We start from the raw sequence: 57,671 nt of genomic DNA, 5'->3' as shown, positions 1-57,671 counted from the left end.
CCAGAAACGAAAAAATTACGGCGTCATCATTTAGATGAGTCTGGATTACAAAAAGCGATAAGAACTGCCAGTAAGCATGCAGAAATCAATAAGAACGTCACACCTCATACGCTGCGTCATACCTTCGCAACCCATCTTTTACAATCTGGGGCCGACATTCGCACGGTTCAAGATCAATTAGGCCATGCGGATCTGCGCACCACACAAATCTATACGCATATATTACAAAGGGGAGGGAATTCAGTGATTAGTCCGTTAACTAATCTATTTTGAAAGGTACTTTTCTATTTGTTTTGTTTCAACGAACTTGAATACATCCCGCCAACTTAAAATTCCCACTGGTTGAAATTCAGAATTAATAACCGGAATACAGGAAACGCCGTTGGCATTAAAGGTTTGAATGGCTTTGAAAAGTCCACTGCTGGGCGACAGGGTGACTAAGTCGCGACTCATAATTTGGTGCACCCGTTTGTTTAGACTAGCGCTATCTCGCAGGGATTCAACAGCTGTATCGATATTGGGGCTAATCGCTTTTAAGTAATCTCTATCCGATAAAATGCCCACTAGCTTGGTATTTTCCACCACTAACAAATGATGGAATTTATGGTTTTCAAATAGTCTTTTTACTTCAGATAAAGTGCTGTCCATTTGCACACAAACGATATCTGTCGTCATGATTGTATTGATTTTCATATGGAAGAACTAGGTCCTTGCGCAGATTGCATTAAGGTTAACTATAAACCAGAGTTGTCTTTTTAAACCACTACTAATCGTTTTTAGGCTCAATTAATCATGGTTACAAAACCTTAGTTATAAAAAAACCCAGCACTTGGCTGGGTTTTTTACGAATAACTAAATTCTGGTTATTTACGCAATTTCTGAATTAATCGGATTTGCGCGATGGCTTCTGCAAGTTGAGCAGCGGCTTCAGCATAATCAAAGTCAGCTCCACCGTTTGCGATATGTTCTTCAGCTGAACGTTTTGCTTCTAAAGCAGATTGTTCATCTAAGTCTTCTGCGCGAACAGCAGTATCAGCCAAAACAGTCACAGTACCAGGTTGAACTTCTAACAGTCCACCAGCAATGTAGATGATTTCTTCTTCACCAAACTGTTTAACCAAACGAACCATGCCAGGATTTAACGCTGTAATTAAAGGTGCGTGTCCAGGATGAATACCTAGCTCACCTTCACTACCGGTAATCTGAATAGTTTCTACCAGACCAGAAAAAATCTTGTCTTCGGCACTTACCACATCCAGATGTACTGTCATTGCCATGGGACCTCCTATTTAGGTTTACGAAAAAACTAAGGAAAAAGACGCAGTATATTGCGTCTTACTTGCCTTTGGCTTTTTCAGCGGCTTCGTCAATTGAGCCAACCATATAGAAAGCTTGCTCTGGTAAGTGATCATACTCACCTGCAAGGATCCCTTTAAAGCCACTGATAGTATCTTTCAAAGATACATATTTGCCCGGTGAACCGGTAAATACTTCAGCAACGAAGAATGGCTGTGACAAGAAACGCTGGATCTTACGAGCACGAGATACAGATAATTTGTCTTCTTCTGACAATTCGTCCATACCTAGAATCGCAATGATATCTTTCAATTCTTTATAACGCTGAAGAACCGACTGAACGCCACGTGCTGTGTCATAATGCTCTTGACCAATAACCTGAGGGTCAAGCTGACGAGACGTAGAATCTAGTGGATCAACCGCTGGGTAAATACCCAAAGAAGCGATATCACGAGACAATACAACTGTTGCATCCAAGTGAGCAAAGGTTGTTGCTGGGCTAGGGTCAGTCAAATCATCCGCAGGTACGTATACCGCTTGGATTGATGTGATTGAACCAGTCTTAGTAGATGCAATACGTTCTTGCAATACACCCATCTCTTCAGCCAATGTAGGCTGGTAACCTACCGCTGATGGCATACGACCTAGTAGTGCAGATACTTCTGTACCAGCTAGTGTATAACGATAGATGTTATCTACGAAGAACAGTACGTCACGACCTTCGTCACGGAATTTCTCGGCCATAGTCAAACCAGTTAACGCTACGCGTAAACGGTTTCCAGGAGGCTCGTTCATCTGTCCATATACTAGTGATACTTTGTCTAGTACGTTAGATTCGTTCATTTCGTGATAGAAATCGTTACCTTCACGAGTACGCTCACCAACACCGGCGAATACTGAGTATCCACTATGCTCGATAGCGATGTTACGAATCAATTCCATCATGTTTACTGTTTTACCTACACCAGCACCACCGAATAGACCAACTTTACCACCTTTTGCGAAGGGACAAACTAAGTCGATTACTTTGATACCAGTTTCAAGTAGTTCTACAGAACTTGATTGGTCTTCGTAGCTAGGCGCTGCACGGTGAATAGACATACGCTCTTCTTCACCAATTGGGCCAGCTTCGTCGATTGGATTACCTAATACGTCCATAATACGGCCCAATGTTTTGGTACCAACTGGAACTGTAATAGGTGCACCTGTATTTTCTACAGCTAACCCACGGCTTAAGCCGTCAGTGGTTCCCAATGCGATACTACGTACCACACCGCCACCAAGTTGCTGTTGCACTTCTAAGGTTAATCCCTTCAAGTTACCTTCGGTAACTATCAGTGCGTCATATATAGTTGGAACGGCATCTTGTGGAAATTCAATATCCACAACCGCACCAATGATTTGGACGACCTTACCTTGACTCATGTTTAGTCCTCATTAATTTTTAAACCTTTGCCTACACCGCTGCCGCGCCGCTCACTATCTCACTAATTTCTTGTGTGATAGCTGCTTGACGTGCTTTGTTGTATACCAATTGCAAATCATCGATTAGATCGCCTGCGTTATCAGTAGCGGCTTTCATCGCTACCATTCGCGCGGCTTGCTCTGACGCAGAATTTTCTACTACGCCTTGGTACACCTGAGATTCGATATAACGGACCATTAATTTTTCCAAAATTGGTTTTGGATCTGGTTCGTAAATGTAATCCCAACGATGCTTTAATTCTTCTTCATCAGACTTAGGCAAAGGTAACAATTGATCGATTCTGGGTTCTTGCGTCATAGTATTGACAAAGTCGTTGTAGACCAAAAACAAACGGTCTATTTCACCTTCGTTGTACGCGTTTAACATTACACGTACTAAACCAATAACATCTTGAACACTTGGCGAATCACCTATCCCAGATTCAGCTGCAAGTACCTTGCCTCCGAATCGGCCGAAAAAACCACATGCTTTTGCGCCCAATGCAGCGAAGCTCACTTCAACGTCTTGGTCTTGCCATTTTTTGACGTCTTGGCTTACTTTTTTGAACTCATTTGAGTTCAATCCACCACACAGACCACGGTCAGTTGAAATCACGATATAACCAACACGTTTCACCTCACGCTCATCCAAATAAGGATGGCGATATTCAAGGTTACCGTGGGCCACGTGACCAATCACTTGACGCATGCTTTCGGCATATGGACGGCTGGATTCCATACGGTCTTGCGCCTTTTTCATTTTAGACGCGGCAACCATTTCCATAGCACTGGTGATCTTTTGAGTGTTTTTAATACTCCCGATCTTACCTTTTATCTCTTTACCGCTGGCCATGACTTATCTCCGATTTCTCAACGTTAGGGTAGCGGTTAAGCTACCCAATTGATTACCAAGTTTGCGTTGCTTTGAATTTGTCCAAAGCTTCAGTTAACTGGGCTTCAATGTCACCGTTGTAATTACCAGTGTCGTTAAGTGTTTTCATAAGATCAGCATATTCAGCGTTCATGAATGAATGTAGTGAAGATTCGAAATCCAATACTTTATTCAATTCGATGCCTTTCAAATAGCCTTTTTCAACTGCAAACAAAGATACACCCATATCGCCCACTGAAAGTGGTGCATATTGGTTTTGCTTCATTAATTCAGTTACGCGCTCACCGTGCTCAAGTTGCTCACGAGTCGCTTCATCAAGGTCAGATGCGAACTGCGAGAACGCAGCCAATTCACGATACTGAGCCAAGGCTAGACGAATACCGCCACCTAGTTTCTTGATGATTTTAGTTTGCGCTGCACCACCAACACGAGATACCGAAATACCGGCGTTAACAGCTGGGCGAATACCCGCGTTAAACAAATCAGATTCTAAGAAGATCTGACCATCGGTAATTGATATTACGTTAGTAGGTACGAATGCTGATACGTCACCGGCTTGAGTTTCAATGATTGGCAATGCAGTCAATGAACCTGTTTGGCCTTTTACTTCACCATTAGTGAATTTTTCTACGTAAACGTCGTTTACACGAGCTGCACGCTCAAGAAGACGAGAGTGAAGATAGAAAACATCACCAGGATAAGCTTCACGACCTGGAGGACGACGAAGTAGCAATGATATTTGACGATAGGCTACAGCTTGCTTAGACAAATCATCGTATACGATTAGTGCGTCTTCACCGCGGTCACGGAAAAACTCACCCATAGTACAACCAGAATAAGGTGCTAAGTACTGAAGTGCTGCTGATTCTGACGCAGAAGCAGCAACTACAATGGTGTGATCCATTGCGCCGTGCTCTTCTAGCTTACGTACTACGTTAGCAATGGTAGAAGCCTTTTGGCCAACCGCTACGTATACACAGCTAACGCCAGTGCCTTTTTGGTTGATGATGGCATCGATTGCCAAAGCAGTTTTACCTGTTTGACGGTCACCGATAACCAATTCACGTTGTCCACGACCTACTGGGATCATGGCATCAACCGATTTATAACCTGTTTGGATAGGTCGGTCTACTGATTGACGTTCAATTACGCCTGGAGCAATTTTTTCTACTGGTTCAAAACCTTCAGCATCAATTGCGCCTTTACCATCAATAGGCTCACCCAAGGTGTTAACTACGCGACCTAAAAGGGCACGGCCAACAGGAACTTCCAAAATACGACCTGTAGATTGGACTTTCATACCTTCACGTAGATCCGCATAAGGACCCATTACTACCGCACCTACAGAATCTCGTTCAAGGTTCAATGCGATAGCATAACGATTACCAGGAAGCTCAATCATTTCACCTTGCATTACATCGGCAAGGCCATGGACACGAATGATACCGTCAGTTACACCAACAATGGTACCTTCGTTACGAGCTTCACTTTTTACATCAAACTGTTCAATTCGTTTTTTGATCAGTTCTGCAATTTCAGTGGAATTCAGTTGCATGCTCTATTTCCCCGCTATGATTGTAAAACGTCTGATAGACGGTGTAGTTTTGATCTAACCGAACCATCAATTACTGTGTCACCGGCTTTAATAATGACTCCGGCTACAATGGCAGTATCGACGTTACAATTCAGCTTAACTTTTCGTGCAAGACGTGTCTCAAGAGACGTGCTGATTTCAGACAGTTGTTTATCACTCAATTCAACAGCAGAGGTAACCTCTACATCTATTTCTTTGTCGAATTCAGCTTTGTATTGATTAAACAACAATGCAATATCAGGCAGCGCTTTCAAGCGTCCATTCTCAGCCAAAACACCAATAAGGTTTTGACCCGCTTCGTTGAGTTGTTCACCGCACACGCTGTTAAACAAATCAGCTAGTTTTTCGGCAGCCATAGCGCTCGATAAGATGTTAGTCATCTGCTCGTTGTCCGCTACTTCACCTGCAAACTCCAGCATTTCTTGCCAGTGTGGTACAGCTTGCTTCTCAACCGCATAGTCGAAAGCTGCTTTAGCATAAGGGCGAGCAACAGTTGTCAATTCAGACATAGCTCATGTGCCCCTTATAGCTCAGCGACAAGTTTTTCAACTATGTCACTTTGTGCAGCGGCGTCGATTTCTCTCGCCAAGATTTTCTCTGCGCCGGCAACAGCTAAGACTGCGACTTGCTTACGAAGATCTTCTTTTACACGGTTGCGTTCTGCTTCAATTTCGGTTTGACCTTGCGCGATAATTTTTTCACGCTCGGTATGGCCTTTCTGCGTTTCTTCGTCAACTATTTGAGTTGCACGCTTTTTGGCCTGTTCGATAATTTCAGCTGCTTGAGTTTTTGCTTCTTTTAATTGCTCAGTGGCTTTTTGTTGCGCCAGCTCAAGGTCTTTTTCACCTCGTTCTGAAGCTGCAAGACCATCAGCAATTTTTTGTTGGCGATCTTCGATAGCGCCCATAATAGGGGGCCATACATACTTCATGCAGAACCACACGAAGAATATAAATGCTACTAGTTCGCCAATTAGAGTTTCATTGATGTTCAAGTCCGCTCCTCCTCAATTCGTTGATTACAATTGTTGTGCTTATACAGCAAACTTCGCGCTTTCAACGAACAGCAAGAATAGTGCGATAGCTACACCGATCATCGCGATAGCATCAATAAGACCTGCTACGATGAACATTTTTACTTGTAAAGTAGGCGCTAGTTCTGGTTGACGAGCAGCAGACTCTAGAAATTTACCACCCAAGATACCAAAGCCAATAGCAGGCCCTAGTGCGCATAGACCAATCAAAATACCAACAGCGATATATAGATTACCCAAGATTTCCATAGATTTTCACCTTTGTGTTTTAAGTTAAAGTTTAATAAAAATAGTAATGTTAGAAATTAGTGTTCTTCACTTGCCAGACTCAAATATACGATGGTTAACATCATGAATATGAATGCTTGCAACGGAATGACCAACAAGTGGAATGCAGCCCAAATGAAGTGCAACGGCAATTGCCATAACCCCATAGTTCCTGCAATCAGAATAAATATCAGCTCACCTGCGTAGAGGTTACCGAACAAACGCAATGATAAAGACAAGGGTTTGGCCAGTAACGATACTAATTCAAGTATAAAGTTGAACCAGTACAACCACGGCGTGTTAAACGGATGAGCATACAGCTCCTTCATAAAGCCGCCGAATCCTTTGATTTTGATGGAATAAAATATCATCAAAATGAACACGCCAATCGACAATGCGAAAGTCATGTTTACATCAGTAGTAGGTACCACTTTCATGTAGGTATGTGATTCACCAGCGGCAATGACATCCATTGACTCACCAGCTATTAAAGAAGCCAAAGTAGGTAAGAAATCAACGGGTATTAAATCCATTAAGTTCATTAGCAATACCCACACAAATATAGTGAGTGCTAATGGCGCTATTAAAGGACTTTTACCGTGATAGGTACTTTTGACTGTATCTGCTACAAATTCAACAATGATTTCAACCGCTGCTTGCCACTTTCCAGGGACACCAACAGTTGCTTTCTTTGCTGCAGCACGAAAACTTAAAATAAACACCAATCCAAGAACCACTGACCAAGCAAGCGTATCAACGTGAAAAGTCATAGACCCCACATCAACGGCTGCATTAGTCAAATGGTGCTGAATATAACCACTAATGGTTAGTTCGCCACCCGATCCTGCCATTTTTCCATCCAAATTGTAAAAGTTAAAGATACTGGTATTCCATCTCGTTAGATTCCTTTAAGCGGTACTCTTAACGCGATGTAAAAAACTGATTATTGGCCACTGGGCCATCATCGTTATCAGATAAGTGACTAATAACGGTAAAAATTCTACTTCTGACCATTTGAATGCTAAAGAGAATAAAATGATGGTCAAAAAGAATTTAATTTTACTGCCTTTGCTAAAACTCCGTACTACCATCTTATTTTGCGTGGCACCGGCATATCTAAACGCATAAAAAGCAAAAACAAAAGCCGGAATTAAACAGGTAATACCACCGTAAAAAGCTGAAATCCCGCTATTTTGGCCCTTGAAAATCGCAAAAAATATGGAACTTAAAATGGCGATAATACTTTGAATAAAAAGTACTTTTCTAGCCAACTGTCGACCTTCGGTAGTTAAGCTAGTAGCCAATTTAGTCCTCTGCGCGTTCAAACCTCAACAAAAAGCGCCAAAATTATACTGTTTTATCGCAAATATTCAACCATTAAGCGCGTTTTGTTGTGTTATTTGTATTAATTCATAGTTAGCTACAAAATTGAACACTAAAACCCCGATATTACCCAGCTTTTTAAGGTTTTAAATAACACTTTGGTAGGAGAATTTAGGGACTTTGTACAGTTTTAAATATGTTGCCTAGTACTTGGGTGGTTTTATCACCATTTAAGAATTAAATTTTAAATAGCTAACCCATTCGCGGGGCTAAAGCACCCACCTACAGAAAAACATCATTATAACTAAACCTGTAGCTTGGCCTTTAGGCCATGGAAATATTCAACCTAACTCGCGGGGCTAAAGCACCCACCTACGAATTTATTGTTTTATTTGATGTGACTTAAAATCCCATCTAATTCATCTAAACTTGAAAAATTGATGGTGACCTTGCCTTTTCCTTTGGCATTGTGGGCTATGCTCACAGGCGCACCTAAATTATCTGACAATTGATTTTCTAAGCGCTGAACATCGGGATCGACTTTTTGCTCAACCTTTTCTTTTGGCGGTTCTAGGAATTTACGCACTAAACTTTCGGTATCACGGACGGTTAAACCTTTGCCCGACACTGTTTGTGCCGCTTCGGTTTGCATATCACCTTGTAAAGCTAATAATGCACGGGCATGACCCATTTCAATATCACCGTACTCTAATAATAATTTTACATCTTCATTTAAATTATTCAGACGTAAGAGGTTAGTTACTGTGGTTCTGGATTTGCCAACCGCTTCAGCAACTTCTTGGTGAGTAAGTTCGAATTCGGTCATTAACCGATCAAGGGCCTGAGCTTCTTCCATGGCATTTAAATCTTCACGCTGAATATTTTCAATCAATGCAATGGCGACTGCCGCTTCATCCGGCACATTCTTAATAATACAAGGAACCACATCAAGCTTAGCTAATTGGGATGCTCGCCAGCGACGTTCTCCGGCAATAATTTCGTATTTATCTTCGCTAATTTTGCGAACCACTATGGGTTGAATAATACCTTGAGAATGAATTGATGAGGCTAAATCATCTAATGCTTCAGGAGACATATCTTTACGAGGTTGGTATTTTCCAGCTTGTAAAAACTCAATAGGTAGTTTTTGCAATTCACTGCTGCGCTCAGAAACTTCCGATTCTTGCTTGGCACTGCTGGTAGCCAACAATGCGTCCAATCCTCTGCCTAATCCTCTTTTTTTCGTCGACATGTCAACTATTAACCTTTTTCTTAACTAGCTTCTTTTAAGATCTTATTACGACGGCGCAATATTTCTCCGGCCAATGCCAAATAGGCTTTCGCTCCCGTAGAAGATTTATCGTAATACATGGCTGGTGCACCAAAACTTGGTGCTTCTGCCAATCTCACATTGCGGGGAATAACGGTGCGGTAAACTTGTTCACCAAAATGTCGTTTGAGTTGTTCTGATACATCATTGGCCAAGCGATTTCGAGGATCATACATAGTTCGTAGCACACCCTCAATTTTTAAATCAGGATTTACCACCGATGCTAACTTTTTAATCGTATCCATTAACGCGGTTAACCCTTCCAATGCATAATATTCACATTGCATGGGAACCAGCACCGAATCGGCAGCTGCCATGGCATTTACAGTTAACTGACTTAACGATGGTGGGCAATCAATAAAAATATAATCGTAGTAATCACGCACAGGTGCTAATGCATTGCGCAGACGCAGCTCTCTGGCGAACACTTCCATCAATTTGATTTCTGCAGCCGTTACATCACTATTTCCGGCAATTAAATCGTATTTACCAGACGTTTCAGTGATGATCACTTCAGATGCAGGCTTATCTTCAATCAGCAGTTCGTAACAAGTGGAATCAACTTCATATTTGTCGATGCCACTTCCCATAGTTGCATTACCCTGGGGATCTAAGTCGATCAATAGCACTTTTCGCTTAGTAGCCGCCATTGACGCTGCAACATTAACTGCTGTAGTCGTTTTTCCAACGCCACCTTTTTGATTTGCTATTGCAATGACCTTAGCCAACTTTCCCGTCCGTTTTTCTTTAAATTTAGGTATTGATTAAAGTAGTAGGCACTAACTAACTTTTCTGATTTTTATCAGATGACGTTCGCCTTCAAGTACTGGAATATCTAACTTAATAGATTCTAACACTTCAAATCCCTCAGGTAGAAGCGCTATTTCTTGTTCTGGATATTGACCTTTCAATGCAAGAAATTCACCTTGTGAATCTACCAGATGTTGGCACCAGTGCAACATATCTTTTATCGATGCAAATGCTCGACTCAATACCCCATCCAGTGGAGTATCACTGGAATACTGCTCTACACGGGATTGAACAGGCTCTATATTTTTTAAATCTAACTCGAACGCTGCTTGTTTCATAAAGCGAACTCGTTTACCTAAACTATCCAATAAAACAAAATGTTTATCAGGATGCATTATCGATAAAGGGACACCGGGTAAGCCTGGTCCTGTTCCCACATCAATATAGTGATTTCGGTCTAAGTGAGGCGCTACCACGATGGAATCAACAATATGTTTGATTAACATTTGTTGTGGATCCCGTACTGATGTCAAATTATAAGCTTTATTCCACTTGTTCATCAGTAGCACAAAATCCACCAAGCTTTGCCGTTGTTGTTCATTAACCTCTATTAATAAAGGTTGTACGGCACGGTCAAAGGCTAACAATAAACTACTTTTAAGTTCGTTCATTAGGCGCTTTGCAGGTTGCTGTTATTGTCTTTGCGCAACAAGCCTTGTTTTTTCAAATGGACTAATAATAGTGAAATTGCCGCTGGGGTAATTCCGGATATACGGGTCGCTTTACCAATAGTTTCAGGTCGCGTTTCCGTTAACTTAGCAACAACCTCGTTGGATAAGCCGGAAATAGTACTGTAATCGAAATCCATGGGTAACAAAGTGTTTTCATGGCGTAAACTTTTGGCGATTTCATCTTTTTGGCGTTCGATGTAACCCGCATATTTAATTTGAATTTCAACCTGTTCTGCCGCTTGTGGATTTTCCAAAGCCGGGCCTAAACCTTCAATCTTCATCAATTTTTGATAGGTCATTTCAGGTCGACGGATCAAATCTTCCAAGGAATGCTCTCGACTCACTGGATTTTTCAATAATGGGTTCAAGGTTTCAGTAGCAGCATGATTGGGGTGTATCCAAGTACTCTTGAGACGCTGTTTCTCTTGTTCAATAGCTTCCATTTTTTGATTAAAGGCAGCCCAACGAACATCATCAACTAGGCCAACTTCACGCCCTTTGGCAGTCAAACGAACATCGGCATTGTCTTCTCTTAACAATAAACGATATTCAGCACGGCTGGTGAACATTCTGTAAGGTTCTTTGGTTCCCATGGTGGCAAGATCGTCAATTAGCACACCCGCATAAGCTTCATCGCGGCGCAAAATAAGCGAGTCTTTTTCTTGTACTTGCAATGCAGCATTGGCGCCAGCAAGCAAACCTTGTGCCCCAGCTTCTTCATAACCGGTAGTACCATTTATTTGCCCGGCGAAAAATAGACCTTGGATAAATTTGGTTTCCAAAGATTGTTTTAAATCGCGGGGATCAAAAAAGTCGTACTCGATAGCATAACCAGGACGAATAATATGCGCGTTTTCAAACCCTTTAATTGATCGCACCAGATCAAATTGCACATCAAATGGCAAGCTGGTGGAAATTCCATTAGGGTAGATCTCAATGCTATTTAGACCTTCTGGCTCAACAAATATTTGATGGGAATTTTTATCTGCAAAGCGATTAATTTTATCTTCAATAGAAGGGCAGTATCTTGGCCCAATACCTTCGATCACACCGGTATACATGGGAGAACGATCTAAACCGCCACGAATAATATCGTGGGTTTTTTCATTTGTATGGGTGATGTAACAAGAAATTTGGCGTGGATGGTCTTCTACTTTTCCCATGAAAGAAACTACGGGTAGTGGCGTATCACCAGGCTGTTCTTGCATTGCATCATAGTTTAGGGTGCGAGAATCTAAACGAGCAGGAGTACCGGTTTTAAGGCGATCGACTCTAAAAGGTAAAGCTCGTAACCGATCCGCTAAAGCGATCGAAGGGGGGTCGCCAGCTCTTCCACCTTTGTAATTTTCCATTCCAATATGAATGGTTCCACCCAAAAAAGTGCCCACGGTTAACACTACAGTTTTGGCTTTAAATTTTAAGCCCATTTGGGTGACTACGCCGGTTACACGATCATTTTCAACGATTAGATCATCACAAGATTGTTGAAAAATAGTAAGATTTTCTTGGTGTTCAAGGGTAGATCGTATTGCTAAACGATATAGAGATCGATCGGCTTGAGCACGAGTTGCTCTAACTGCAGGTCCTTTGCTCGAGTTTAGAGTACGAAATTGAATTCCAGCCTTGTCTGTAGCTAAGGCCATTGCCCCACCAAGTGCATCGATCTCTTTAACCAAATGACCTTTTCCGATCCCGCCTATGGCTGGATTACAGGACATTTGACCCAAGGTTTCGATATTGTGGGTAAGCAATAACGTTCTGACTCCCATACGCGCAGCAGCAAGAGCAGCTTCAGTACCTGCGTGGCCTCCGCCGACTACAATCACATCAAATTCTTGTTGGTAAAACATAAATGCCTCGAATTTCGCTTACTCGCGTATGAACTTTAAACATTGATGATCAACGGATCGATCGCCATTTAAAAAAAGGGCGCGTATTTTATACTTATTTGATCCAAATAGAAATGCTTAAAATTCCTGCAAGGATAGAAATATTGCGGTTTGTGAATTAAATATTTTGTTAGATCTAAGCCGATCTCTTAGTCACTAATTTTTATGATCTCTTTATCTATATAGATTATTTTTATTATTATTAAGCAAGGCTTGATCTGTTAGTAAGGATTTTTTTATCAATTAAATCAATTATTTATTTACGATCGTATGCTGTGATCAATAGTTGATCAATTGCGTATAATATGTGGATAAATAGCGATCTTATCCACAAGTGCGATCTTCTATTTTTCTGTCCAGTTGATAACCTCAGGATATACAAGGTTTATACATAAAGTTATACACAGCCTAAAAGAGGTGATTTACCCTCAAAAAAAGATCGTTTTTAATTTAGATCAGATCGAAAAATGGGAAATATTAGTACTTTGATCGCGATTTTAAATTAAAACCTGAGATTTTATCTCATAGAATTTTGGTGGATCTACCATCATCATTAATGAATTTTTGTAACATGGGCTTCAGCCTATGGAAATATAAATACTATTTGCGGGGCTAAAGCACCCGCCTACAGGGCCTTAATATAACAGAACCTTGTAGCCTGGCCTTCAGGCCATGAACCTATCAAACCTAACTCGCGGGGCTAAACACCCGCCTACAGGGCATCAATATAACAGAACCCTGTAGCCTGGCCTTTAGGCCATGGAAATATAAAGGTTATAACCATATTTATTCTATTATTTAAACCTTTTAATCATAGATTGCGACTCACTACCTAAGCAAACCAATATTAGAGAGCCCTATGTTTACCAATAATCCTAAAATACTGACACTTTTATCGACGTTATTATTGCTAATGAGTTTCAATCTGTCCGCTAGAACCATCAATGAAAGTATTGATGTGGAAAGTGGTGGCAAACTATTCCTTCGTACTGATGTGGGGCGTTTAGTTATTGTAAGCCATAATAAAGACACTGTACTTTTGGAGGTGGAGATTAAAGGTGATGATGGTGATGAATTAGAAGTGACCTTTAAAGAACAAGATAATAATGTTCACGTTTTGGGGAAAATGGCTAATATTAAAAAGTGGGGCTGGAACAGGGATATTCGTGCTGAATATCGGATTACACTGCCTAAAAACTTTGACTTGGAGTTACATACCTCTGGTGGCTCTATAGAAATAGATGATCTCATTGGAGATATTGATGCACACTCATCAGGTGGCCATATTAATGTAGGTAATATTAGCGGTGATGTGTTGTTAAAAACCTCGGGTGGATCTATCAAAACCAAAGAAATTAATGGTGAAATAGATGCTCATACCTCCGGCGGAAGCATTCGTGTGACTATGACTAAGCAACCCAATAAAAATGCGGAGTTATCAACCTCTGGTGGTTCTATTACTGCATACTTACTCGATACTGTAGCTATTGATATTGATGCTTCTACGAGTGGCGGACGAGTACGTTCGGATTTCGATGTGGATGGTAGGGTTAAAAAGCAATCTATCCGTGGCGAAATAAATGGCGGTGGCCCCACCTTAGAATTACATACCAGTGGTGGCAGCGTATCCATCAAAAAATTGTAATCTTGTCTTTAAAATATCAAATCCAATTCGCGGGGCTAAAGCACCCGCCTACAGGGCATCAATATAACATAACCCTGTAGCCTGGCCTTCAGGCCATGAAAATATCAAATCCAATTTGCGGGGCTAAAGCACCCGCCTACAGGGGATCAATATAACAAAACCCTGTAGCTTGACCTTTAGGCCGTGGAAATATCAAATCCAATTCGCGAGGCTAAAGCACTCACCTACAGGGAACATTAATATAACCAAACCTGTAGCTTGGCCTTTAGGCCATGAAAATTCCAAATCAACTCGCGGAGCTAAATCATCCACTTGTAAAAGGTTAATTTATTAACCTTTGTGTCAATATTTTCCCATCAACATTTTTTAAATGTTTGAAAAAATCTATCGTTTTTTACTTTATCAACTGAACTCTTTTAACAAATAGATAATTATTAAACTAACATCTATATAACGATGCATTTTAAATATTCTATTTTATAACAATTACTTAAATAAATATTAAATTGATTTTAGCTGTCAGTCTTATTAACTAATGAAAATTAATTGTTAATTAAAGATTGACTAAATTCTTCTTATTTAAGAATATGCTCAGCATGTGATTATATGACCATATATTTTCATTGGCTCATTTATAATTTTTATTGCCCATCGGTTTTGGTGAAGAACGAATGTGATTTGGTAACAAAAACATTCAATTTAAAAAGGCCTCGTTTAGTTAATTTAAACGAGGCTATTAAAAGCAAATAAAGGGGTACACCCGATGTTAAAAAAATTATCTATATTAGCTTCTGTCTGTATGACACTCAGCACAGTGGTATGTGCTGAAACAATCACCATAGCAACAGTCAACAATGGTGACATGATCACCATGAAAGAATTGAGTAGTGATTTCGAAAGTAAAAATCCTGGTATTAATTTGAAATGGGTCACATTGGAAGAAAATATTCTACGCCAGCGCGTGAACTAATTGAATCGCGTTTCTCAAATCCTGAAGTGCGAGATACAGTTCCAATATTATGTCAAGATGCGTCCAATCGCTTACCTAAATTTATATTACCCATAGTTCAAGCTAACTTAGACCAAGGGAAATATTGTAAAGGGTTAGCTTTAGTTATCGCTTTGTGGTGCCGTCTATGTGCAAAAGTAGCGGATCCTGAAAGTGCGATAACAATTCAGGACGCACAAGCTAATAGATTGATAAATCAGGCAATATTAGCAAAATATAATCCATTTATATTTTTGCAAATGCACAATATATTTGGGACACTTGGCGACCAAGATAACTTTGTTCAACACTTTTCTAATTGGTTGAACAGTTTACGGGATGTCGGTACTTGTAGTACGTTAAAACATTATTTGTCGTAATCTTCTTGAATGGTAATACTGTCATGTCTCAAATTAACACCTCGCTTTCACAGTCTTCAATTGAATTGGTTATTTTCGATTGCGATGGGGTTTTAATTGATAGTGAAATTCTTAGTAAGCGAGTGTTGCTAGCAATGTTCGAAGATCTCGGCGTAAGTATCTCTGATAGTTACTTCGATACGTATTTTCTCGGTCAAAGCTTTAAATCTGTTACCGAACGGGTATTGATTGATTATTCTGTGCATCTAACCGAGCAGTTTCGTGCTAGTTATTTAAAGGCTTTGTTACAGGTTTTTGCTGAAGAATTAATGCCTACTGATGGACTTAAAGAGATGTTATCTAAGTTGCATATTAACAGTTGTGTTGCCACTAGTAGCAGTCCTCAACGGGTTAAGTTTGCATTAGAAACCATAGGTTTGACGGACTTCTTTGGTGATAGAGTAATTACATCTTCAGAAGTGAAAAATGGTAAACCTGCTCCGGATATATTTTTACATGCAGCTTCGAAATTAGGTGTTGAACCAAAAAACTGTTTAGTTATTGAAGACTCCCAAGCAGGAATTCAAGGTGCGATTGCGGCGAACATGAAGGTTATTAAGTACGCCGGTGCAAGTCATTTAAAACATAAAGGTTTATTAGAAGCGGATATCGCTAATAATGTGAAAACCATATTTGAATGGCAGCAATTATTTGAATTGCTTCCTTCACTTAGTTCAAGCAAACCAATGGCGAGTTAAAAAGAGGTAAAAGTGGTTAAGTTAACAAATGCTGAAATGCGCAAGCTAGATGAAGCTGCACGAGCGGGTTGGTTGTATTATGTTGCCGGCCAAACGCAAGATGAAATAGCTAAAAAACTTAATGTTTCCCGTCAATCTGCTCAACGCATGGTGGCTTTATCAGTAAGCAAGGGATTAATTAAAGTACGTTTAGATCATCCTATAGCAAAATGCATGGACTTAGCCGTTAAACTTAAAGATCGCTTCGGATTGATTAGTTGTGAAGTCGTGCCTAGTGACGAATCTGATTCTACCTTAGGATTAGCTCAAGCCGGTGCAGATGAAATTGAAAAGTTCTTAAAATCGAGTCAACCTAAAGTGCTTGCAATGGGAACGGGTCGGGTATTGCGGGCTTGTGTTGATGAGCTATCATCTTTGGACTGTGAGCAACATAAGATTGTCGCGTTGCTGGGAAATATGGCATTAGATGGTTCTGCTTCACCTTACGATGTTGTGGTGCGTATGGCAGAGCATATTAAGGCCAAACATTATCCTATGCCTTTACCAGTGCTGCCTCGTAGTAAAGAAGAAAAAGAGCAATTACATTCACAACGCAATATTGCTAGTAATCTGGCATTAGCGGCTAATGCAGATGTGACTTTTGTGGGTATTGGTAATCTTGGTATTAATTCGCCGTTGATGTTGGATGGTTTTATCACCAAAGATGAGCTTAAAGAATTACAGAAAAAAGGAGCGGTCGGCGAGATCATTAGCTGGGTATTTGATCGCAATGGTAAGTTATTGGATTGTGCAGTAAATGATAGAGTGGCCAGCACTCCCTTAGCGGTAAGCTCTGATAAACCAGTGATTGGTATTGCTGCCGGTCAGGATAAAGTCGATGCTATTCTTGGTGCCCTGAGATCTAAGATGATTAACGGACTTATCACCAATGAATACACCGCCGAAAAAGTACTAAGTCTGGATTAAACTTAACGTTCAATACACAGAAGCAAATGTAGCTATTCCTTTTGCTAGCGCTCCATTGCTGGGATAAATCCCGAAGAGCACAGCTTGTTATTTTACCTGGTTTGGTTGATAACCACTGCTAACATTCATCGGCTCTGGAGCTTGAGGGATAATTTCTCTGCGGCGGCTAGGACCAGAAAATTTCACTTTGTATGTGTCGTATTCTTTGATTGATTCAAAACAGTACTTACCCAAGGCATTTTCTAATTCAGCTAAATTGTGGTTGGTGATCAATATACAATTTTTATGATTAACCAGGCGTTGACGTAACAGGTTTCCCAACCAACTTTGTGTGTTCTTTTTCAGCATTGTTTCGTTAACACAGACTTCATCGAGAATTAATAGATCTACGTCTAAAAGTTCTTTCTGTATTTCTCTAAATTGTTCTGCGACGTTATCTGTTGCATTGTAATCATAAGAAAAGAAGCGCATTTCCAATAAGCTTGAAAGCTGTCTGTACAATACTGATATTTCATATTGATCTATGAGCTGGTGGGCTATTGCGCCTGCAATATGCGATTTTCCGCGGCCATAATCACCATAGAAAATCATCATATGGGAGCCACTTGAGCGCCAAATAGGATCATCATGTGCGGCAATAAATGATTGCGCAATACTGACCGCTTCAATTACGTCATCACTGTCTTCTATCAGGGTTTGGAAATTCCATTTGGGATTGAGATCAGAGCGTCCATGGATTTCTTGAATACGTCTTAGTTTGGCTTCTTGTTGCATTTTTTTGACGTCTTCGTTGGCTAAACGCTCGTATTGGGCGCGCACCTCTTTGTAGTCAGTATAGGTATCAGGAACATTGGTTTTACCTAAAGCTCTCGCCAATTGATCTAGTTTTTGTTTGATACTGTCCACGTATTTCCGCTCTTCTATGGTTGCTTTTTACTATATTTGGCCACTAATTGCTTGGCGTTATCGTCCGCTTCAACACCGGCTTTAGGTGTGACCCACTGGTTGCCTACCTTTTGCACATTTTTAACGCCACTGGCCACTCGCCTTTGTTTTATCTGAAAAACGAATTTCTGAGTCCATTGATATTGACTAAATTGTAGTTCAGGTCGTCCCATCCAATAGGCAATAAATTCGCCTAATTCATGCTGGCTGTAGTCTTTATCAATAATCCCAATTAGAGACGCTAAATCTTCAAATGCAGCCTGATGGGGTTTCCAATTTGCTGTCATGCCACTCCATTGTAAATGAAGGCTAGGGTAGTCGTCTTGTTTAATATTTAGCAGCGGTAACCGAATACATTGTTGATTGAAGCTTTTATCTAATGAAGCGTCTGGTTCAATTTCAACTAGCTGGTGTTTTACTAGTTCTTTAATCAGCCCATTTATTTGCCTTCCCAAGGTAAACTCGTTGTTTTTACCATTTAAAAGTGCAATTAATTGTTTGTAATTAAGTGGTGCTGTGAGTCCTGTTTTTTCATCTGCAATTGGACGCAAGCCGAGCAAATACAAGACTCTAGCGTCGTTGCTAAGTGCTTGGGTGAGTGCCGCTTGTTCCGATGAATTCATAATACCTAAACTAAATTTGTTGCAAGTAAGAGGTTAGCCATTCTACGGCAGGTTCTTCAGGGATAGGGTGGTTGAGTACATCAATATGAATTGCTGGAGCCAGTAACTTTGCTCCACTGTTTAGTAATAGTTCTTGCATTGTTTTGGCACCATAACAGTAAGTGTCATAACTACTATCACCTAAACCAACCACTAAAAATTCCACATCATGCAATGCTTTTTGTTTAATTTGTTTGGCAAATTGTTGGATATTATCGGGTAATTCTCCGGCCCCATGGGTGCTGGTGCATATTAACCAATTGCCGCTACTGGGGATATCAGCAATATCAGGATCTAAATGGATTGTTGCACTATGTCCGTTAGCTTCCAAGGTTTCTAGTAAGGCATCGGCAACATATTCGCTTGCGCCTAACATAGTACCTACAATGATTTCAAAATTTGCCATGTTATTGCCTTTTACTTACCGATACAAAAAGAAGAAAAAATACGTCCGAGCAAATCATCTGAACTAAACTCACCGGTAATCTCATTTAACGCTTGCTGGGTTAACCTTAGCTCTTCGGCCAGAATTTCGCCGGCAATATGGTCATGGAGTTGCTGTTGCCCAATCTCTAAATGCTCTGCTGCTCGTTCTATGGCATCTAAATGTCTTCTTCTGGCAATGAATTGTCCTTCAGAACTTTGATCAAACCCCATACATTGTTTGAGATGCTCAGCCAAGGCGTCAATGCCCTGATTTAAACTGGCTGATACTCGGTAGACTGGGGTATCGCCATGTTGTTCAAAGCCGACAGACTCCCCCGACAAATCCACTTTGTTTCTGACCAAAGTAAGCCCCATATTTTTCGGCAGTTTTTGCATAAACTCGGGCCAGATTTTATGGGGATCATTTTCGTCACTTTCGCAGCTATCTAACATAAATAACACGCGGTCGGCTTTCTGTATTTCTTGCCAGGCTCGCTGGATGCCGATTAGTTCTACTTTGTCTTCGCTTTCTCTGAGTCCTGCGGTATCAATAATATGCAATGGCATACCATCTAAGTGGATATGTTCTTTAAGTACGTCGCGAGTGGTGCCTGCAATATCCGTTACTATGGCTGCATCACGTCCAGCCAAGGCATTGAGTAGACTCGATTTACCCGCATTGGGTTTACCTGCAATCACCACCTGCATGCCTTCTCGTAACAAACTACCTTGTTTAGCTTGTTGTTTAACATTCTGCATTTGGGCAATGATGTCGTTGAGATCATTTGCCACTTTGCCATCACTCAAAAAATCGATTTCTTCTTCAGGAAAATCAATGGCGGCTTCCACATACATTCTTAAGTGAATGACTTTTTCCACCAGCTGGTGGATATGGGCCGAAAATTCGCCTTGTAACGACCGCATGGCGCTTTTAGCAGCTTGCACTGAACTAGCATCAATTAAGTCTGCTATGGCCTCTGCTTGGGCTAGGTCGAGCTTATCGTTTAAAAAAGCTCGCTCACTGAACTCACCCGGCCTTGCCATACGTAATTTGGGTATTGTTAGTATTCGCTTTATCAGCAAATCTAGAATAATTTGACCACCATGACCTTGCAGTTCGAGTACGTCTTCACCGGTAAACGAATGGGGATTTGCAAAGAATAATGCAATCCCCTGGTCCAAGGTCTGTTTGTGTTCATCTAGGAATGGCAAATACTCTGCTTTTCTGGGCGTTAACTCTTTGCCTAGCAATTCTGCGGCAACGGTTGTTGCTAGGGGACCTGAAACCCTAACAATACCCACACCACCACGGCCTGGGGCAGTGGCTTGAGCAACAATAGTATCAGTTGGTAATTCCAAAATTGTATTGCCTGACTAGTCGCGGAAGTTGTTAAATTGCAATGGTTGACCTAAATCTTCACTTCTAAGTAAAGCCATTACTGCCTGTAAATCGTCACGCTTTTTACCATTCACGCGAAGTTGATCGCCTTGAATGCTAGCTTGCACTTTCATTTTTTTGTCTTTAATCAACTTCACAATTTTTTTCGCGATAGGTTGCTCAATACCTTGTTTGAACTTGACGGTGCGACGGTGTGTCTTGCCGCTTCGTACTGTATCTTGCGGATCCATGGCATTAGTGTCTAACTTACGCTTAGAACAGGCATTACGTAGCATGTCTGTTAGTTGTTGAAGTTGAAAGTCACCTTCAGCTGTTAGCACTACTGATTCATCTTTGTATTCTATTGAGGCTTCCACCCCTCTAAAATCAAAACGGGTGCTGAGTTCACGATTGGCGTTGTCGACTGAATTACGAACTTCGTTCATGTCGATTTCTGAAACAATGTCAAAAGAGGGCATTTATTTCTCCTGTACGAATTTTGGGTATATTGTAAACCTGTAAACATAGACAAAAAAGCCCGCAATGGCGGGCTTTCAATTTTATTTATTGCCATACACGCTTTATTTAGCTTTTAATCCACGCTTTTCCATGGACGAGTAAATAATTTTAGCTTGTACCAACGTAATCACGTTACTGATCAACCAGTATAAAACCAAACCAGCAGGGAAAATGAAGAAGAATAAACTCATTGCTACTGGCATCCACTGCATAATTTTCTGTTGCATCGGATCTTGGATGGTCATTGGTTGCAGTTTTTGCAACAAATACATGCTCAAGCCGGTTAGTACGGGTAATACAAAGTAGGGGTCTTTAACGGATAAATCTGTGATCCAGAATATAAAGTCAGCATGTCTGAGTTCCACACTTTCCAATAGTACCCAATAAAGAGCTAAGAAGATTGGCATTTGTAGAAGTAGAGGGAAGCAGCCACCCATAGGGTTTACTTTCTCTTTCTTATACATTTCCATCATGGCTTGAGACATTTTCTGTCTATCATCACCAAAACGTTCTTTTAGCTGTGCCATTTTAGGCGCTAAATTACGCATCTTAGCCATAGACTCGTATTGCTTTTTAGTTAGCGGGTACATCGCCCCTTTAACAATAATAGTGATGATGATAATGGCTAGCCCCCAGTTAATTACGATACTTTGTATAAACTGAAGTAACGCGAACAGAGGTTGAGAAATCCACCAAAGAACACCGTAGTCAACTGTGAGGTCTAAACCGCGGGCTATTTTAGCCAAAGCGTCTTGGTCTTTAGGACCCATGTAAAGAGTACTTGAAATGGTAGTTGAGTCACCAGGTGCTACTTCTACAGGTGCGCCTTTGAAACCAATAGCAGCGTATCGAGCTTGAACCACTGTACTGTACAACTGGTTTGTGTCTTCTTGAGGTGGTACCCATGCAGAAACAAAGTAATGTTCCAACATGCCAGCCCAACCACCAACGGTTGTTTCTTTTAGCTTTTCATCTTCCATATCATCGAAAGAGAATTTTGAATAACGATCATCTTGAGTAGAAAATGCACCACCACGATAGGTCGGCATAAACATGCTGCTTTCAGTACCTTCAATAGCTTGTTTTAACTGACCGTATTGTTGATATTGTTTAACTTGTGAACTGCCGTTAACCACTTCGTATTCGACTTTAACGTCGTGATGACCTGGAGTGAAGATGAATCGTTTCGTTACGACCACACCATCAGCAGAAGTCCATTTTAAAGGAACTATCAACTCTGCATTTTCCATGACGAATTCTTGTTGACTCACTACGTAAGCTGGACGCCCTTTTTTCGAATCAATTGCGTCTCTGCCAACTAAACCACTTTGTGCAATATACAAACTAACTGCGTCTGGGCGTAATAAGCTATATGAATCGTCAGATCCTTGTGTAACAGGGAACTTACGAAGATTGGCTGAAACTACGTCACCGCCGCGGGTATCAATTAATAGGTCTAAGGTGTCTGATAAAACATGAACCACAGAGTTAGTTTGTGTGGCTGTTGGGTTGACACTTTCAACTATTGTCGATTCTGGTACATCACCGCTGTCGTCTGTAATAGTCGAAGGAGGTAAATCAGAACTAGGAGTGGACAAAGGGGCGGGTTCAACTATCTGAGCAGGTTGAACTGGTTGAGGACCATAGTCCTTTTGCCATTCTTGCCATAATAGAAAACTGACCAATGCTAGGCCAATTATCAAAAAACTGCGTTGGGATTCCATATAATACTCTTTAACTACGTGTTCAATTTTGCGATTTTTTACTATCGCATTTAGCTTTTCACAAATAGATTAGTCTATTTATGAACGTATTTATTACATCTCATTTTTTACAGGGCGAAATAGTATAGGCAAATGAGGCAAATGATAAGTTCATTCGTGTTTTTTCGCCTTATTTTCTGGTACATGGTCAATACCACCTGGATGTAAGGGGTGACATTTACTCATTCTTTTAATTGTTAGCCAGCTTCCTACCCAAAACCCATGTTTGGAAATTGCTTCTATACCGTACTGAGAACAACTTGGATGGAATCGGCAATTTTTCCCTAGCATAGGAGAAATCCATCGCTGATATTGACGAATCAACCAGACTGGGATTGCGCGCAACGCTTTGAGAGCTTTTTCCATAATTTTCCTAACAACAATGTGATTTGTTGATTCGTCATTGTGTCTAAGCCACTTTTACCGACAACAACTATATCAGTGTTTGGCAATTGGTGTTGATGCATGCGAAAACTTTCTCTGATAAGACGTTTAATGCGATTTCTATCGTGGGCTTTCTTGACGCGTTTTTTGGATATAGTAATACCCAGCCTAGGATGATCTAGCTGATTAAAACGGCCTAACACAGTGAGTTGAGGTGAAACTGAGGGTATGGCTTTTTGAAAGACTTTTTCAAAGTGAGTGGGAGTTAAAAGTCTTAGCTCCCGAGAAAACGAATTTTCACTCACTTTGAGAAATTAGGCTGATAAACGAGCACGGCCTTTAGCACGACGATTAGCAAGGACTTTACGTCCATTCTTTGTCGCCATACGGGCACGAAAACCGTGTGAACGCTTACGCTTTAAGTTACTTGGTTGAAATGTTCTTTTCATGACCTAGTCCCGATACATAAAGGTTAATATAAAATGAACTTCAATAGACGTTTAACCATTGCGCTCAAAAAGGATGCGGAATACTAGAGATATTTATAGTACTTGTCAATCATTGATCGCGAAGATCGTTAAATTAATTGAGTTTATTTTTATAAAAAATTTATCAACTGTTGATAACTGTTTTAATTTAGTTGATGTTATCCACAACATTCCAATCTATTTTCTTAAATAGTGATTTTAAATAGCGTATTTTTATCTACCTTTAAATCGAAATAAAATAAAGTTAAATGTATTTTAATTTTCATAATATTTTAAAATATATAATTAAAACAACGGGATGGGTGTTATTTGTTACCTGTTTGGCAAATTAAGTTCAATTCAGTATTGCACTTGGTGGGGGGAATGCGAGATAATTCACAACCCTTTACGCAAAAGGGCTAAAAAAGAACAATAATTGGACAATTCACACTTAGTCGGGTGCTTTCAATTATCGAGTTATTTTAACTTTTATCGGGCTGTTAATGGCCTCGTGACGGACTTGTTTTAATGTCTTTATGGAATAGATGCCTTGATCGTCTTCAACACGATCTTTCTACGCAAGAATTTAGTATGTGGATAAGACCGCTAAAAGTTTCAGAAGATAATCTCTACGTAACTTTGTCTGCTCCTAATCGATTTGTACTAGATTGGGTACGCGATAAATATCACAGCCGAATCACCCAACTGCTTGAAGAGTTTTGTGGTTCTGATGCACCCAGTTTGTTATTGGAAGTTACGGCTAGACAAGGTGCAAACTTTTCGCCAAATAATAACAACACCTCAAATAACCAATCTACTGTTAATAATGGTGTAGCTAATACATCCAAAGATAATGTCGGTCAACTTTTAGCTAATGAAAGAAGTGCCGAACCGCAAAAACCTGATAACAAGGACTTTAATCAGAAAGCTACTGTATCTAGTCAGGCTCACAAGAGTAATATTAATGTTACCTACAAGTTTGATAACTTTGTTGAGGGTAAATCAAACCAACTAGCACGAGCCGCTGCAACTCAGGTGGCTGATAATCCAGGTGGTGCATATAACCCATTATTTATTTATGGCGGAACGGGTTTAGGTAAAACTCACTTATTGCACGCAGTGGGTAATGGCATTATTGCCAAAAAGAAAAACGCTACTGTGGTGTACATGCATTCGGAACGTTTTGTTCAAGATATGGTTAAAGCATTACAAAATAATGCCATTGAATCTTTTAAACGTTATTACCGTTCGGTGGATGCGTTATTAATAGATGATATTCAATTTTTCGCTAATAAAGAGCGTTCGCAGGAAGAGTTTTTTCATACCTTTAATGCGTTGTTAGAAGGTAATCAACAAATCATTCTCACCTCTGATCGATATCCAAAAGAAATCGATGGGGTAGAAGATCGTCTAAAATCTCGCTTCGGTTGGGGATTAACCATTGCCATCGAACCACCTGAGCTAGAAACTCGGGTAGCGATTTTAAATCGCAAGGCGTTAGAGAATAAAATCAACTTGCCTGATGAAGTTGCATTTTTCATTGCTAAACGTTTACGTTCAAATGTAAGGGAATTAGAAGGTGCACTAAATCGTGTTATTGCAAATGCGAATTTTACCGGTCGAGCGATAACAATAGATTTTGTGCGTGAAGCACTTAGAGATTTGTTAGCACTTCAGGAAAAGTTAGTTACTATTGATAATATTCAAAAAACGGTAGCTGAATACTATAAAATTAAAATCGCAGATATTCTGTCAAAAAGGCGCAGTCGCAGTGTGGCTAGACCAAGGCAAATGGCAATGGCGTTAGCGAAAGAACTAACCAACCATAGCCTTCCAGAAATTGGAGATGCGTTTGGGGGAAGGGACCATACTACTGTTTTGCATGCATGCAGAAAAATAGTACAGCTAAGAGATGAAAGTCATGATATAAAAGAAGACTATCAGAACCTTATTCGCACATTATCTTCTTAAAATAAAAAACGAGCTTATAAATGAAATTCACCATCAGTCGGGAAAATTTTCTTCAACCTCTTCAATTAGTCTCTGGTGCTGTAGAGAGACGTCATACTTTACCGATATTATCTAACGTACTCATTAAAGTCAGTGATAGTTCACTTTGGCTAACAGGTACGGATCTAGAGGTAGAGCTAATCTCTAACGTGACCTTAACAGGGGAATTTGAGGAAGGCGAAATTACAGTTCCTGCCAAAAAACTTTTTGATATTTGCCGTGGTTTAGGTGATGAAAGCGAAATTAAATTTGAAGTTGATGGTAATAAAGCTCTAATTCGTTCCGGTCGCAGTCGTTATTCATTATCTACATTGTCAGCTAGCGACTATCCAAATTTAGAAGATTGGGAAGGGGAAACTGAGTTTGAAATTTCCCAAGCTAACCTTAAACATTTAATTGAAAGCACACAGTTTTCAATGGCACAGCAAGACGTCCGTTATTATTTGAATGGAATGAGTCTTGAAACTGAAGAAGATATTATTCGTACTGTTGCCACTGATGGTCATAGATTGGCTTTGTGTCGTTTGAAATACACTGCATCTCCTTTGCCTAGTCGACAGGTTATTATTCCTCGTAAGGGAGTTTTGGAAATAAGTCGCCTTATTGAAGCTGATGACAACTTGGTTAAGGTGCAATTAGGTTCAAATCATATTCGAATTTTTTCTACTGATTTCATTTTTACTAGTAAATTAGTTGATGGTCGTTTCCCTGATTATCGCAGAGTACTTCCTAAAGATGGCGATAAAATCATTGAGGCCAGCAAAGACGTTTTAAAGAATGCTTTCTCACGGGCATCTATTTTATCTAATGAAAAATTTAGAGGTGTACGTTTAAATCTTTCTAAAAATGAATTAAAGATTACCGCTAATAACCCAGAGCAAGAAGAAGCAGAAGAAATTGTTGATGTTTCTTATGAAGGGGATGGGGAGTTGGAAATCGGTTTTAACGTTGCATACCTAATTGATGTGTTTAACTCTTTAGGTTCTGAAAACGTTAAGATTTCCTTGGCGGATTCTAATAGTAGTGCTTTGATAGAAGATGCTGCTGATGACTCGGCTCTTTACGTTATCATGCCCATGAGACTGTAGTCGTCATTTAGGAAACATTTTTATATGAAGCTGGACAAAGTCCAGATACAACATTTTCGAAATCTGCAAAATGTTGACATTTCACCTTCGCCTTCGTTGAATTTTATATTTGGTCAAAACGGTAGTGGTAAGTCTTCTTTCTTAGAGGCTCTCCACTACTTAGGTTTTGGCCGCTCATTTCGAACTCTTAAACATAAAAATGTCATTCAATACAATACCCCTGAATTTAGCATTTTTAGTGTTGTATCAGATTCTAAGAATTCATTAAAACTTGGAATGTCTCGCAAAAATGACGACTCTTTGTTGGTTAGTGTAAATGGCAATAAATCCAATAAAATGTCGGAACTGGTAAGCCACGTTCCCATTCAAATATTTACTCCCCAAAGTTCAGATTTAATTATTGGCAGTCCATCTTTACGCCGACGATTTTTAGATTGGGGATTGTTCCACGTGGAACCATCCTTTATACAAACGTCACAAGAGTACCAAAAATTAGTAAAACAGAAGAATGCGCTTCTTCGTAAAAACACCTTGACGAATAGTTACGAATATAGCACTCAGATGCAATTCTGGGACAAACAAATCATAAAGGTAGGAAACCACCTTACAGAATTAAGAAAAGCTTACCTAGATAGCATTTTGGCGCATATAAATGCCAATTTATTGCAATTTCTACCTGAGTTTTTGGTGGAAATCTCGTATCATAGGGGTTGGGAAAAAGACGCTTCGCTTGAAGAGTCGATTAGCAGAAAATATGAAAGAGATTGCCGAAATGGTTATCTAAGCGTTGGTCCGCACAAGGCTGATCTCAAACTGAAATGCAATGGCGTTGAAGTTTCAGAAACCTTATCTCGCGGTCAACTGCGAATGTTAGTTGCGGCATTACAACTTGCTCAAATACAGCACCTAAGTAGTCAGACAAAAAAGTCTTGTGTGTTTCTATTAGATGATATTGGTGCTGAGTTGGATGAGACTAAGCGAGAATCTTTTATAGATAAGTTACTAGAAAATGAAACACAGCTTTTTATAACAGCAATTGAAAGATCTCAATTACTGTTTATAGAGAAATACAAAAACAAGAAAATGTTTCACGTGGAACATGGCCATATGAGAGAGGAGAACTAATCAAATGGCAGAAGAGAATAACTACGATTCTTCGAGTATTAAAGTACTTAAAGGATTAGATGCAGTAAGAAAAAGACCTGGTATGTATATTGGTGATACAGACGATGGTACAGGTTTGCACCACATGGTTTTTGAGGTGGTTGATAATTCAATCGATGAAGCCCTTGCTGGTCACTGTTCGGAAATTAATGTCAAAATTCATACTGATGGTTCTATTTCTGTTTCAGATGATGGTCGTGGTATTCCTACAGAAATACATGAAGAAGAGGGTGTCTCCGCAGCTGAAGTTATTATGACAGTACTTCACGCCGGCGGTAAATTCGATGACAATTCCTATAAAGTCTCCGGTGGATTGCACGGTGTTGGTATTTCTGTTGTAAATGCATTATCAAAAAGACTGACTATGAAAATCCGTCGTTTAGGTAAAGTCTTTGAACAAGAGTATGTCCATGGTGTGCCTCAAGAACCTTTAAAAGCTGTAGGTGAATCTGAAACGACAGGGACTACAATTCGTTTTTGGCCGAGTGAAGATACCTTTACTAATGTGGAATATCACTACGATATTCTAGCCAAACGATTAAGAGAATTAAGCTTCCTAAACTCAGGTGTATCCATCGTACTGTCTGATGACAGAGATGGTAAAAAGGACCACTTCAAATATGACGGTGGTATTCTAGCCTTTGTTGAATACTTAAATAGAGCTAAAACTTCGGTTCATTCTAAGATTTTCAATTTTACTTCTGAAAGGGATGATGGCATTTCTGTTGAAGTGGCTATGCAATGGAATGATAGTTTTAATGAAAATGTATTCTGTTTTACCAACAATATTCCTCAACGAGATGGTGGAAGTCACCTCGCTGGATTCCGTGCAGCATTAACTCGTACGTTAAATAATTACATGGAAAAAGAAGGCTTAAACAAGAAAGCCAAAACCAACGCAAGCGGTGACGATGCAAGAGAAGGTTTAACGGCTGTTATTTCCGTTAAAGTCCCGGATCCTAAATTCTCTTCACAAACCAAAGACAAGCTGGTTTCATCAGAAGTGAAACCTGCTGTTGAAACTGCAATGGGTGAAGCCCTTACAGATTTCCTATTGGAAAATCCATCTGAAAGTAAGATCATCATTGGTAAGATTATTGATGCTGCTCGTGCTCGAGAAGCTGCAAGAAAAGCTAGAGAAATGACTCGCCGTAAAGGTGCTTTAGACTTAGCTGGATTGCCTGGTAAATTGGCAGATTGTCAGGAAAAAGATCCTGCTAACTCTGAACTTTACATAGTGGAAGGGGACTCAGCGGGCGGCTCTGCAAAGCAGGGACGTAACCGTAAGAACCAAGCAATATTGCCACTGAAAGGTAAGATACTTAACGTTGAGAAAGCGCGTTTTGATAAGATGCTTTCATCACAGGAAGTTGCTACCTTAATTACTGCATTAGGTTGTGGTATTGGTCGTGACGAATATGATCCTGAAAAACTGCGTTACCATAAAATCATTATCATGACCGATGCTGATGTTGACGGTAGCCATATTCGTACATTGCTATTGACGTTCTTCTACCGTCAAATGCCAGAAATCCTAGAGCGTGGTTATATTTACATTGCACAGCCACCGCTTTATAAAGCGAAAAAAGGTAAACAAGAACAATACCTTAAAGACGATGATGCGTTGACCAATTATCTAACGTCAATTGCATTATCTGACGCTTCAATTCATGTTAATTCTGACGCACCTGGTATCTCTGGAGTTGCATTGGAAAACTTGGTTAATCAATACCATTTAGCTGTTAAAATGATCAATAGAATCAGTAGGTTATATCCTAAGGTTTTAGTTAATCAACTGATCTATAGTGATATTTTAGAAGTGTCTGACCTAAATGACCCTGCAAAACTTGAAGCTTTCGGTAAAACTTACATTGCTTCATTATCTGATGATGAATCTGATGGAGCTACATACAGCTTCGAAATAAAAGATGACGTAGAGCGCAGTAGTCATTACATATCCATTATTTTGCGTCAGCATGGTATTGATACTGAATATAAGTTTGATCACGACTTTGTAGATTCAACTGAGTACACAAAAATCAAAGAGCTTAATGCAGCAATCAACGGCATTATGGAAGAGGGTGCTTACGTTAAGCGCGGTGAGAAAACCAAACCTGTTTCTGATTTTGTTAGTGCATTGGAATGGTTAATGTCTGAGTCAAAACGTGGGCAATATATTCAGCGATACAAAGGATTGGGTGAGATGAACCCTGGCCAATTGTGGGAAACGACAATGGACCCAGATAATCGTAGAATGCTTCAGGTAACCATTGAAGATGCCATAGGTGCAGATTTATTGTTTACCACGCTAATGGGTGATCAAGTGGAACCTAGACGTAACTTCATCGAAGAAAACGCGTTACGAGTAGCAAACTTAGACGTATAGTATTTGGGTCTGATAGCAGACTTAAATCTCTGATACTAATGATATCAAAAGCGCTGAAGATTTTATCCTCGGCGCTTTTTTTTGCCTAAATTTAATGAACGTTTCTTTAAGTTTTGCGCTTACATTCGAATGCCTAAGAAAAATAGCCTGGTATTTGTTAGTTACGGTGACTTGCATAGGAACTAGGAAGAATAAACCTAATGGCAGTCAAACTCAGGTTGAGTTTTAGAGGAGCACTTTAGAGGCCTGAACGATGGTCTTAATCTGCACTTCTTAGGGGGGAATTATTCAGGAGCTTTTCTGGAAGAGCACCTCTTAGGTTTGCCTAAGAGGTGAGTATTTAGATACTAATTAGAATTTAAGCTTTTTCGATGTAAACAACAGGGGATTGGTCGTGGGTAAAGTCGATGAAAAAATCATATGCGCCTGTTTCATTAGGTGTGAATTGAAAATTCCCCCCCGGATTTTCACAGGAAGACTTTGCTGTTTTACCCACGGTTAATACTTTTCCTGCTGTGCCTGTGGGGCTTCCACAATCATATCCAGGCGTGTAGTTTTCATCAGCAAATTTAAAGTCATAAGGCTGGCCGTCAGCAATTAGCTTCACGGTAGCCTTATAAAGGTTGCCATTTACCTTTTCAATCCGATAGTTCTCGTCCGCTTCCCACCAAGTAAAAACACCTCGGAGATAAAAGCTTTGGTAGTCTTTTTCCATAATTTGCTCAACAAAAGTAGTGGAGCAACCTGAAACAAAGGTACTGGCTAAAACTATTAAGGCGAGTTTATTTTTCATAATCTTCAATTTAGATCCCAACTTTATTCTATTCGTGTCTTAATAACGATATGTCAGCACACTTAAGGAAAAGCTGACGTAATTGTAATAGAAGCGCTAGGCGATTGTTCTTAACCGAATCGTCGTCAGCCATTACCATTACATTATCGAAGAATGCATCAATACTGGTCGCCAGTTGCGATAGAACCTGCAACACAGCTTCGTAATCGCCTTTTGCAAGCAATGGCGCAGCTTCTTCTTGAATGCGGGCTATCTCATCTGCTAAGTGCTTCTCTTGTGCTTCCACCAACAAACTGTTATCTAACTTATATTCATCGGACACATTATTCTTATCTAAAATGTTCGCAACGCGTTTGTTTGCAGCTGCTAATGCTTGGGCACTAGGCAGTAACTTAAACTGCTTCACACCGTGGATACGAGCATCAAAATCAGCAGGTGCCGTAGGACGTCGAGAAAGTACTGCTTGTATGACATCAACTTCAATGCCTTGTTCCTGATACCAAGTTCTAAATCTTCCCAAAATGAAATCTACAACTTGTTCTTGGGTTTCATGGTTACTTATTTTCTCTTTTAATAGCTGATAAGCATCCGCTACGAGGTCAGCTAAATCGATAGGCAGTTTAAGCTCAACAGCAATACGCAGAATACCTATGGCTGCACGTCTGAGTGCAAATGGGTCTTTATCACCTTTAGGCAATTGACCTATTCCAAAAATGCCTACTAGGGTATCTAGTTTATCAGCTAGAGCGACTGCACAACTTACTTTAGACTGGGGAAGGGCATCACCAGAAAAACGCGGCATATATTGTTCGTTTAAGGCGTTAGCAACCACTTCATCTTCGCCATCGTGATTGGCATAGTGCATTCCCATAACACCTTGTACATCGGGGAATTCCATTACCATTTCAGTCATCAAATCGGTTTTTGATAACAAACCAGCTCTAGCAGCTTGAGTTTCGTTGGCATCAATATGCTTAGCAATTTTTGCTGCTAACTCAGAAATTCTGCGGGACTTGTCTGCTAAGGTACCTAATTGTTTTTGAAACAAGACGCTTTCTAAACTATCCAAGCGACTTTCTAATGTGTGTTTCTTATCAGTTTCAAAGAAAAAGCGCGCATCAGATAAACGTGGACGAATAACTTTTTCGTTACCCTGAATAACTTGAATAGGATCTTTACTTTCAATGTTAGTTACAAACAAAAAGCGTGATTTTAGCTCACCGTTTTCATTTAACATTGGGAAATACTTTTGGTCACCTTTCATAGTATAAATTAAGGCTTCTTTAGGTACTTGTAAAAACTCGTCTTCAAAATTGGCAACTAAAACCACGGGCCATTCAACTAAGGCAGTCACTTCATCCAATAAGTCTTGCTCTAGCTCTACTACGCCGTTTTCTTTAGCCGCTGCTTCTTGTAGTTGCTCCTTGATGATGTCTTGGCGCGTTTGATAGTCAGCAACAACATAATGATCTTTTAATTGATTTTGATAATCATCAACGTGAGCTAGCTCAAAGCTGCTTTCACCATGGAATCTGTGACCGTTAATCGTTCTAGTGGATTTTAAGCCTAGAACTGTACCATCAATCACACTATCTCCATAAAGCATACAGAGGGTGTGTACAGGGCGTATAAACTGAATTCTTTTGTCACCCCAGCGCATGGCTTTAGGGATGGGAAGTTTCTTTAGTGCGGTAGCAACAATATCTTCTAATAAAGAGGGTAGTGTTTTACCTGCCACACTCGCAACGTGTAACAACCATTCACCTTTGTCGGTTTTTAAGCGTTGTGCTTGGTCTACGCTAATACCGTTAGAACGCGCCCAACCTTCAGCCGCTTTAGTAGGATTACCTTCGTCATCAAATGCAGCGCTTACAGCTGGACCACGTTTTTCTACTTCTTTATCAAGTTGTTTTTCTGCTAAGGCAATGACTTTAACAGCCAGACGTCTTGGAGATGCGTAGCTTTCAATGTGATCGAAAGCTAGGTTCGCGCCTTGCAAACCTAATTTGATATTTTCAGAAAAAGCCTGGGATAGGTTTTTCAATGCTTTTGGTGGAAGTTCTTCCGTACCCAGTTCAACTAACAGATTTTCTTTACGCATTACCTTTATCTCCCTTGTTAGCGTCGTCTTTACACATGGGGAATCCGAGTTTCTCTCGACTCTGGAAATAGGCCTCTGCAACCGCTTTGGCAAGAGTACGCACACGCAATATGTAGCGTTGACGCTCTGTTACCGAAATTGCATGACGTGCGTCTAACATATTAAATGCATGGGATGCTTTCATAACTTGTTCGTAGGCAGGAAGAGGTAATCCAGCTTCTATCATCCGTTGGCTGTCCTTTTCACATTGATCAAAGGTTCCGAATAGGGCTTTAACATCTGCATGTTCAAAATTATAAGCAGATTGTTCGACTTCATTTTGGTGAAAAACGTCGCCATAAGTGACCTTACCCATAGGACCATCCGTCCAAACCAAATCGTAGATACTATCTACCCCTTGGATGTACATTGCTAAGCGCTCTAAGCCGTAGGTAATTTCCCCTGTCACTGGTGCGCACTCAAGGCCACCAACTTGCTGGAAGTAGGTAAACTGAGTCACTTCCATGCCGTTTAACCAAATTTCCCAACCTAGGCCCCAAGCACCCAAAGTAGGAGATTCCCAGTTATCTTCCACAAAACGAATATCGTGTACTAAGGGATCAAAACCTAGCTCTCTTAATGAGTCTAGGTAAAGCTCTTGAATATTATCTGGGGATGGCTTGAGCATAACTTGGAACTGATAGTAATGCTGTAAGCGATTCGGGTTCTCGCCATAACGGCCATCAGTAGGGCGGCGACAAGGCTGCACATACGCGCTGCTTATCGGCTCTGGTCCTAATGATCTTAAAAATGTCATAGGATGGAAGGTACCTGCGCCTACTTCCATGTCTAATGGCTGGATAATTACACAACCTTGACGGGCCCAAAAATCCTGCAATGCGAGGATGAGACCCTGAAACGTCTTTATATCAAACTTTTGCATGTACAATCACTACATTATTGGTTACTAAAAAAATGCCCGCCAGTATACCTTTTGTATTGCTTTGAATGTAGGCTAAATCACCGAATATTGTAATAAACATGCATGTTGAGCCTAAGTTCTCAAAAATTTGGCTTAAAAAAGGAAAGAGTGTGAACATAAAACGCTGTAGTTGGGTGGGGAAAGACCCCATTTATCAAGAATATCACGATAAGGTTTGGGGGCGACCGGTGACAGATCCCAAAGAGTTGTTCGCAAAATTATGTTTAGATGGGCAACAGGCTGGACTGAGTTGGATTACCATTCTCAAAAAACAGCAAAACTATGAAGCCGCTTTCCATCACTTCGAACCCAATAAAATCGTATTGATGGAAGATGACGATGTTGAACGGTTAATGTTGGATAAAGGCATTGTCAGAAATCGCTTAAAAATAAAATCGATTATTAACAATGCTCACGCATATTTGAAAATGCAGCAAGAGGGAATTCTGTTTGATGATTTTATTTGGAGCTTTGTGGATCACAAAGTGATAAAAAACCACTGGAAAAATGCCAGTGAAGTGCCTAATTCCACCCCTGAATCTGACCTAATGGCTAAAGCCCTTAAGAAAAAAGGCTTTAGCTTTGTTGGGACTACAATTTGTTATGCATTTATGCAGGCGGTGGGCCTTGTTAATGACCACACCACGAACTGCCATTGTTATCAGCAAGAGTAAACCAAAAATTAAACAAGCTATATATAAAGTCGAAACTCAAATTGATGGTTTTAATATAAGCTTTGCTGCAAGTCTTTCTGCTTTACAAATCTAAACCTAATGGCCCAGTATGTCACGCTAACTCCCCCTTTGAGGACGAGGGTTTTTACTTGCTTAATTATCACTATTGGCCGGAATCTTGTTACTCAAATGGAAAAGAGGATTATTAACTAAAACTTAAGGATCTTATCATTGCCATTTCTTTTAAAATGCTGGATTCTAATTTTGCCTCTTGCTCTTCGCGTTTTTGATCCTGTTGTGCTCTTACCTGAGGAGGTAAAGCCTTACGTTGATGATGCGTGGGCAATTCCCTAACAGCTAAAAATAGATTAAACAAATTAGGGTAGTCTCGCTGACAGTTAGGCGGTGAAGCAACTGGCACGCTATCTAACAAATTAACCAGTCTAATTGCCCCTTCAGATAAGTTGCATTGCTGTTGCTCTACTGCCCAAGCAATTGTGTGCACGCTTTCCATAATTCTAACCACACGTTCTTGTCGGGCCTTTTGTTGAACATCTTTTTGGCGTTTTAATTGAAACAATAATTTTCCAGCATAAAAAGCTAGTGAAGCAATGATCAAAAGGGCTATTGCAACCAAGGTATAGGCTAAAACCGACAAAACTCTATCTCCTATTTAAACTCATTGATATTAATAGACTCAAAGCGGGCAAAAGGATCGTCTTCTTTGTTTTCAGCTTGCTCACCTATTGTTTCAGCTTCGCCATTAATGCCAAGCAAATCGCATAGTTCTCTATGCCTAGCAAGTTTTTTGTCTACATAACGTTTGTCGTCAGCACTTAAAACTACACCGCTATCCATCTCGTCTAATAAATTATTTAAACGGTCATTATTTTCTAACTCTGCTAATTCTTGAGCAGGAGAGAAGTACTTTGGTTTGCTTGGTTTAGGTTTAGACTTGAACTCTTTTGCTTCTACAATCAATGGAATCGGCTTTTTACTGCCAACTCTTGGATCATTTTGTTTGGATTGTTGAGGGCTTTGTTGATTTAACTCAACGGCACTATGGCGGCTTCCGGATGGATTGCCTTTATGCTTTTTAGGTTTAGTGTTGTTCGGATCTTTTGGTTTCCTTGGCGCCCAACTTTCTTTAGGAACACCTATGCGCCCAACTTTACGAGATTTTTTGATTCTAGCCATAATAATTGTTAGCCATATTAAATTAATTAGCCATTTTAGCGCATTTTAGACCTAGTTATACAGGTTTAATATGCTGATAATTTAGTTGAGTTAGATAGGCTATATGTAGTTTAGTAAATGCAATTTTCGAAAAGTAGGGGATTTAGTAAAAACTGATATAAGTTGGATGGAGTAATTTTTTCAAAAACTTACTAAAAATTAGATAAGAAAAAAGGCAACAGAAGCCTGCTGCCTTTTAGATATAGAGTGTCTTATGACACTTCTCCCGTTACGTGTTCGTCCTAAACCTTAATTGCTATCCTTTTCATATACTTCACTTTTTATTTTTTTTCACGAAGCATTAATATTGTTTTGGGTCTTCCTGACACTTTATTATTAATCCATAATTTCCAACATGGAACCTAAATGAACAGCTGTTTATTATTGTTATTAACTGTTCTAACTTCCCTGACAAACCCTATAAGATTTGCTTATCCTTCTTTTTATTTGCCGAAAAGCATACAGCAAAAAAAATATTTTACAACTTATTTACATTCAATAAACAAAAAAAGTGAACCTTTTGGTCTAAAGGTTCACTTTTCATCTTTTTATTTTGCTAAATAATTTAGTGCAGGCCGCCTAAATATTGAGAAAGTATCTCGATATCTTCATCAGTTAGCTTGGCTGCAATATCTCTCATCATTCCGTTAAGATCGTTTGCGCGCGTGCCGGCTTTGAATCTTTCTAGCTGTGATTTCAAATAAGCAGCTTTTTGACCGCTAATATCAGGAAATCCAGCTAAACCTAAACCATTTCCTCGTGGGCCGTGACATGCAATACAAGCTGTAATACCGCGATCTAAATCACCACCACGATATAACTGACCACCTTTTTCAACCACATCTTCTGGAGTAGTGCCTGGTTTAGCTTCTTGACTAGCTAAGAATGCGGCAAGATCTAACATTTCTTGCTCGTTCAACATTGCTGCTTGTGAGCTCATTACTGGGTCGTAACGACCCTCTGTACCGGCAGTCTCACCGCCTAATTTTAAATCTCTTAGCTGCTTTGCAATATATTCAGCGTGTTGGCCGGCAATAGATGGATAAATATCCAATGGGCTATTTCCATCAGCTCCGTGACAGGCAATACAGCCTTTACTTGTAACTAACTCTTCACCCGCTTGTGCGTCGCCTTTAGCAAATACCGAAGCTGAAAAACCTACGGTCAAACACACCAACAAACCCAATCTTTTCATAGTGACTCTCAAAACATCTTATGCATTGGTTAATAGAATATCAGTATTTTACACATTTAATGGCGCGATAAAATCATTTCCCGAACAATTGTGTGGATATTTCAGTGTTTTAGCCGAATAAATGCAGTTAACTGGTATACTATGCCTTAAATATACCCCTAATTACAGTTTTCAAAAGAGAGTTAGAGTGAGTCATTACAGTCACGCCAAATTTATTACCAGTGCTCCAGATATCCGTCACCTTGAAAAAGACGAGGGAAATGAAGTTGCTTTTGCTGGTCGCTCAAATGCCGGAAAATCCAGTGCATTGAATCGTCTTACACGCCAGAAAAGTCTCGCTAGAACGAGTAAAACCCCAGGCCGGACTCAGTTAATTAATGTATTTGAGATCGAAGAAGGGCGAAGGTTAGTGGATTTGCCTGGTTATGGATACGCTAAGGTACCTATGGAAATGAAACTTAAATGGCAAAAATCCCTAGGTGAATATTTACAAATGCGTAAAAGTCTTACGGGCTTAGTAGTGTTAATGGATATACGCCATCCTTTTAAAGATCTAGATCAACAACTGATTTATTGGGCCGTTGAGCGAAACTTACCGGTTTTGGCATTGTTGACTAAAGCTGACAAGTTGAAGTCGGGAAAACGCAAAGCTCAACTGTTAATGGCAAGAGAAGCATCTATGGCATTTTGTGGCGATGTAACCGTTCATGCTTTTTCGTCATTAAATGGATTAGGCTTGGATAACGTTGAACGTGTATTAGATAGATGGTTAGGTTTTACTGAAACTGAAGAGTTTATCGAAGAATAATTTCCATCTTATTGTTTAGTTCTGCACCTTGCTTTGCGACCTACGCAGAATTTAAAAGCATCAGATAAAAAAAGCCCCTTCAAAAGAAGGGGCACAGGATAGAGAGAAAACACATAAAAACCGTATATTCAGAGTAGCTAATTTCGATAAAGTTCACTTGTTCTCTAATAAAAATGCATTTTTTCTAAAAAATCACATTTTACATTCCTAAAAAACAGCAATTAAAACCTTAGTAAATATCTTCAAAACGCTAGTTTCCCATATATATATAGGGATGAGAGCTTTATGTGTGTTTAATAAATGGCTAGCAGGGCAGGAAGCGGGGAGGCTCTGGTTGTGTTTGTTTGGACATAAAAAAACCCCAGCAAATTGCTGGGGTCGAAAGCAAAGGTATATCTAACTTAATAAGTTAACCTCTGTACCCTACAAAGTTCATTCTAGCTATGGAATTGAAAAAATCAAATATTTTCGTAATATTATTACAGAAAAAGCAAAAAAAACTATTAGGTATTTATATTGTTAGTGCGCTTCGTCCCAGTTTTCACCTTCTCCAGCCTCTACTATTAAAGGGACTGATAGCTTGCAGGCATTTTCCATAAGGGAAATGATGGATTCTGTATGTTCCTTAATTTTTTGTTCTTTTATTTCAAAAACCAGTTCATCATGTACTTGCATGATCATTTGAACATCATCATTTTCTAAGCTCTCTATCCAGTCATCGACCTTTAACATTGCCATTTTAATGATATCCGCAGCGGTACCTTGCATTGGCGCATTGATTGCTGCCCGTTCTGCACCTTGACGTCTCATACCATTACTGGCGTTGATATCTGGTAGATATAGTCGACGACCAAACACGGTAGAAACAAATCCATCTTCTTTTGCCGCAATACGAGTCTGCTCCATATATTTGAGAACACCAGGGTATCGTTCAAAGTACAAGTTCATATACTTTTGAGCGTCTTGTCTTGGAATATTTAATTGTTTCGCTAAACCAAATGCTGACATGCCGTAAATTAAACCAAAGTTGATAGCTTTGGCACTGCGCCTTTGATCCGTTGTCACTTTATCTAATTCAACACCAAACACTTCAGCAGCGGTGGCTTTATGCACGTCTTTACCGGAAGAAAACGCCTCCAATAGTCCTTTGTCTTCTGACAAGTGAGCCATGATTCTCAATTCGATTTGAGAATAATCGGCGGCGACAATTTTGTAGCCTTTTCTTGCAATAAAGGCTTGTCTAACTTTTCTGCCTTCTTCAGTTCTGATCGGGATATTTTGTAAATTAGGCTCTGTGGATGAAAGGCGTCCAGTAGCCGCAATAGCCTGATGGTAACTAGTGTGGACTCTGCCCGTTCTTGGATTTATCATTTTCGGCAGTTTATCGGTATAAGTATTCTTCAGTTTCGTAAGCCCACGAAACTCCATTAATAATTTGGGTACAGGGTAGTTTAACGCAAGTTCCTGAAGGACTTCCTCGGCAGTTGAGGGGGCACCCTTAGGTGTCTTTTTCAAAACCGGAAGATCTAATTTATTAAATAGAATTTCTTGTAATTGTTTAGTTGAGCCTAAATTAAATTCTTCGCCAGCCATCTCATGCACTTCTTTTTCTAATTGCATTATTCGCGACGCTAAATTTTGGCTTTGTTGCAACAGAGTTTGGCTATCGATTAAGACGCCTCTTTGTTCCATCTTTGATAAAACCGATGCTAATGGGACCTCAATATTAAGCAGCACTTCCTTTAACGATTCATGCTCACACAATTTGGGCCATAACTCTTGGTGCAAGCGCAGTGTGATATCAGCGTCTTCAGCTGCATAAGGTGAAGCTTGTTCTAAAGGAATTTGATTAAAGGTTAGTTGTTTCGCCCCTTTACCGGCAATTTCCTCAAAGCTAATGGTGTTATGTTCTAGATAATATTTAGAAAGGCTATCCATATCATGACGGGAGGCGACACTATTGAGAACGTAAGATTCAAGCATGGTATCGTATTGAATTCCGCGCAAAACAATATCGTAGTTGGCTAAAACATTTTTATCATACTTAAGATGTTGGCCTACTTTTTTGTGGGTCTCACTTTCCAATAATGGTTTGAATTTTTCTAATACCATGGCGCGATCGAGTTGCTCTGGCGCATCTAAATAGTCATGGGCAAGTGGCAAATATGCTGCTTCTCCTTCTTTAACAGAAAATGACATTCCAACCAGTTCCGCTTCCATGTAATTTAAACTCGTTGTTTCGGTATCAAAAGCAAACAGTTCGGCTTGCTCTAACCGAGTTAACCATTCTTGTAATTCAGCTTCTGTCAGTATTGTGGTGTAGGCAGTTTCCGTCACCTTAGGCGGCGTGGTAACGTCGGTTTCATCAATTTTAGCGGTATTGGCTTTAGCTTTAGTTTTACTGGCGGAACTGAGAATACTGCGGCCATCGGTCGCTTCTGCCAACCAGCGTTTAAATTCATATTCTCTAAATAGTTCAACTAATTCCTCATGAGCCGGCGCAGTAGGGCTAAGCTCAGTTGGACCAAATTCGAGTTCTACATCAAGTTTGATGGTCGCTAGTTCGTATGACAGTCGTGCTTGCGTTTCGAATTCGCGCATTTTATCGGCCATCTTCTTTGCGCCTCTAAACTCAAGGTTGGCGATTTTATCGAGATTTTTGTATATCTCATCAATGCTGCCTATACCTTGCAACAACCCCAAAGCGCTTTTATCACCTACTCCTGGAACGCCTGGGATATTATCGACTTTATCTCCTTTGAGGGCTAAAAAATCGATAATTAGGTTAGCCGGGATACCAAATTTCTCGACCACCCCTTCGGTATCCATAATGTGATTGTTCATGGTATTAATTAATGTGACATGCTCGTTAACCAATTGAGCCATATCTTTATCGCCGGTACTGATTAACGTTGGGATACCTTGTTCAGTCGCTTGTTGGGCGAGGGTGCCAATGACATCATCGGCTTCAACACCATCTTCAACAATTAAGGGCAGGCCCATTGCTTTAATAATTGCATGTAGAGGGGCAATCTGACTTCTAAGTTCATCAGGCATGGGGGGGCGATTAGCCTTATACTCAGGGTATATGTCATCTCTAAAGGTTTTGCCTTTAGCATCGAATATTACCGCCATATGGGTAGGAGAATATTGCTGTATTAGGCTGCGTAGCATGTTTACTACACCGTAAATTGCTCCTGTGTCTTGCCCCTTGGAATTGGTCAATGGGGGCATACCGTGAAAGGCCCTAAAAAGATAAGAGGAGCCGTCTACTAGGATAAAAGGGTTGTTCGGAACCGAGGCCATAGAAGATCCATATTGATTAAGCTGGAAAAGGCGTCAGAATGCCACATAAACAACAAATCATCTACTATGAAAGTTGTGGATAACTTTGTAGATAAAAAGTATTAGGCAGCATTAAACGCATCAAAAAAATCTTTTTAATGTTCTTAAAGCCTTAAAGGCCGTACTTTTCGTTATTAGGAAGAAGGAATATCCTTTAACATATTGTTTTTATTATCTTGTGGATAACTTTTCACACTGGGTGTTTGTTCTAGATTTTGTATTAGCTTGTAGTTCCAACTTTATCTAGCAGTTCTAACAAACTAAACAATATTTAGAACATTAAAACTGAACTGCTCACATAAGACCTATTTACTTGGCAAATCGACAGATTCCGATTAGCTGAAAATCGAGCAGGGCGTTAATGTACCATATAAAGAAGATTAGTGAACCTGTGGCCTTAAACTATTTTTGAATCAAAACTTGGAGGTTAAAATACGTATTTGCATAAGCCACATAAACAGGGGGCTGTAGGTTAAGTAATGTACAACATGGTGGGCTTTTGTTGACTCAAAAAATTTACGAAAGTTTGTTGTATGTTAGTGCTTACTTATCTGTGTGGTGAGGTTTATGTGATATGAATATCTGAACCACGCTATTTTTAGCTAACAATAGAGTGGTTTAAACCGGTTAATAATTTGAGGGTCAGCTTGGCTAAAGTACTCCTCGAAAGTAACTTTATACTAGTGTCGACGTTACAGGCTTAATAAAAACAATATTTAAAACCTAGATTAATTACAATTAGTACTTTAGATTTGAGTCTTAGCAGATGATAATTGCATAAATTACAAACCACTAGATTAAACAAGATCCTATCTTGTTAGAGATGCAATAATATGAATCCAAACCACCAGTGCGGTCTGCACCTATTAATTAGGGTGAACGCGCAATGATGCAATACCGTACTATTATTCGTATTTTGGGGTTATTGGTTGCGTTGTTCAGCTCAACAATGTTGTTTCCGGCAACAATCTCATTGATTTTCGAAGATGGTAGTGGTTTACCCTTCATACTGGCTTTCTTTTTAATTTTATTCACTGGTTTAGCCATTTGGTATCCCAATAGGCGACATCGAAATGATCTTCGTGCTAAAGAAGGATTTTTGATTGTTGTTTTATTTTGGGTGGTGTTAGCCAGTTTCGGTGCGTTCCCATTTTTGTTGCTAGACCAACCCAGCATGACGGTAACCGATGCTTTTTTTGAATCATTTTCGGCATTAACCACTACTGGGGCGACTGTCATTGAAGGTATCGAATACCTTCCTAAGTCTGTGCAGTTCTATCGCCAACAATTACAGTGGTTAGGAGGGATGGGGATCATTGTATTGGCAGTCGCTATTTTACCTATCTTAGGGGTTGGGGGCATGCAGTTGTATCGCGCTGAAACTCCTGGTCCGGTGAAAGATTCTAAAATGACACCACGGATTGCAGATACCGCGAAACATTTATGGTATATCTACCTTACGTTGACCGTTACTTGCTCAGTTGCGTATTGGGCTGCTGGGATGGATTGGTTTGATGCCATATGTCATTCATTTTCGACTATAGCAATTGGAGGGTTCTCCACTTACGACGCTAGTTTAGGGCACTTCAATAGTCCGGTTATTAACCTTATCTGTGTGGTGTTCTTGTGGATAGCAGCCCTTAATTTTGCATTGCACTATGCTGCAGCCAGCGGACGTACTTTGCGCGGATATATTTACGATCCTGAATTTAAGGCGTTCTTTTTTATCCAATTTGTATTGATTTTGGTGTGCTTTTTAGTTTTGGTAAATCACCAGATATTCGGTACTGCAGAAACGGCTTTTAATCAGGCAATATTCCAAGCTGTGTCTATTAGTACTACTGCCGGTTTTGTTACTACAGACTTTTCCAGTTGGCCTGTATTCCTACCCATATTATTAATTTTCTCTAGTTTTATTGGCGGTTGCGCTGGTTCAACAGGGGGAGGATTAAAAGTTATTCGAGTATTTCTTTTGTACCTGCAAGGTAAACGAGAAGTCGAAAGGCTAATACACCCTAAAGCGGTATATTCGGTTAAGTTAGGAGATCGCCTCATGCCTGAGCGAGTTGTAGAGGCTGTATGGGGGTTCTTTTCCGCATATGCAATGATATTTGTAGTTATCATGATTGGCCTGATAGCCACTGGCATGGACAATTTGACGGCATTTTCTGCTACTGCGGCAACGTTAAATAATCTAGGCCCGGGTTTAGGAACGGTGGCAGGTACTTTTGCAGATGTGTCTGATTCAGGGAAGTGGTTATTGATTGTTGCTATGCTGTTTGGGCGACTTGAAGTTTTTTCTTTGTTGGTGTTATTTTCTCCAACATTTTGGCGTAGCTAACGAATAAAACTGCAATGTGCTCTGCGTGCCCCATCGATTCTGGTTTTGCTATTATCGCTTAGGATTTTGTGGGAAGCATTTGGCTTCTTATAATTTTATGAAATATATGGTTTCTAGAATATTACTTTAGCATAACTCGCTTAATCTATTAACGCCTAACGCCTAACGCCTAACGCCTAACGCCTGAGTGGAATAGTAGGGGAGTTAGATATATTGGAACTGAACATTTATATCTAAAGGTTAAATTGCTATTGAGGGTAGGGTTAAAAAGTGATGTTCAAATATAAAATTGTATGGTTAAAACATCACTACTTTAAAAAAAGAATTAGGCATACTACAAAGTAATACGCCTAGTCACTTTAAATTAGAAAAATGACGCCATTGCATAGGCTGTTTTATCAAACATTGTTGGTTGCGCTTCTTCAAGTTCTAAGTTGGCCTTATTGGCTGTTGTTACAACTCTAGTGCGGTACTCTTTTTGATTTGTTGCTTCTGAGTAGGTTTGTGTTGTTGCGCCGTCATCAGATATTTTGGTGTTGATTTTTGAATCTCTTCGGACCAAAACACCAGAACGAGCACGTTCTTTAATTTGAATATCAGCAACGAGTAAATAAGTCACATCTTTCACAAATGCATTTGCAGCAGTAGAAACTAGTCCACCGACTAAACCACCTGCTGCTGCTTGACGGTAGCCACCTCCAGCAGCATAACCAAGAGCTGACCCTGCAGCCACTCCTTCAAAACCGGTTTGTAGATAACTAGCGGCGGCTGTGGGTGACGCTTTTTCAAGATTTCGAACAAATACACTCATAGAGTACTGCGCTTGTTCAGGGCTATCTACAAATGAGTAACCATTGCCACTATTTGCTATTTGTGTAACTAATGCTTCACGAAATGCATTTCGATCAAACTCCATAACTGCGGAACGAACTTCAAGATATATTTTTCGCTTTTCAGGCGCTACGGCATCGACAAATATTGAAGTACTTAATTTAGTTTGAACATCTAGATCTTTTTTAGCTATAGATGTATGTACTGCTGCACACCCGGACAACATGAGTGTGAGCATAGCGAATATTAAAAAGTTGAGATGATGGTTCCTTTTCATTTTTAAATTACCTTTTATTGTTTATTAGTATTGTGTGATTAAAATAAAACTAATAACTATTGTTAGTAGTAACGTCCATAATATCGATAATAATAACGACAGTTTCTATATTCTCTCCAATTGTATCTGAGTAAATCTCGACAGGTGTATCCTGGTCGCCAATTTGTTCCTGAATATTCCGCTGGTTTTACATTTTTTTCTAACATGCTCTTGATGTAGGCATCCACCTCCTCCGGCTTTTCTGCCAAAAATGGTTTAGCCATTACTTCTTTATTTAATTGGGCTTGCATCTTAGCTAGTTCGTCTTCCTCTGATTGAGGATCAGACCAACTAAATAGTGGAATGAACAACATTACTAATATAGATAAACGCGGGAAAGTGATTTTATTTGAGAAAGCTTGAATGTTCATAACTTTCCTCCTTAAAAGTTAAAATGCACGGTTAAATGTAACATAGGTCTATATTTTAGCTCAACATTGTTCATTTTAACACCAGTTCTGTGTACTTAATATTAAAAATTGATGTAGCTGAGCTAAAATATTAGTGCTTTATATACCGTAATTGTTTAATTACTTGTTTGTCCTAACAAATTACCCACACCTTGCATCAGCAAATCTTTAGCTTGTTTGCCTTCTTCTGTATCCAAGTATGTTTTCGCTTGCTCTACGTATTGCATAATCATTTCAGGTTTTAGGCCAAGTGCTTCAAATTGCTTTTTCACATCGTTAATGGCTTTTACCGATTCGCTGTACTCTGACGCTTTGTCTAGTATAGATCCAAGACCGTCAGAGCTTTTCAATTCACTGACATCCGGTGCTGCACTGATCAATTCGTTAATACCCGGCAAGGTTTCAGATAACTGACTAAATTTGTCAGCACTTAAATTACCTTTTACATAATTGAACAATGAACCTAAACCACCTTCAGCTTGCGATGAATCGACGTTTAAGTTTTCAATTAAACTGCCAACCATTGCACTAGATGTTGGTGTGGTTTTTTCTGCTTCTTCACTGAATCCAAACATGCTTTTTAGCGAATCAAACCAGCCTTCGGCATGGGATTGAGCTGAAAAAGTTAAAGTAGCAACAGTAAGTAAAATAACGATATTTTTCATTTTTTGTCTCTGTAAAAAGTTGACGATTTATCAACGGGTTCAAACGCAATAAAAAACTAATCTAACATAGTTTAAAGTACAAAAGATATACAACTATTGTTTAACTAACCAAAGAAGAAAGCGCTAGGCTGGAACAGTTTTTCCACATCTGAAATGAATTTTTTATCCACTAAAAATAAGATTACGTGATCATTGGCTTCAATTGACGTAGAGCTATGGGCAATGATAACTTCATCCTGACGGACGATTGCACCTATGGTTGTTCCCGGTGGTAACTTAATCTCACTTATTTTTTTGCCGATGACTTTTGAAGTGTTTTCATCGCCATGGGCAATGGCTTCAATGGCTTCGGCTGCGCCTCTGCGTAACGAATAAACGTTAACGATATCACCACGTCGAATATGGGTAAGTAAGGCGGATATAGTCGCTTGTTGTGGAGAGAAGGCGATATCAATTTCGCCACCTTGCACCAGATCTACATAAGCGCTTCTTTGAATTAAAACCATGGCTTTTTGTGCGCCAAGTCGCTTGGCTAACATGGCCGACATGATGTTTGCTTCGTCATCGTTGGTTACTGCAATAAAAGCGTCAACCTGTCGAACATTTTCATCTGTCAATAGTTCATGGTCGGACGCATCTCCGCAAAAAACGATGGTTTTATCCAAATGGGCTGATAAGTATTTAGCTCGTTCTTGCGAGTATTCAATTAGCTTAACGTTATGATTGTGCTCCAAACGTTTGGCTAGCCCTGCGCCAATGAGTCCTCCGCCGGCTATCATAATTCGTTTGTAGCTGGATTCAAGTTTCTGAAGTTCGCTCATCACGGCTCTTATGTGTTTAGTCGCAGCGATAAAAAACACTTCATCATCGGCTTCAATTACCGTTGAGGCTAGTGGTCTTATTGGTCTTCCTCGGCGATAAATAGCCGCTACACGAGTTTCAACATTGGGCATGTGCTCGCGCAATGTTGACAACGCATGGCCCACTAAAAGGCCGCCGTAATAGGCTTTAACGGCTACTAAGCTGGCTTTTCCATCAGCAAATTCCACCACCTGCAATGCACCCGGGTAATCAATCAATCGTTTGATTGCTTTAGTCACCAATTGTTCTGGAGCAATTAGGTGATCCACAGGAATATCTTGATGGTGAAACAGTTTGTCTTGATGAATAATATATTGTTCTGAACGCACTCGTGCAATTTTGGTGGGCGTATTAAATAGGGAGTGAGCAACCTGACAGGCCATCATGTTACTTTCATCACTATTGGTCACGGCAATCAACATATCAGCATCTTCGGCACCGGCTTTTTCTAAAATATCTGGGTGCGAACCAACACCATGCACAACTCGAAGATCGAGTCGGTCTTGCAACGACCGCAATGTATCTAGATCTGAATCAATGACGGTAATTTCGTTTTTCTCACCAACCAAGTTTTCGGCTAATGTACCGCCTACTTGACCTGCGCCTAGAATTATAATTTTCATAAGGTGTTAATTTCGAAACAGTTTACTTTGTATTGGAAGACTTTAGCAGTCTCGCATAATAGAAACCATCCATTTGTTTTTCTCCGGGTAGAATTTGTCTGCCAGGCAATAGGGTTTCATCGTGATCATTCAACTCACTAAGAGTCGCATCTTCATTGTTTTGCAAAAACTCACTAATTTGCAGATGGTTTTCTTCAGGCAAAATAGAACAGGTGGCGTAGAGTAATGTTCCACCGGGTTTTAAAATTGTCCACATGGTTGTGAGTATCTGTTTTTGCAACTCAACCAATGCTTCAATATCGGCGTTTTTACGTAACCATTTAATGTCCGGATGACGTCTAATGACACCCGTTGCAGAGCATGGTGCATCAAGTAGAATACGATCAAACAATTGACCGTCCCACCAACTGCTTGTATCTAGTGCATCTGCGGCCATCAACTCAGCGTCTAGTTTTAATCGAGTCAAATTTTCTCTAACTCTATCCAATCGAGAGTCGTCAATATCTAGGGCGATACACTTTTGTAAGTTGGCTTGCCGTTCTAATATGTGACAGGTTTTACCACCAGGTGCCGCGCAGCAATCTAATACTCGGTCACCTGCTTGCGCATCTAGATAGGCTGCCGCCAATTGCGCTGCGCCATCTTGCACTGCAAAAAAACCTTGCTGATAACCAGGTAACTGCGTGATGTCCTGACCTTTAGTCAGAATCAGTCCGTCAACGTGCTCATTACTTAAAGTGTAATCAACCTCTTGTTCATTTAACAAGGTTTTGAAGGTGTTGATATTGGTTTGACGATTATTTACCCGTAACCAAATTGGTGGTCTTTGCTGCATTGAAGCACATAGTTCTTCTAATTGTTCGGGGTAGGCAACTTGTAGTCGTTTAAACAACCATTTAGGTAAGCCTGAACGAACATGTGGGTCTTCAATAACTTGTTGCGCTAACTCTTGACGAATAAAGTTACGTAATAGGGCATTGACCAAGCCTTTTAGGGGCTCAACCTTGAGTTGTCGTGTTGCAGCCACGGTTTCAGAAACCGCTGCGTGAGTGGACACTCGAGTAAAGGCTAATTGATAAAAGCCGAGCATAATCAGATGTTCAGCAACTTTGTATTTGTTTTTAAGGGGTTTATCTAACAATACTCTTAACCAGCTTTGCAAAACAGGTAACTGGCGTAATACCCCAAAGACCATTTCTTGCAACCAAGCTTTGTCTTTATCAGAATATAACTCTTGAACCTTAGGCAGGGATTCCCGTGAAGACTGCCCGTTTTCTAAAATTTGATAAAGCACTTTGGCAGCATCAGCGCGTAAAGTTTTACTGGTTTTTTTCACTCTTTTCTCATCAGATGAATGACTCACGAGAGGGTTTCACCCGCTATAAACCAACTTTTTCTAGCATTGATTAGGTCTGTGACTGTCATTGGCTTTTTGCCGGGAATTTGTAATTTGGTGAGCAATAGATTGTTTTCCCCAGTGGCGACTTCGATACCTTTTTTGGAAACCGAAATGATCTTACCAGCTTGCTCTTGATTAGCGGTTGCTGACTCAATAATGCTCGCTTCCCACAGTTTAATGGCGATAGCTTGCTCATTGTCCTCTGGGGTTAGCTCAAAATAGGCTACCGGCCAAGGATTAAATGCTCGAACATTACGTTCAATTTGCTGCGCAGGTGCTTGCCAGTCAATGCATGCTTCTTGTTTGCTCAGCTTTTCGGCATAATTAGCGAGTGTATCGTCTTGTACCTCGGGCTCGATGTTGTCGATATTATTTAAACACTCACGTAATGCGTCTGGGCCGATTTTCGCTAATTTATCGTATAAACTTGCACTGGTGTCACTAGGCTCTATAGGAATGGATTTTTTAAGCAACATCGCTCCAGTATCCAATCCCTTATCCATTTGCATGATGGTTACACCGGTTTGTTCATCACCCGCCCATATGGAGCGTTGAATAGGAGCGGCACCGCGCCAACGAGGTAATAAAGAGCCGTGAACATTTAGGCAACCTAATCTAGGAGTATCTAAAACGATTTGCGGCAGTATTAAACCGTAGGCCACAACAATCATGATATCTGGTTTGAGTTCAGCCAATACTTGCTGCGCTTCGGGATCTTTTAAGGATAGAGGTTGTTGTACATCAAGGTCGTGTTCCAGCGCTAATTGTTTCACTGCACTTGCTTGAAGCTTTTTGCCACGTCCTGCTGGACGATCTGGTTGACTGTATACAGCTAGGATATTATGTTCAGAATCTATTAATGCTTGCAAATGTTGTGCTGCAAAGTCCGGCGTACCGGCAAACACGATATTCAATTTTTTGCTCAATGTAGCACTCCAGACATCAAGATGCTCGGGCGGCGAGGCGCGCTTCTTTTTCTAACTTGCTGCGGATGCGTTTGCGCTTTAGTGGCGACAAGTAATCCACAAATAATTTGCCTTTCAGATGATCAAGTTCATGTTGAATACATATGGCTAACAAGCCATCTGCTTCCAATGTGAATTCTTTACCTTCAGCGTCTAATGCTTTAACGATAACGTGTTCTGCACGTTCTACTTTTGCATAGTTGTTAGGTACAGATAGACAGCCTTCTTCACTGATAGCTTCTCCGTCCATTTCAATGATTTCCGGATTAATAAAAACTCGAGGAGTATTTTGATCCTCGGAAATATCCATAACAACAACACGTTTATGCACATTTACTTGAGTGGCGGCAAGTCCGATACCGTTTTCTTCGCGCATGGTTTCGAACATGTCTTCTACTAACTTTGTAATTTCTCCGTCGACTTTCTCTACAGGCTTAGCGACTGTTCTGAGTCGTTCGTCGGGAAATTTTAATACATTTAAAATGGCCATCTTGATCTTCAGCTACACTATACTTTGGTGAATTAAGGTACATTTTTTTGAAAAACTGTACTCTGGGTCAGTATTAATTACTATACGGTTCAATAAAATACGCTATTGAATCATTTAAGGCGCTATTCTAGCCTAAAAAGAATTAAAGTTCGATCAAGCAAATCACTGTTTAGGTCGATACTTAACAACAAGGTTGGCTGCATTATGAGGTTGGTATGGGCAAAAGATTGAGTAAACTTCTGGTAATTCTATTGTTTTTACCATTAGCGACAATTGCAGACGTAATTAATATTAAACAAAGCGCGCCGCAAGTTTATGTAATTAAAAAAGGTGATACCTTGTGGGATATCTCCAATATGTACCTAAGCAAGCCTTGGTTGTGGCCAGAGCTGTGGCGTAACAATGTACATATTAGTAACCCGCATTTGATCTATCCTGGTGACGAACTGAGGTTAAGGTACAACGAGCAAGGTGAACCTATTTTGGATCTTGTACGTGACGATCCTAAACCACAAATCAAACTTTCCCCTGAAGGGCGAAAAGAATTGAAATCAGTTCATCCAATAAATTTGCTGCCTTGGACAATAATTCAGCCCTACATCGAAAGTAGCACTATTATGGATGAGGAAGAGTATGAACAGCTTCCTTATTTGTTGGGTAACCAGGATGGTAATACTGCCTTTGCGTCAGGGGACTTAGTCTTAAGCAAAGCCGATTCGGATACGCCTGAACAGTATAATGTGGTGAGAAAACAAAATGAGCTCCGTGACCAATATGACAATCTGCTAGGTATTCAAATTCGTCATGTTGCTGATGCTACGCCTTTGGAAAGTGAAGTAGAGGGGCAGCATTTAGTCAAAGTAGAAGATGCTAATTTTGAAGCCAGACGAGGCGACAAGTTGCTTCCCCGTGAGGCCATGCAAATTGGTAGCATGAAATTAAAGGCTGCAACGCGACAAAAAGGACGAATTATAAGTAGCTTAGAGCAACATAAGCTATTAGGTAAATACGATGTGGTAATACTTGACTTAGGTAGTCGCAAAGTAAAACCCGGCACCGTGTTAGGTGTATACGTGCAAGGTCCGAATATTCAAGTAAGCAGTAATCCCAAGTACGAAGGTGAAGGTAGCTTTGTTGATAACCTTTTTGATGGCAGTGATGAACTACAACAACCAGCCATCAAAGTGGGAGAAGTTGTGGTGTTCAAAGTATTTAAAAAAGCCAGTTATGGATTGATTACTCGCTCTACTAGAACAATTCGTGAAGGAGCAATTGTCGCCAAACCATAAAAACTAATGCAAAAATTATAAGGACAGACCATGGCACAGGAAGTGCGGAACTGTGAACAAACTAAACCAGCTCAACTGACAGAGCCAAGGAACTCTGAAGAGGCTCTTCGAAGTTGGTTGGTATTAGACCAAATTCCTCGTTTTGGCATGGGGAAATTGAAAAAATTTCAAAATCTGTACAACGCGCCTGCTCACTCACTACTAACTTATTCATCCTCCCAATTAGTTGATTTCGGGTTTGACTCTGCTCAAGTTAAGGCAATTACGTCACCTGATTGGCGCTTAATTGATAATGAGCTCAATTGGCTCACAACAGATAACTCGCGTTTTGCTGTTCATCCTGAGCACCCCGACTTTCCAATATTATTGAAAGAAACATCTAGGCCACCCTTTGTGCTTTTTGGTTGGGGAAATAAAAAGCTGATCGCATCTAATCAAATTGCCATGGTGGGAAGTCGTAATCCCAGTCATTACGGCAAGGGTTGTGGATTTGACTTTGCGCAGGGGCTCGCAAATCAGGGTATTACTGTGACCAGTGGCTTAGCAATGGGTATTGATACTTGTGCTCACCAAGGGGCGTTGAGTGTAGGCGGCAATACCGTGGCGGTGTTAGGTAGTGGCTTAGATAACCTTTACCCGAAACGTAATATTCGACTCGCTGAAGAAATTGTGCAGAATCAAGGTTTGGTATTGTCAGAATTTAGAGCAAATACCAAACCTACTCCCCACAACTTTCCGCGCAGAAACAGGATTGTCAGTGGTCTTTCTCTGGGCGTGGTGGTCATTGAAGCAGCCATACGAAGTGGATCCTTGATCACGGCAAAATATGCCATTGAACAAAATAGAGAGGTCTTCGCTATTCCGGGGAACATAAATAACCCTTTGAGCGAAGGTGCGCATTTGCTGATCAAAGAAGGCGCCAAACTCGTATCGAAATTAGAAGACATTACAGAAGAGTTTCAGAACCTTAATTCTTGTGTTCTAAAGGAATATTCTAAAAACAGTGAAAAAAGTCCAACTGAAAGCTTGGCAACCGACAAATTGTTAGATAGTGTAGACTATGACGTTACTGCGTTAGACGTCGTTATACAACGTAGCGATATGCCGATTAAAGTCGTATTGGCGCAATTATTAGAATATGAGTTGCGTGGTTTAGTGGCCTCTGTATCTGGAGGCTACATCAAATTGAGGGGTAAATAATATGTTCGATATCCTCATGTATCTGTTTGAAAATTTCATTCATAGCGAAACTGAAATTCGTGTTGATCAAGATGAATTGACAGACGAACTTGTGCGCGCTGGGTTTCATCATGATGAAATCTACAAAGCGTTATCGTGGTTAGAGAAGTTAGCCGCTTTGCAAGAAACGGATATTAATCCGTATTTTGTTAAATCTGGTGGTGCTTTAGTCAACCGCATTTACACCCAAGAAGAAGAAATGCGATTGGATGTGCAATGCCGTGGATTCTTGATGTTTCTAGAGCAGATTAATGTTTTAGACTCAGTAACAAGAGAAATGGTGGTTGATAGAGTGATGGAGATAGACTCTAAAGAGTTCTGTCTCGAAGATCTGAAATGGGTTGTGTTGATGGTGCTGTTCAATGTTCCTGGTAAAGAAAACGCCTACGCGCAAATGGAAGATCTTTTATTTGAAGAGCCAGAAGGCCCCTTGCATTAAAGTTTCGGTAGTAAAATTTGTGGCGATAAGCGACTGTGAAGAGAAGCAAATGGCATGATCTGTTATGTCTAAAATCGATCACACTCTTTTTGCCGCTCATGAGCACGCACTCGATGGAGATTTTGGTGTGTGTCCTGACTGCGGCGCAAAACTTCAGATTAAACGGGGAAAAAACGGGGCTTTCCTCGGTTGTAGCCAATATCCAACTTGTGACTTTGCCAAACCCTTGCATGACAACGCCACAGTCGAACTTAAACAAATCGATGGTTCTCAATGCCCTGAATGTGGCTCCACTCTAGCGATTAAAAAAGGCCGTTTCGGATTGTTTATTGGTTGCACAGGGTATCCTGACTGTCATCATATTGAAGCAATTAAGCAACAAAAAGATATTCATGTTCCTTGCCCTTCGTGTAAAACAGGTAAACTACTAAAGCGCACCAATAAATACGGCAAAAATTTTTACGCCTGCGATGGGTATCCAAAATGTAAATATGTTTTAAATTCCCAACCAGTAGACAAAGTTTGTCCTAAATGTCATTGGTCGGTTTTAATCGAAAAGAAAGCAGACGGTCAGGTTTATTACCAATGCCCACAAAAAGATTGTGGCACCAAGGTTCCGGTAGATAGCGAATAACCTCATTTCCCTTTGGCGACTTTCCACATTAACCCATTTGCATTACACTCCACGTCTCAATTTTAAGTATTCCTTAAGTAAATGGATATAAGTCAAAACTCACATCATTTTAAGCAACAGTTTTTAGACGGCGTTGTTTTTGCGTACCCCACCGAAGCCGTTTTTGGTTTAGGTTGTGATCCCATGAACGAAGCCGCGGTAATGCAATTGTTGGCGTTAAAAAATAGACCCCTAGAAAAAGGTCTGATATTGATTGCCAGCAGCAAACAGCAACTAGTGAAATTTGTTAACTTTTCTGCTGTTGATCCAAAGATACTCACTGAAGTCGAGCAGTCTTGGCCTGGGCCAAACACTTGGTTATTACCGAAAAAACAAGGAACTCCGGATTTTATTACGGGTGGTTCAGATTTGATTGCGGTTCGTGTGAGTGATCATCTTGTGGTGAATCAGATGTGTGATCTGGTCGACAGTGCAATCGTCTCAACAAGTGCGAATTTAAATGGCGAGCCTCCGGCTAAAACATGTGATCAAGTTCACGGGCAGTTTGGCGATGGGCTATTGTGTTTAGATGGCGCTTTAGGTAATCAAAAAAATCCGAGCCAGATACGCAATGGCCTAACCGGTGAAACCGTAAGAGCAAGTTAACTATGAATTCAAAAAGTACTCCCGATATCGATTCGGTAAAGCAATTTCTACTAAAGCTTCAAGACGATATTTGTCATACATTGGAGCTGGTGGATGGCAAAAAACAGTTTAAACAAGATAATTGGCAGCGTGAAGAGGGTGGAGGTGGCCGTACTCGAGTGTTAACCAACGGCCAAGTTATTGAACAAGGTGGTGTTAACTTTTCTCATGTCTTTGGTACCCAATTACCCGACTCAGCAACGGCTGCTAGACCTGAATTAATTGGTCGTAGTTTTCAGGCTATGGGCGTTTCCTTAGTTATTCATCCTAAAAACCCTTATGTTCCTACCTCCCACGCCAATGTGCGCTTCTTTCTTGCTGAGAAAGAAGGAGAAGAACCCGTTTGGTGGTTTGGTGGTGGTTTTGACCTAACACCTTTTTATCCATTTATGGAAGATGTACAGCACTGGCATAGTGTAGCCAAACAAGCATGCTTGCCATTTGGCGAGGGGATGTATGAAAAGTATAAAGATTGGTGTGATAAATATTTTTATATTAAACATCGTAACGAAACCCGTGGTGTTGGTGGATTATTTTTTGATGACCTTAACGAATTAGGATTCGAACAATCATTTGAATTTATGAAATCCGTGGGTAATGGTTTTCTTGATGCTTACATTCCCATTGTTGAAAGGCGCAAAGAAACGTCTTATTCGGAGCGCGAAAGGCAGTTTCAATTATATCGTCGTGGTCGCTATGTTGAGTTTAATTTGGTATACGATCGAGGTACCTTATTTGGTCTACAAACTGGTGGAAGAACGGAGTCGATATTAATGTCCATGCCACCTTTAGCGCGCTGGGAATATAATTTTCAAGCCAAGTCGAATACACCAGAAGCCCGACTTACTGACGAGTTTTTGAAACCAAGAGATTGGTTAAACGACCAAGATAAAGGGAAGTAATAGATTTTGAAGATAGATAAATATGCTGTGTTTGGTAACCCAATAGCACAAAGTCGTTCACCACTTATTCATCAAACCTTTGCTGAACAACGCCAAGAAATCATTGATTACCAAAAGATTTTAGGTCAAAAAGGCAATTTTTCTGCCAATTTAGATGAATTTTTCGCCGATCCTAATGCTAAGGGTTGCAATATAACCAGTCCTTTTAAACAAGATGCAGTTAAATGGGTTACCGAACTTTCTCCTGCAGCAGTGAAAGCGGGCGCTATCAATACGATTATTCGCTTAGATGAGAATCGTTTCAGAGGTGAAACCACAGATGGTCCAGGCTTAATATTAGACTTGAAACATCAGAACTTTGACTTTACCGATACGCGAATTTTATTGATTGGTGCTGGTGGCGCAGCGAGGGGAGTGATTCTTCCCATATTAGAACAAGGTGTGAAAGACATCACGATTGTTAATCGTACTAAAGAGAAAGCTACCGAGTTAGCTAACTGGTTCGCTAATGATCAGGTTGGTGCTGCGGATTTCGCTGAACTAAATGCCAACTTGTCACAACCTTTCGACTTAATCGTCAATTGCACATCGGCAAGTTTAAGTGGTCAGGTCCCAGATCTATCAGGCCATGTCTTATCCCAAGCAACTATGGTTTACGATATGGTTTACCTTTCTGAGCCAACAATATTTGTGCAACAAGCTAAAGCTTTAGGTGTGGCAACTACCAGTGATGGTTTAGGTATGTTGATTGGTCAGGCTGCTCATAGCTTTAAGTTGTGGCGGGGTTATATGCCTGATATCGAACCTGTAATGCAACAAATAAGACGTATGTTATGAATCAGGCCATTCAAATAATTGATGGTTTTGAGTACGACCGGCAATACCAGCGACTCAAAATACTCGCAATGAACAGTGGGGCATTAGTTAATTGTTATATTACTGAAGTGAGCATTGACGAAGCGGAAGGGTTTTATGCTCTTCACCAATTTGATGTAGAAGAGCATTTAATTTCATTAATAGAACAAGAAAGTTTTAATCGCAATGGGGATATCGTCATTTCTAAGCCTGAGTTGCTTAAATAGAAACAACTATATTCTGACTTACTTTCCAGGGGAGCGGTTATTCTTCCGCTAAATATTCGTCTTTAGTCACTAAATAGTTGTTTGCGGATATTTTTAAGAATGCTATTTCTGAATCTGAAAGCTTACGAGCTTGTTTTGCAGGACTGCCAACATATAAATATCCGCTTTTAAGAGTTTTATTGGGTGGCACTAAACAACCTGCACCTACAAATACATCGTCTTCAACTATTGCCCCATCCATTATAATGGCACCCATACCAACTAATATACGATTTCCCAATGTGCAACCATGCAACATGCATTTATGGCCTATAGTGACATCATCCCCAATATTTAACGGGTATCCATCAGGATTGTTAGCACTAGAACGAGTAACGTGGAGTACTGTACCATCTTGAATATTGGTTCGATGACCGATTCGTATGCTATTTACATCTCCTCTGGCAGCTACTAATGGCCAAATACTGACCTCATCCCCGCAAACGACATCGCCTACTATAATACTGGAATTATCGATATAACATTTGTTGCCAAATATTGGTGTTATTCCTTTGAAGGATGAAATTGGTCTTTGCATGTTGTGCTACCTCTATAAACTGGCTTTAATAAAAAATAACAATACTACCATTGTTTTAAAATATCTTCTTTTAGCTGATCAGCGTTAAACAGATAACCCTAGGAGGTATGCGATAGTGGGTATATAGGCAAATAAATAAAAATCACCAGTAACTAAGCCTTTTTATCCTAGTTAGTCCGCCACAGCCACTATATTCATTCTATAAATCTTGTTCAAATAACCCGCAAAAACAGATTAATTGATGCAAAAAACAGCAAACAAACGTTTTTTTCCATTTATTTTAAAATAGCCCTTGATCTTCCGATTATGCTCTGTAGAATGCGCGCCTCGCTTT

General features: G+C 40.1%; 58 protein-coding genes and 1 pseudogene (1 of these 59 running past the window's edge). 21 read left to right on the top strand and 38 right to left on the bottom strand.

Features of this window, described 5'->3' with window-relative positions; genetic code table 11:
* A protein-coding gene (locus tag AB6T38_RS17565; protein WP_372548535.1) for an integron integrase crosses the window boundary here: on the top strand, positions 1–273 show its 3' end. It extends 693 nt beyond the left edge of the window; only the last 273 of its 966 coding nucleotides appear in the window; its start codon lies off the left edge, out of view; its stop codon occupies positions 271–273.
* Here the strand turns inward: AB6T38_RS17565 and AB6T38_RS17560 are convergent.
* The 14 genes from AB6T38_RS17560 to mnmG all read right to left on the bottom strand — a co-directional run bounded on the left by AB6T38_RS17560 (position 265) and on the right by mnmG (position 12,530).
* Entirely contained in the window at positions 265–693 is a 429-nt protein-coding gene (locus AB6T38_RS17560; protein WP_372548534.1) for a CBS domain-containing protein, read from the bottom strand. The two genes, AB6T38_RS17565 and AB6T38_RS17560, sit on opposite strands and share 9 nt — an antisense overlap.
* 170 nt (positions 694–863) lie before the next feature.
* Positions 864–1,277: a F0F1 ATP synthase subunit epsilon gene (locus AB6T38_RS17555; RefSeq protein WP_303477637.1), complete on the bottom strand. Its 414-nt coding sequence runs from the start codon at positions 1,275–1,277 to the stop codon at positions 864–866.
* A gap of 58 nt (positions 1,278–1,335) precedes the next feature.
* Positions 1,336–2,721 carry a F0F1 ATP synthase subunit beta gene (gene atpD / locus AB6T38_RS17550; RefSeq protein WP_303477636.1) on the bottom strand — a complete coding sequence of 462 codons (1,386 nt, stop codon included), beginning with the start codon at positions 2,719–2,721 and terminating at the stop codon, positions 1,336–1,338.
* Positions 2,722–2,752: 31 nt separating this feature from the next.
* Complete coding sequence (gene atpG / locus AB6T38_RS17545) at positions 2,753–3,613, bottom strand: F0F1 ATP synthase subunit gamma (RefSeq protein ID WP_372548533.1); 861 nt, start codon at positions 3,611–3,613, stop codon at positions 2,753–2,755.
* Between the two features lie 52 nt (positions 3,614–3,665).
* On the bottom strand, positions 3,666–5,207 hold the full coding sequence (gene atpA / locus AB6T38_RS17540) for a F0F1 ATP synthase subunit alpha (RefSeq protein WP_372548532.1): 1,542 nt from the start codon (positions 5,205–5,207) through the stop codon (positions 3,666–3,668).
* A gap of 14 nt (positions 5,208–5,221) precedes the next feature.
* Positions 5,222–5,755: a F0F1 ATP synthase subunit delta gene (gene atpH / locus AB6T38_RS17535; RefSeq protein ID WP_372548531.1), complete on the bottom strand. Its 534-nt coding sequence runs from the start codon at positions 5,753–5,755 to the stop codon at positions 5,222–5,224.
* 14 nt (positions 5,756–5,769) lie between these two features.
* Complete coding sequence (gene atpF, locus AB6T38_RS17530) at positions 5,770–6,240, bottom strand: F0F1 ATP synthase subunit B (RefSeq protein WP_372548530.1); 471 nt, start codon at positions 6,238–6,240, stop codon at positions 5,770–5,772.
* Between the two features lie 39 nt (positions 6,241–6,279).
* Positions 6,280–6,528, bottom strand: a complete 249-nt coding sequence (gene atpE, locus AB6T38_RS17525; RefSeq protein ID WP_008842484.1) for a F0F1 ATP synthase subunit C — start codon at positions 6,526–6,528, stop codon at positions 6,280–6,282.
* Between the two features lie 56 nt (positions 6,529–6,584).
* Positions 6,585–7,397 carry a F0F1 ATP synthase subunit A gene (gene atpB, locus AB6T38_RS17520; RefSeq protein WP_372548529.1) on the bottom strand — a complete coding sequence of 271 codons (813 nt, stop codon included), beginning with the start codon at positions 7,395–7,397 and terminating at the stop codon, positions 6,585–6,587.
* Positions 7,398–7,454: 57 nt separating this feature from the next.
* On the bottom strand, positions 7,455–7,817 hold the full coding sequence (locus tag AB6T38_RS17515; protein ID WP_372548528.1) for an ATP synthase subunit I: 363 nt from the start codon (positions 7,815–7,817) through the stop codon (positions 7,455–7,457).
* Between the two features lie 440 nt (positions 7,818–8,257).
* Positions 8,258–9,121 carry a ParB/RepB/Spo0J family partition protein gene (locus tag AB6T38_RS17510; protein WP_372548527.1) on the bottom strand — a complete coding sequence of 288 codons (864 nt, stop codon included), beginning with the start codon at positions 9,119–9,121 and terminating at the stop codon, positions 8,258–8,260.
* 20 nt (positions 9,122–9,141) lie between these two features.
* A complete protein-coding gene (locus tag AB6T38_RS17505; RefSeq protein ID WP_348491696.1) occupies positions 9,142–9,927 on the bottom strand; it encodes a ParA family protein in 786 nt (261 codons plus the stop codon).
* A 51-nt stretch (positions 9,928–9,978) separates the two neighbouring features.
* On the bottom strand, positions 9,979–10,620 hold the full coding sequence (gene rsmG, locus AB6T38_RS17500) for a 16S rRNA (guanine(527)-N(7))-methyltransferase RsmG (RefSeq protein WP_372548526.1): 642 nt from the start codon (positions 10,618–10,620) through the stop codon (positions 9,979–9,981).
* Positions 10,620–12,530, bottom strand: coding sequence for a tRNA uridine-5-carboxymethylaminomethyl(34) synthesis enzyme MnmG (mnmG, locus tag AB6T38_RS17495; RefSeq protein WP_348491694.1), 1,911 nt, complete (start codon positions 12,528–12,530; stop codon positions 10,620–10,622). The genes rsmG and mnmG overlap by 1 nt, the downstream gene beginning before the upstream one ends.
* 898 nt (positions 12,531–13,428) lie before the next feature.
* On the opposite strand from mnmG, the gene AB6T38_RS17490 reads away from it, so the two are divergent.
* The 5 genes and pseudogenes from AB6T38_RS17490 (at position 13,429) to AB6T38_RS17470 (ending at position 17,285) form a co-directional block, all read left to right on the top strand.
* Entirely contained in the window at positions 13,429–14,214 is a 786-nt protein-coding gene (locus AB6T38_RS17490) for a DUF4097 domain-containing protein (RefSeq protein ID WP_372548525.1), read from the top strand.
* Between the two features lie 763 nt (positions 14,215–14,977).
* Positions 14,978–15,178: pseudogene (locus AB6T38_RS17485) on the top strand (sugar ABC transporter substrate-binding protein); the annotation flags it as partial.
* Positions 15,139–15,582: a hypothetical protein gene (locus tag AB6T38_RS17480; RefSeq protein WP_372548524.1), complete on the top strand. Its 444-nt coding sequence runs from the start codon at positions 15,139–15,141 to the stop codon at positions 15,580–15,582. The pseudogene AB6T38_RS17485 and the gene AB6T38_RS17480, both read left to right, overlap by 40 nt.
* Positions 15,583–15,605: 23 nt before the next feature.
* Positions 15,606–16,319 carry an HAD family hydrolase gene (locus AB6T38_RS17475; RefSeq protein ID WP_372548523.1) on the top strand — a complete coding sequence of 238 codons (714 nt, stop codon included), beginning with the start codon at positions 15,606–15,608 and terminating at the stop codon, positions 16,317–16,319.
* A gap of 12 nt (positions 16,320–16,331) precedes the next feature.
* On the top strand, positions 16,332–17,285 hold the full coding sequence (locus AB6T38_RS17470) for a sugar-binding transcriptional regulator (protein WP_372548522.1): 954 nt from the start codon (positions 16,332–16,334) through the stop codon (positions 17,283–17,285).
* Between the two features lie 87 nt (positions 17,286–17,372).
* Here the strand turns inward: AB6T38_RS17470 and AB6T38_RS17465 are convergent, their stop codons facing one another.
* The 9 genes from AB6T38_RS17465 to rpmH form a co-directional block, all read right to left on the bottom strand.
* The gene (locus tag AB6T38_RS17465) at positions 17,373–18,191 is read right to left on the bottom strand and encodes an ATP-binding protein (protein ID WP_348491685.1); all 819 of its coding nucleotides are present in this window, start codon (positions 18,189–18,191) and stop codon (positions 17,373–17,375) included.
* A gap of 14 nt (positions 18,192–18,205) precedes the next feature.
* Entirely contained in the window at positions 18,206–18,853 is a 648-nt protein-coding gene (locus tag AB6T38_RS17460) for a DnaT-like ssDNA-binding domain-containing protein (RefSeq protein WP_348491684.1), read from the bottom strand.
* Between the two features lie 10 nt (positions 18,854–18,863).
* Positions 18,864–19,298: an FMN-binding protein MioC gene (gene mioC, locus AB6T38_RS17455; protein ID WP_372548521.1), complete on the bottom strand. Its 435-nt coding sequence runs from the start codon at positions 19,296–19,298 to the stop codon at positions 18,864–18,866.
* Between the two features lie 11 nt (positions 19,299–19,309).
* Positions 19,310–20,677, bottom strand: a complete 1,368-nt coding sequence (mnmE, locus tag AB6T38_RS17450) for a tRNA uridine-5-carboxymethylaminomethyl(34) synthesis GTPase MnmE (protein WP_372548520.1) — start codon at positions 20,675–20,677, stop codon at positions 19,310–19,312.
* A 15-nt stretch (positions 20,678–20,692) separates the two neighbouring features.
* Positions 20,693–21,175, bottom strand: coding sequence for a YajQ family cyclic di-GMP-binding protein (locus AB6T38_RS17445; protein WP_372548519.1), 483 nt, complete (start codon positions 21,173–21,175; stop codon positions 20,693–20,695).
* Positions 21,176–21,277: 102 nt separating this feature from the next.
* Entirely contained in the window at positions 21,278–22,939 is a 1,662-nt protein-coding gene (yidC, locus tag AB6T38_RS17440; RefSeq protein ID WP_372548518.1) for a membrane protein insertase YidC, read from the bottom strand.
* Between the two features lie 150 nt (positions 22,940–23,089).
* Positions 23,090–23,344 (bottom strand): membrane protein insertion efficiency factor YidD, encoded by a 255-nt coding sequence (yidD, locus tag AB6T38_RS17435; RefSeq protein WP_372548517.1) that lies wholly within the window; start codon positions 23,342–23,344, stop codon positions 23,090–23,092.
* On the bottom strand, positions 23,299–23,667 hold the full coding sequence (gene rnpA / locus AB6T38_RS17430) for a ribonuclease P protein component (protein ID WP_348491678.1): 369 nt from the start codon (positions 23,665–23,667) through the stop codon (positions 23,299–23,301). The genes yidD and rnpA overlap by 46 nt, the downstream gene beginning before the upstream one ends.
* A 9-nt stretch (positions 23,668–23,676) precedes the next feature.
* Positions 23,677–23,811 carry a 50S ribosomal protein L34 gene (rpmH, locus tag AB6T38_RS17425; protein ID WP_008842504.1) on the bottom strand — a complete coding sequence of 45 codons (135 nt, stop codon included), beginning with the start codon at positions 23,809–23,811 and terminating at the stop codon, positions 23,677–23,679.
* A gap of 546 nt (positions 23,812–24,357) precedes the next feature.
* Here rpmH and dnaA point away from each other — a divergent pair.
* The 4 genes from dnaA to gyrB are packed head-to-tail and all read left to right on the top strand — an operon-like array spanning position 24,358 to position 30,477.
* Positions 24,358–25,800 carry a chromosomal replication initiator protein DnaA gene (dnaA, locus tag AB6T38_RS17420; RefSeq protein WP_372548516.1) on the top strand — a complete coding sequence of 481 codons (1,443 nt, stop codon included), beginning with the start codon at positions 24,358–24,360 and terminating at the stop codon, positions 25,798–25,800.
* 20 nt (positions 25,801–25,820) lie between these two features.
* Complete coding sequence (gene dnaN, locus AB6T38_RS17415; RefSeq protein ID WP_348491676.1) at positions 25,821–26,927, top strand: DNA polymerase III subunit beta; 1,107 nt, start codon at positions 25,821–25,823, stop codon at positions 26,925–26,927.
* Positions 26,928–26,951: 24 nt separating this feature from the next.
* Positions 26,952–28,052 (top strand): DNA replication/repair protein RecF, encoded by a 1,101-nt coding sequence (gene recF, locus AB6T38_RS17410; RefSeq protein WP_372548515.1) that lies wholly within the window; start codon positions 26,952–26,954, stop codon positions 28,050–28,052.
* Between the two features lie 4 nt (positions 28,053–28,056).
* Entirely contained in the window at positions 28,057–30,477 is a 2,421-nt protein-coding gene (gene gyrB, locus AB6T38_RS17405) for a DNA topoisomerase (ATP-hydrolyzing) subunit B (RefSeq protein WP_372548514.1), read from the top strand.
* Positions 30,478–30,835: 358 nt separating this feature from the next.
* Here gyrB and AB6T38_RS17400 read toward each other — a convergent pair whose 3' ends face one another.
* From AB6T38_RS17400 to glyQ, 3 genes are read right to left on the bottom strand one after another with little or no spacing between them, the layout of a single operon-like run.
* Positions 30,836–31,270 (bottom strand): hypothetical protein, encoded by a 435-nt coding sequence (locus AB6T38_RS17400; protein WP_372548513.1) that lies wholly within the window; start codon positions 31,268–31,270, stop codon positions 30,836–30,838.
* A gap of 28 nt (positions 31,271–31,298) precedes the next feature.
* Positions 31,299–33,371 carry a glycine--tRNA ligase subunit beta gene (gene glyS, locus AB6T38_RS17395; protein ID WP_372548512.1) on the bottom strand — a complete coding sequence of 691 codons (2,073 nt, stop codon included), beginning with the start codon at positions 33,369–33,371 and terminating at the stop codon, positions 31,299–31,301.
* Positions 33,364–34,293 carry a glycine--tRNA ligase subunit alpha gene (gene glyQ, locus AB6T38_RS17390; RefSeq protein WP_372548511.1) on the bottom strand — a complete coding sequence of 310 codons (930 nt, stop codon included), beginning with the start codon at positions 34,291–34,293 and terminating at the stop codon, positions 33,364–33,366. Before glyQ ends, glyS begins: the two co-directional genes overlap by 8 nt.
* A 149-nt stretch (positions 34,294–34,442) precedes the next feature.
* On the opposite strand from glyQ, the gene AB6T38_RS17385 reads away from it, so the two are divergent.
* Positions 34,443–35,006, top strand: coding sequence for a DNA-3-methyladenine glycosylase I (locus tag AB6T38_RS17385; RefSeq protein ID WP_372548510.1), 564 nt, complete (start codon positions 34,443–34,445; stop codon positions 35,004–35,006).
* Positions 35,007–35,211: 205 nt separating this feature from the next.
* On the opposite strand, the gene AB6T38_RS17380 is transcribed toward AB6T38_RS17385, so the two are convergent.
* The 3 genes from AB6T38_RS17380 to AB6T38_RS17370 all read right to left on the bottom strand — a co-directional run bounded on the left by AB6T38_RS17380 (position 35,212) and on the right by AB6T38_RS17370 (position 37,437).
* Positions 35,212–35,664, bottom strand: coding sequence for a DUF2489 domain-containing protein (locus AB6T38_RS17380; protein WP_372548509.1), 453 nt, complete (start codon positions 35,662–35,664; stop codon positions 35,212–35,214).
* Positions 35,665–35,675: 11 nt separating this feature from the next.
* Positions 35,676–36,203, bottom strand: coding sequence for a Der GTPase-activating protein YihI (yihI, locus tag AB6T38_RS17375; protein ID WP_372548508.1), 528 nt, complete (start codon positions 36,201–36,203; stop codon positions 35,676–35,678).
* A gap of 604 nt (positions 36,204–36,807) precedes the next feature.
* The gene (locus tag AB6T38_RS17370) at positions 36,808–37,437 is read right to left on the bottom strand and encodes a cytochrome c (protein ID WP_372548507.1); all 630 of its coding nucleotides are present in this window, start codon (positions 37,435–37,437) and stop codon (positions 36,808–36,810) included.
* Positions 37,438–37,624: 187 nt separating this feature from the next.
* Between AB6T38_RS17370 and yihA the strand changes: the two genes are divergently transcribed.
* Positions 37,625–38,245, top strand: coding sequence for a ribosome biogenesis GTP-binding protein YihA/YsxC (gene yihA / locus AB6T38_RS17365; protein ID WP_372548506.1), 621 nt, complete (start codon positions 37,625–37,627; stop codon positions 38,243–38,245).
* 519 nt (positions 38,246–38,764) lie between these two features.
* Here yihA and polA read toward each other — a convergent pair.
* The gene (polA, locus tag AB6T38_RS17360) at positions 38,765–41,551 is read right to left on the bottom strand and encodes a DNA polymerase I (RefSeq protein WP_372548505.1); all 2,787 of its coding nucleotides are present in this window, start codon (positions 41,549–41,551) and stop codon (positions 38,765–38,767) included.
* Between the two features lie 928 nt (positions 41,552–42,479).
* Between polA and AB6T38_RS17355 the strand changes: the two genes are divergently transcribed.
* Positions 42,480–43,931 carry a TrkH family potassium uptake protein gene (locus AB6T38_RS17355; RefSeq protein ID WP_348489375.1) on the top strand — a complete coding sequence of 484 codons (1,452 nt, stop codon included), beginning with the start codon at positions 42,480–42,482 and terminating at the stop codon, positions 43,929–43,931.
* Positions 43,932–44,295: 364 nt separating this feature from the next.
* Here the strand turns inward: AB6T38_RS17355 and AB6T38_RS17350 are convergent, their stop codons facing one another.
* The 7 genes from AB6T38_RS17350 to def form a co-directional block, all read right to left on the bottom strand.
* Entirely contained in the window at positions 44,296–45,039 is a 744-nt protein-coding gene (locus tag AB6T38_RS17350) for a complement resistance protein TraT (RefSeq protein WP_372548504.1), read from the bottom strand.
* A 62-nt stretch (positions 45,040–45,101) separates the two neighbouring features.
* On the bottom strand, positions 45,102–45,392 hold the full coding sequence (locus tag AB6T38_RS17345) for a hypothetical protein (protein WP_372548548.1): 291 nt from the start codon (positions 45,390–45,392) through the stop codon (positions 45,102–45,104).
* A gap of 212 nt (positions 45,393–45,604) precedes the next feature.
* Positions 45,605–46,153: a DUF2780 domain-containing protein gene (locus tag AB6T38_RS17340; protein ID WP_372548503.1), complete on the bottom strand. Its 549-nt coding sequence runs from the start codon at positions 46,151–46,153 to the stop codon at positions 45,605–45,607.
* A 104-nt stretch (positions 46,154–46,257) separates the two neighbouring features.
* Positions 46,258–47,637, bottom strand: a complete 1,380-nt coding sequence (gene trkA, locus AB6T38_RS17335) for a Trk system potassium transporter TrkA (RefSeq protein WP_372548502.1) — start codon at positions 47,635–47,637, stop codon at positions 46,258–46,260.
* Positions 47,638–47,659: 22 nt separating this feature from the next.
* Complete coding sequence (rsmB, locus tag AB6T38_RS17330; RefSeq protein WP_372548501.1) at positions 47,660–49,000, bottom strand: 16S rRNA (cytosine(967)-C(5))-methyltransferase RsmB; 1,341 nt, start codon at positions 48,998–49,000, stop codon at positions 47,660–47,662.
* Positions 48,997–49,962, bottom strand: coding sequence for a methionyl-tRNA formyltransferase (gene fmt / locus AB6T38_RS17325; protein ID WP_372548500.1), 966 nt, complete (start codon positions 49,960–49,962; stop codon positions 48,997–48,999). Before fmt ends, rsmB begins: the two co-directional genes overlap by 4 nt.
* Before the next feature lie 16 nt (positions 49,963–49,978).
* On the bottom strand, positions 49,979–50,491 hold the full coding sequence (def, locus tag AB6T38_RS17320; RefSeq protein ID WP_303477087.1) for a peptide deformylase: 513 nt from the start codon (positions 50,489–50,491) through the stop codon (positions 49,979–49,981).
* 227 nt (positions 50,492–50,718) lie between these two features.
* Here def and AB6T38_RS17315 point away from each other — a divergent pair, with 227 nt between their 5' ends.
* The 8 genes from AB6T38_RS17315 (at position 50,719) to AB6T38_RS17280 (ending at position 56,760) form a co-directional block, all read left to right on the top strand.
* Positions 50,719–51,780, top strand: a complete 1,062-nt coding sequence (locus AB6T38_RS17315; RefSeq protein ID WP_372548499.1) for a LysM peptidoglycan-binding domain-containing protein — start codon at positions 50,719–50,721, stop codon at positions 51,778–51,780.
* A gap of 30 nt (positions 51,781–51,810) precedes the next feature.
* Positions 51,811–52,980: a DNA-processing protein DprA gene (gene dprA, locus AB6T38_RS17310; RefSeq protein WP_372548498.1), complete on the top strand. Its 1,170-nt coding sequence runs from the start codon at positions 51,811–51,813 to the stop codon at positions 52,978–52,980.
* A 1-nt stretch (position 52,981) separates the two neighbouring features.
* On the top strand, positions 52,982–53,458 hold the full coding sequence (locus tag AB6T38_RS17305; protein ID WP_303477080.1) for a DUF494 family protein: 477 nt from the start codon (positions 52,982–52,984) through the stop codon (positions 53,456–53,458).
* Between the two features lie 64 nt (positions 53,459–53,522).
* Complete coding sequence (locus AB6T38_RS17300; protein WP_348489359.1) at positions 53,523–54,092, top strand: topoisomerase DNA-binding C4 zinc finger domain-containing protein; 570 nt, start codon at positions 53,523–53,525, stop codon at positions 54,090–54,092.
* An 81-nt stretch (positions 54,093–54,173) separates the two neighbouring features.
* Positions 54,174–54,737 (top strand): Sua5/YciO/YrdC/YwlC family protein, encoded by a 564-nt coding sequence (locus AB6T38_RS17295; protein ID WP_372548497.1) that lies wholly within the window; start codon positions 54,174–54,176, stop codon positions 54,735–54,737.
* Between the two features lie 2 nt (positions 54,738–54,739).
* Positions 54,740–55,678: an oxygen-dependent coproporphyrinogen oxidase gene (gene hemF, locus AB6T38_RS17290; RefSeq protein ID WP_372548496.1), complete on the top strand. Its 939-nt coding sequence runs from the start codon at positions 54,740–54,742 to the stop codon at positions 55,676–55,678.
* A gap of 6 nt (positions 55,679–55,684) precedes the next feature.
* Positions 55,685–56,515 carry a shikimate dehydrogenase gene (gene aroE / locus AB6T38_RS17285; protein ID WP_372548495.1) on the top strand — a complete coding sequence of 277 codons (831 nt, stop codon included), beginning with the start codon at positions 55,685–55,687 and terminating at the stop codon, positions 56,513–56,515.
* Positions 56,512–56,760 carry a DUF1488 family protein gene (locus tag AB6T38_RS17280; protein ID WP_372548494.1) on the top strand — a complete coding sequence of 83 codons (249 nt, stop codon included), beginning with the start codon at positions 56,512–56,514 and terminating at the stop codon, positions 56,758–56,760. Before aroE ends, AB6T38_RS17280 begins: the two co-directional genes overlap by 4 nt.
* A gap of 37 nt (positions 56,761–56,797) precedes the next feature.
* Here the strand turns inward: AB6T38_RS17280 and AB6T38_RS17275 are convergent, their stop codons facing one another.
* Positions 56,798–57,337: a gamma carbonic anhydrase family protein gene (locus tag AB6T38_RS17275; RefSeq protein WP_372548493.1), complete on the bottom strand. Its 540-nt coding sequence runs from the start codon at positions 57,335–57,337 to the stop codon at positions 56,798–56,800.
* Positions 57,338–57,671: the final 334 nt, after the last annotated feature.

Origin of the sequence: Aliiglaciecola sp. SL4 (assembly GCF_041538045.1) — a bacterium.
Lineage (GTDB): Bacteria > Pseudomonadota > Gammaproteobacteria > Enterobacterales > Alteromonadaceae > Aliiglaciecola.
Note: the sequence above shows the minus strand (reverse complement) of the source record. Positions and strands in the feature narration are given on the sequence as shown.

Coding starts and splice junctions, on each gene's coding strand:
- AB6T38_RS17560 (WP_372548534.1), bottom strand. CDS start 693: ATGAAAATCAATACAATCATGACGACAGATATCGTTTGTGTGCAAATG.
- AB6T38_RS17555 (WP_303477637.1), bottom strand. CDS start 1,277: ATGGCAATGACAGTACATCTGGATGTGGTAAGTGCCGAAGACAAGATT.
- atpD (WP_303477636.1), bottom strand. CDS start 2,721: ATGAGTCAAGGTAAGGTCGTCCAAATCATTGGTGCGGTTGTGGATATT.
- atpG (WP_372548533.1), bottom strand. CDS start 3,613: ATGGCCAGCGGTAAAGAGATAAAAGGTAAGATCGGGAGTATTAAAAAC.
- atpA (WP_372548532.1), bottom strand. CDS start 5,207: ATGCAACTGAATTCCACTGAAATTGCAGAACTGATCAAAAAACGAATT.
- atpH (WP_372548531.1), bottom strand. CDS start 5,755: ATGTCTGAATTGACAACTGTTGCTCGCCCTTATGCTAAAGCAGCTTTC.
- atpE (WP_008842484.1), bottom strand. CDS start 6,528: ATGGAAATCTTGGGTAATCTATATATCGCTGTTGGTATTTTGATTGGT.
- atpB (WP_372548529.1), bottom strand. CDS start 7,397: ATGGCAGGATCGGGTGGCGAACTAACCATTAGTGGTTATATTCAGCAC.
- AB6T38_RS17510 (WP_372548527.1), bottom strand. CDS start 9,121: ATGTCGACGAAAAAAAGAGGATTAGGCAGAGGATTGGACGCATTGTTG.
- rsmG (WP_372548526.1), bottom strand. CDS start 10,620: ATGAACGAACTTAAAAGTAGTTTATTGTTAGCCTTTGACCGTGCCGTA.
- mnmG (WP_348491694.1), bottom strand. CDS start 12,530: ATGTTTTACCAACAAGAATTTGATGTGATTGTAGTCGGCGGAGGCCAC.
- AB6T38_RS17490 (WP_372548525.1), top strand. CDS start 13,429: ATGTTTACCAATAATCCTAAAATACTGACACTTTTATCGACGTTATTA.
- AB6T38_RS17480 (WP_372548524.1), top strand. CDS start 15,139: ATGGGTCACATTGGAAGAAAATATTCTACGCCAGCGCGTGAACTAATT.
- AB6T38_RS17475 (WP_372548523.1), top strand. CDS start 15,606: ATGTCTCAAATTAACACCTCGCTTTCACAGTCTTCAATTGAATTGGTT.
- AB6T38_RS17460 (WP_348491684.1), bottom strand. CDS start 18,853: ATGAATTCATCGGAACAAGCGGCACTCACCCAAGCACTTAGCAACGAC.
- mioC (WP_372548521.1), bottom strand. CDS start 19,298: ATGGCAAATTTTGAAATCATTGTAGGTACTATGTTAGGCGCAAGCGAA.
- AB6T38_RS17445 (WP_372548519.1), bottom strand. CDS start 21,175: ATGCCCTCTTTTGACATTGTTTCAGAAATCGACATGAACGAAGTTCGT.
- yidC (WP_372548518.1), bottom strand. CDS start 22,939: ATGGAATCCCAACGCAGTTTTTTGATAATTGGCCTAGCATTGGTCAGT.
- yidD (WP_372548517.1), bottom strand. CDS start 23,344: ATGGAAAAAGCTCTCAAAGCGTTGCGCGCAATCCCAGTCTGGTTGATT.
- rpmH (WP_008842504.1), bottom strand. CDS start 23,811: ATGAAAAGAACATTTCAACCAAGTAACTTAAAGCGTAAGCGTTCACAC.
- dnaA (WP_372548516.1), top strand. CDS start 24,358: ATGTCTTTATGGAATAGATGCCTTGATCGTCTTCAACACGATCTTTCT.
- dnaN (WP_348491676.1), top strand. CDS start 25,821: ATGAAATTCACCATCAGTCGGGAAAATTTTCTTCAACCTCTTCAATTA.
- recF (WP_372548515.1), top strand. CDS start 26,952: ATGAAGCTGGACAAAGTCCAGATACAACATTTTCGAAATCTGCAAAAT.
- gyrB (WP_372548514.1), top strand. CDS start 28,057: ATGGCAGAAGAGAATAACTACGATTCTTCGAGTATTAAAGTACTTAAA.
- AB6T38_RS17400 (WP_372548513.1), bottom strand. CDS start 31,270: ATGAAAAATAAACTCGCCTTAATAGTTTTAGCCAGTACCTTTGTTTCA.
- glyS (WP_372548512.1), bottom strand. CDS start 33,371: ATGCGTAAAGAAAATCTGTTAGTTGAACTGGGTACGGAAGAACTTCCA.
- glyQ (WP_372548511.1), bottom strand. CDS start 34,293: ATGCAAAAGTTTGATATAAAGACGTTTCAGGGTCTCATCCTCGCATTG.
- yihI (WP_372548508.1), bottom strand. CDS start 36,203: ATGGCTAGAATCAAAAAATCTCGTAAAGTTGGGCGCATAGGTGTTCCT.
- AB6T38_RS17370 (WP_372548507.1), bottom strand. CDS start 37,437: ATGAAAAGATTGGGTTTGTTGGTGTGTTTGACCGTAGGTTTTTCAGCT.
- polA (WP_372548505.1), bottom strand. CDS start 41,551: ATGGCCTCGGTTCCGAACAACCCTTTTATCCTAGTAGACGGCTCCTCT.
- AB6T38_RS17355 (WP_348489375.1), top strand. CDS start 42,480: ATGCAATACCGTACTATTATTCGTATTTTGGGGTTATTGGTTGCGTTG.
- AB6T38_RS17350 (WP_372548504.1), bottom strand. CDS start 45,039: ATGAAAAGGAACCATCATCTCAACTTTTTAATATTCGCTATGCTCACA.
- AB6T38_RS17345 (WP_372548548.1), bottom strand. CDS start 45,392: ATGTTGTTCATTCCACTATTTAGTTGGTCTGATCCTCAATCAGAGGAA.
- AB6T38_RS17340 (WP_372548503.1), bottom strand. CDS start 46,153: ATGAAAAATATCGTTATTTTACTTACTGTTGCTACTTTAACTTTTTCA.
- trkA (WP_372548502.1), bottom strand. CDS start 47,637: ATGAAAATTATAATTCTAGGCGCAGGTCAAGTAGGCGGTACATTAGCC.
- def (WP_303477087.1), bottom strand. CDS start 50,491: ATGGCCATTTTAAATGTATTAAAATTTCCCGACGAACGACTCAGAACA.
- dprA (WP_372548498.1), top strand. CDS start 51,811: ATGGCACAGGAAGTGCGGAACTGTGAACAAACTAAACCAGCTCAACTG.
- AB6T38_RS17305 (WP_303477080.1), top strand. CDS start 52,982: ATGTTCGATATCCTCATGTATCTGTTTGAAAATTTCATTCATAGCGAA.
- AB6T38_RS17300 (WP_348489359.1), top strand. CDS start 53,523: ATGTCTAAAATCGATCACACTCTTTTTGCCGCTCATGAGCACGCACTC.
- AB6T38_RS17295 (WP_372548497.1), top strand. CDS start 54,174: ATGGATATAAGTCAAAACTCACATCATTTTAAGCAACAGTTTTTAGAC.
- hemF (WP_372548496.1), top strand. CDS start 54,740: ATGAATTCAAAAAGTACTCCCGATATCGATTCGGTAAAGCAATTTCTA.
- AB6T38_RS17280 (WP_372548494.1), top strand. CDS start 56,512: ATGAATCAGGCCATTCAAATAATTGATGGTTTTGAGTACGACCGGCAA.
- AB6T38_RS17275 (WP_372548493.1), bottom strand. CDS start 57,337: ATGCAAAGACCAATTTCATCCTTCAAAGGAATAACACCAATATTTGGC.